Annotated in this window: 57 protein-coding genes and 5 pseudogenes (1 of these 62 only partly in view); 39 read left to right on the top strand and 23 right to left on the bottom strand. The window is 45.1% G+C overall.

The annotated features are described in order from the left end of the window. From V7K53_RS24310 to V7K53_RS24295, 4 genes are all read left to right on the top strand, one after another. Window positions 1-331, top strand: partial view of a GNAT family N-acetyltransferase gene (locus V7K53_RS24310; RefSeq protein ID WP_335200157.1) — the 3' portion only. It extends 110 nt beyond the left edge of the window; the window shows 331 of its 441 coding nt (coding positions 111-441); the start codon falls outside the window, past its left edge; its stop codon occupies window positions 329-331. Window positions 332-429: 98 nt separating this feature from the next. Continuing rightward, the gene (locus V7K53_RS24305; RefSeq protein WP_335200100.1) at window positions 430-828 is read left to right on the top strand and encodes a cupin domain-containing protein; all 399 of its coding nucleotides are present in this window, start codon (window positions 430-432) and stop codon (window positions 826-828) included. A gap of 3 nt (window positions 829-831) precedes the next feature. Then, window positions 832-1,404: a GNAT family N-acetyltransferase gene (locus V7K53_RS24300; RefSeq protein WP_335200099.1), complete on the top strand. Its 573-nt coding sequence runs from the start codon at window positions 832-834 to the stop codon at window positions 1,402-1,404. 42 nt (window positions 1,405-1,446) lie between these two features. Continuing rightward, complete coding sequence (locus V7K53_RS24295) at window positions 1,447-1,686, top strand: serine hydrolase domain-containing protein (protein WP_335200098.1); 240 nt, start codon at window positions 1,447-1,449, stop codon at window positions 1,684-1,686. Here V7K53_RS24295 and V7K53_RS24290 read toward each other — a convergent pair. From V7K53_RS24290 to V7K53_RS24265, 6 genes are all read right to left on the bottom strand, one after another. Next, a complete protein-coding gene (locus V7K53_RS24290) occupies window positions 1,671-2,303 on the bottom strand; it encodes a glutathione S-transferase family protein (RefSeq protein ID WP_335200097.1) in 633 nt (210 codons plus the stop codon). The genes V7K53_RS24295 and V7K53_RS24290 overlap by 16 nt on opposite strands. Window positions 2,304-2,413: 110 nt before the next feature. Further along, a complete protein-coding gene (locus V7K53_RS24285) occupies window positions 2,414-2,848 on the bottom strand; it encodes a VOC family protein (protein WP_335200096.1) in 435 nt (144 codons plus the stop codon). A gap of 223 nt (window positions 2,849-3,071) precedes the next feature. After that, window positions 3,072-3,482: a VOC family protein gene (locus V7K53_RS24280; RefSeq protein WP_094332174.1), complete on the bottom strand. Its 411-nt coding sequence runs from the start codon at window positions 3,480-3,482 to the stop codon at window positions 3,072-3,074. Between the two features lie 256 nt (window positions 3,483-3,738). Then, entirely contained in the window at window positions 3,739-4,170 is a 432-nt protein-coding gene (locus V7K53_RS24275) for a YciI family protein (protein WP_335200095.1), read from the bottom strand. Between the two features lie 87 nt (window positions 4,171-4,257). Beyond that, complete coding sequence (locus V7K53_RS24270) at window positions 4,258-4,755, bottom strand: VOC family protein (protein ID WP_335200094.1); 498 nt, start codon at window positions 4,753-4,755, stop codon at window positions 4,258-4,260. A 239-nt stretch (window positions 4,756-4,994) separates the two neighbouring features. Continuing rightward, window positions 4,995-5,405 (bottom strand): YciI family protein, encoded by a 411-nt coding sequence (locus V7K53_RS24265; RefSeq protein ID WP_335200093.1) that lies wholly within the window; start codon window positions 5,403-5,405, stop codon window positions 4,995-4,997. A 118-nt stretch (window positions 5,406-5,523) separates the two neighbouring features. Here V7K53_RS24265 and V7K53_RS24260 point away from each other — a divergent pair, with 118 nt between their 5' ends. Next, window positions 5,524-6,792, top strand: a complete 1,269-nt coding sequence (locus V7K53_RS24260) for an RNA polymerase sigma factor (RefSeq protein WP_335200092.1) — start codon at window positions 5,524-5,526, stop codon at window positions 6,790-6,792. A 233-nt stretch (window positions 6,793-7,025) separates the two neighbouring features. After that, window positions 7,026-7,451 (top strand): VOC family protein, encoded by a 426-nt coding sequence (locus V7K53_RS24255; RefSeq protein ID WP_335200091.1) that lies wholly within the window; start codon window positions 7,026-7,028, stop codon window positions 7,449-7,451. Window positions 7,452-7,486: 35 nt separating this feature from the next. Here the strand turns inward: V7K53_RS24255 and V7K53_RS24250 are convergent, their stop codons facing one another. After that, window positions 7,487-7,669 carry a hypothetical protein gene (locus V7K53_RS24250; protein WP_322733498.1) on the bottom strand — a complete coding sequence of 61 codons (183 nt, stop codon included), beginning with the start codon at window positions 7,667-7,669 and terminating at the stop codon, window positions 7,487-7,489. A 107-nt stretch (window positions 7,670-7,776) separates the two neighbouring features. Between V7K53_RS24250 and V7K53_RS24245 the strand changes: the two genes are divergently transcribed. The 3 genes from V7K53_RS24245 (at window position 7,777) to V7K53_RS24235 (ending at window position 9,722) form a co-directional block, all read left to right on the top strand. Continuing rightward, the gene (locus V7K53_RS24245; RefSeq protein ID WP_335200090.1) at window positions 7,777-8,154 is read left to right on the top strand and encodes a hypothetical protein; all 378 of its coding nucleotides are present in this window, start codon (window positions 7,777-7,779) and stop codon (window positions 8,152-8,154) included. A gap of 254 nt (window positions 8,155-8,408) precedes the next feature. Further along, a complete protein-coding gene (locus tag V7K53_RS24240; RefSeq protein ID WP_335200089.1) occupies window positions 8,409-8,612 on the top strand; it encodes a hypothetical protein in 204 nt (67 codons plus the stop codon). Window positions 8,613-8,789: 177 nt separating this feature from the next. Beyond that, complete coding sequence (locus V7K53_RS24235) at window positions 8,790-9,722, top strand: competence protein CoiA family protein (RefSeq protein ID WP_335200156.1); 933 nt, start codon at window positions 8,790-8,792, stop codon at window positions 9,720-9,722. 33 nt (window positions 9,723-9,755) lie between these two features. Here the strand turns inward: V7K53_RS24235 and V7K53_RS24230 are convergent, their stop codons facing one another. The 3 genes from V7K53_RS24230 to V7K53_RS24220 form a co-directional block, all read right to left on the bottom strand. After that, window positions 9,756-9,899 carry a hypothetical protein gene (locus tag V7K53_RS24230; RefSeq protein ID WP_335200088.1) on the bottom strand — a complete coding sequence of 48 codons (144 nt, stop codon included), beginning with the start codon at window positions 9,897-9,899 and terminating at the stop codon, window positions 9,756-9,758. A gap of 245 nt (window positions 9,900-10,144) precedes the next feature. Further along, window positions 10,145-11,716 carry a GMC family oxidoreductase gene (locus tag V7K53_RS24225; protein ID WP_335200087.1) on the bottom strand — a complete coding sequence of 524 codons (1,572 nt, stop codon included), beginning with the start codon at window positions 11,714-11,716 and terminating at the stop codon, window positions 10,145-10,147. 50 nt (window positions 11,717-11,766) lie between these two features. Continuing rightward, a complete protein-coding gene (locus tag V7K53_RS24220; RefSeq protein ID WP_335200086.1) occupies window positions 11,767-12,693 on the bottom strand; it encodes an SDR family oxidoreductase in 927 nt (308 codons plus the stop codon). Between the two features lie 661 nt (window positions 12,694-13,354). Between V7K53_RS24220 and V7K53_RS24215 the strand changes: the two genes are divergently transcribed. After that, window positions 13,355-13,753, top strand: a complete 399-nt coding sequence (locus tag V7K53_RS24215) for a winged helix-turn-helix transcriptional regulator (RefSeq protein ID WP_335200085.1) — start codon at window positions 13,355-13,357, stop codon at window positions 13,751-13,753. A gap of 51 nt (window positions 13,754-13,804) precedes the next feature. On the opposite strand, the gene V7K53_RS24210 is transcribed toward V7K53_RS24215, so the two are convergent. The 3 genes from V7K53_RS24210 to V7K53_RS24200 all read right to left on the bottom strand — a co-directional run bounded on the left by V7K53_RS24210 (window position 13,805) and on the right by V7K53_RS24200 (window position 15,458). Next, window positions 13,805-14,308 (bottom strand): aldo/keto reductase, encoded by a 504-nt coding sequence (locus V7K53_RS24210; RefSeq protein ID WP_335200084.1) that lies wholly within the window; start codon window positions 14,306-14,308, stop codon window positions 13,805-13,807. A gap of 170 nt (window positions 14,309-14,478) precedes the next feature. Further along, a complete protein-coding gene (locus V7K53_RS24205; RefSeq protein ID WP_335200083.1) occupies window positions 14,479-15,213 on the bottom strand; it encodes an SDR family oxidoreductase in 735 nt (244 codons plus the stop codon). A 74-nt stretch (window positions 15,214-15,287) separates the two neighbouring features. After that, window positions 15,288-15,458, bottom strand: coding sequence for a hypothetical protein (locus V7K53_RS24200; protein WP_229550924.1), 171 nt, complete (start codon window positions 15,456-15,458; stop codon window positions 15,288-15,290). A gap of 175 nt (window positions 15,459-15,633) precedes the next feature. Here V7K53_RS24200 and V7K53_RS24195 point away from each other — a divergent pair, with 175 nt between their 5' ends. The 4 genes from V7K53_RS24195 to V7K53_RS24180 all read left to right on the top strand — a co-directional run bounded on the left by V7K53_RS24195 (window position 15,634) and on the right by V7K53_RS24180 (window position 18,937). After that, window positions 15,634-16,554 carry an AraC family transcriptional regulator gene (locus V7K53_RS24195; protein ID WP_335200082.1) on the top strand — a complete coding sequence of 307 codons (921 nt, stop codon included), beginning with the start codon at window positions 15,634-15,636 and terminating at the stop codon, window positions 16,552-16,554. A 104-nt stretch (window positions 16,555-16,658) separates the two neighbouring features. After that, the gene (locus V7K53_RS24190) at window positions 16,659-17,903 is read left to right on the top strand and encodes an AAA family ATPase (RefSeq protein WP_335200081.1); all 1,245 of its coding nucleotides are present in this window, start codon (window positions 16,659-16,661) and stop codon (window positions 17,901-17,903) included. Window positions 17,904-17,967: 64 nt separating this feature from the next. Continuing rightward, the gene (locus V7K53_RS24185) at window positions 17,968-18,333 is read left to right on the top strand and encodes a four helix bundle protein (protein WP_265271017.1); all 366 of its coding nucleotides are present in this window, start codon (window positions 17,968-17,970) and stop codon (window positions 18,331-18,333) included. Window positions 18,334-18,349: 16 nt separating this feature from the next. Continuing rightward, complete coding sequence (locus tag V7K53_RS24180) at window positions 18,350-18,937, top strand: hypothetical protein (protein ID WP_335200080.1); 588 nt, start codon at window positions 18,350-18,352, stop codon at window positions 18,935-18,937. A gap of 35 nt (window positions 18,938-18,972) precedes the next feature. Here the strand turns inward: V7K53_RS24180 and V7K53_RS24175 are convergent. After that, window positions 18,973-20,149, bottom strand: a pseudogene (locus tag V7K53_RS24175) (RNA-guided endonuclease InsQ/TnpB family protein). A 384-nt stretch (window positions 20,150-20,533) separates the two neighbouring features. On the opposite strand from V7K53_RS24175, the gene V7K53_RS24170 reads away from it, so the two are divergent. The 15 genes and pseudogenes from V7K53_RS24170 to V7K53_RS24100 all read left to right on the top strand — a co-directional run. Then, window positions 20,534-20,932, top strand: a complete 399-nt coding sequence (locus V7K53_RS24170) for a hypothetical protein (RefSeq protein ID WP_104899257.1) — start codon at window positions 20,534-20,536, stop codon at window positions 20,930-20,932. Between the two features lie 22 nt (window positions 20,933-20,954). Next, window positions 20,955-21,506 carry a hypothetical protein gene (locus tag V7K53_RS24165; protein ID WP_335200155.1) on the top strand — a complete coding sequence of 184 codons (552 nt, stop codon included), beginning with the start codon at window positions 20,955-20,957 and terminating at the stop codon, window positions 21,504-21,506. Between the two features lie 8 nt (window positions 21,507-21,514). Next, the gene (locus V7K53_RS24160; protein WP_334736366.1) at window positions 21,515-21,775 is read left to right on the top strand and encodes a hypothetical protein; all 261 of its coding nucleotides are present in this window, start codon (window positions 21,515-21,517) and stop codon (window positions 21,773-21,775) included. 60 nt (window positions 21,776-21,835) lie between these two features. Further along, the gene (locus V7K53_RS24155) at window positions 21,836-22,054 is read left to right on the top strand and encodes a hypothetical protein (protein ID WP_334986165.1); all 219 of its coding nucleotides are present in this window, start codon (window positions 21,836-21,838) and stop codon (window positions 22,052-22,054) included. Between the two features lie 10 nt (window positions 22,055-22,064). Next, on the top strand, window positions 22,065-22,907 hold the full coding sequence (locus V7K53_RS24150) for a phage terminase large subunit family protein (protein WP_335200079.1): 843 nt from the start codon (window positions 22,065-22,067) through the stop codon (window positions 22,905-22,907). Between the two features lie 4 nt (window positions 22,908-22,911). Then, window positions 22,912-23,481, top strand: coding sequence for a hypothetical protein (locus tag V7K53_RS24145; protein WP_334765650.1), 570 nt, complete (start codon window positions 22,912-22,914; stop codon window positions 23,479-23,481). Between the two features lie 22 nt (window positions 23,482-23,503). After that, window positions 23,504-23,995 (top strand): hypothetical protein, encoded by a 492-nt coding sequence (locus V7K53_RS24140; protein ID WP_335200078.1) that lies wholly within the window; start codon window positions 23,504-23,506, stop codon window positions 23,993-23,995. Next, window positions 23,995-24,336, top strand: a complete 342-nt coding sequence (locus V7K53_RS24135; RefSeq protein WP_335200077.1) for a hypothetical protein — start codon at window positions 23,995-23,997, stop codon at window positions 24,334-24,336. The genes V7K53_RS24140 and V7K53_RS24135 overlap by 1 nt, the downstream gene beginning before the upstream one ends. Before the next feature lie 4 nt (window positions 24,337-24,340). After that, on the top strand, window positions 24,341-24,991 hold the full coding sequence (locus V7K53_RS24130; RefSeq protein WP_335200076.1) for a M23 family metallopeptidase: 651 nt from the start codon (window positions 24,341-24,343) through the stop codon (window positions 24,989-24,991). Between the two features lie 108 nt (window positions 24,992-25,099). Next, a complete protein-coding gene (locus tag V7K53_RS24125; protein ID WP_335200075.1) occupies window positions 25,100-26,326 on the top strand; it encodes an RNA-guided endonuclease InsQ/TnpB family protein in 1,227 nt (408 codons plus the stop codon). 15 nt (window positions 26,327-26,341) lie between these two features. Further along, window positions 26,342-27,085 (top strand): annotated as a pseudogene (locus V7K53_RS24120) (glycoside hydrolase family 24 protein); the annotation flags it as partial. A gap of 7 nt (window positions 27,086-27,092) precedes the next feature. Then, the gene (locus V7K53_RS24115) at window positions 27,093-29,279 is read left to right on the top strand and encodes a DNA translocase FtsK (RefSeq protein WP_335200073.1); all 2,187 of its coding nucleotides are present in this window, start codon (window positions 27,093-27,095) and stop codon (window positions 29,277-29,279) included. Beyond that, on the top strand, window positions 29,269-29,727 hold the full coding sequence (locus V7K53_RS24110) for a hypothetical protein (protein ID WP_335200072.1): 459 nt from the start codon (window positions 29,269-29,271) through the stop codon (window positions 29,725-29,727). Before V7K53_RS24115 ends, V7K53_RS24110 begins: the two co-directional genes overlap by 11 nt. Before the next feature lie 25 nt (window positions 29,728-29,752). Continuing rightward, a complete protein-coding gene (locus tag V7K53_RS24105) occupies window positions 29,753-30,271 on the top strand; it encodes an ATP-binding protein (RefSeq protein ID WP_335200071.1) in 519 nt (172 codons plus the stop codon). Further along, a pseudogene (locus V7K53_RS24100) lies at window positions 30,238-30,498 on the top strand (zinc ribbon domain-containing protein); the annotation flags it as partial. The gene V7K53_RS24105 and the pseudogene V7K53_RS24100, both read left to right, overlap by 34 nt. A gap of 163 nt (window positions 30,499-30,661) precedes the next feature. Here V7K53_RS24100 and V7K53_RS24095 read toward each other — a convergent pair. Continuing rightward, window positions 30,662-31,114, bottom strand: a complete 453-nt coding sequence (locus V7K53_RS24095; RefSeq protein ID WP_335200070.1) for a helix-turn-helix domain-containing protein — start codon at window positions 31,112-31,114, stop codon at window positions 30,662-30,664. Between the two features lie 524 nt (window positions 31,115-31,638). Here V7K53_RS24095 and V7K53_RS24090 point away from each other — a divergent pair. The 3 genes and pseudogenes from V7K53_RS24090 to V7K53_RS24080 form a co-directional block, all read left to right on the top strand. After that, the gene (locus V7K53_RS24090) at window positions 31,639-32,823 is read left to right on the top strand and encodes a hypothetical protein (protein WP_335200069.1); all 1,185 of its coding nucleotides are present in this window, start codon (window positions 31,639-31,641) and stop codon (window positions 32,821-32,823) included. Window positions 32,824-33,381: 558 nt separating this feature from the next. Continuing rightward, window positions 33,382-35,607: a hypothetical protein gene (locus V7K53_RS24085; RefSeq protein ID WP_335200068.1), complete on the top strand. Its 2,226-nt coding sequence runs from the start codon at window positions 33,382-33,384 to the stop codon at window positions 35,605-35,607. Window positions 35,608-35,721: 114 nt separating this feature from the next. Further along, window positions 35,722-36,819, top strand: a pseudogene (locus V7K53_RS24080) (ISNCY family transposase); the annotation flags it as partial. A gap of 898 nt (window positions 36,820-37,717) precedes the next feature. On the opposite strand, the gene V7K53_RS24075 reads toward V7K53_RS24080, so the two are convergent. Next, window positions 37,718-38,896 (bottom strand): zinc-dependent alcohol dehydrogenase, encoded by a 1,179-nt coding sequence (locus tag V7K53_RS24075; RefSeq protein WP_334765665.1) that lies wholly within the window; start codon window positions 38,894-38,896, stop codon window positions 37,718-37,720. Window positions 38,897-39,306: 410 nt separating this feature from the next. On the opposite strand from V7K53_RS24075, the gene V7K53_RS24070 reads away from it, so the two are divergent. Continuing rightward, window positions 39,307-39,720, top strand: coding sequence for a response regulator (locus V7K53_RS24070; RefSeq protein WP_335200067.1), 414 nt, complete (start codon window positions 39,307-39,309; stop codon window positions 39,718-39,720). A 76-nt stretch (window positions 39,721-39,796) separates the two neighbouring features. Here V7K53_RS24070 and V7K53_RS24065 read toward each other — a convergent pair whose 3' ends face one another. The 4 genes and pseudogenes from V7K53_RS24065 to V7K53_RS24050 form a co-directional block, all read right to left on the bottom strand. Next, window positions 39,797-40,969: a zinc-dependent alcohol dehydrogenase gene (locus V7K53_RS24065; RefSeq protein ID WP_334873713.1), complete on the bottom strand. Its 1,173-nt coding sequence runs from the start codon at window positions 40,967-40,969 to the stop codon at window positions 39,797-39,799. Window positions 40,970-40,974: 5 nt separating this feature from the next. Beyond that, window positions 40,975-41,469: an SRPBCC family protein gene (locus tag V7K53_RS24060; RefSeq protein ID WP_335094150.1), complete on the bottom strand. Its 495-nt coding sequence runs from the start codon at window positions 41,467-41,469 to the stop codon at window positions 40,975-40,977. 264 nt (window positions 41,470-41,733) lie between these two features. Next, window positions 41,734-42,117, bottom strand: a pseudogene (locus V7K53_RS24055) (type 1 glutamine amidotransferase domain-containing protein); the annotation flags it as partial. Between the two features lie 85 nt (window positions 42,118-42,202). After that, window positions 42,203-42,430 (bottom strand): DJ-1/PfpI family protein, encoded by a 228-nt coding sequence (locus tag V7K53_RS24050; RefSeq protein WP_335200066.1) that lies wholly within the window; start codon window positions 42,428-42,430, stop codon window positions 42,203-42,205. 370 nt (window positions 42,431-42,800) lie between these two features. Here V7K53_RS24050 and V7K53_RS24045 point away from each other — a divergent pair, with 370 nt between their 5' ends. Continuing rightward, complete coding sequence (locus V7K53_RS24045; RefSeq protein WP_335200064.1) at window positions 42,801-43,043, top strand: hypothetical protein; 243 nt, start codon at window positions 42,801-42,803, stop codon at window positions 43,041-43,043. 444 nt (window positions 43,044-43,487) lie between these two features. Then, entirely contained in the window at window positions 43,488-43,733 is a 246-nt protein-coding gene (locus V7K53_RS24035) for a DUF7219 family protein (RefSeq protein WP_334717338.1), read from the top strand. Window positions 43,734-44,495: 762 nt separating this feature from the next. Here V7K53_RS24035 and V7K53_RS24030 read toward each other — a convergent pair. The 3 genes from V7K53_RS24030 to V7K53_RS24020 all read right to left on the bottom strand — a co-directional run bounded on the left by V7K53_RS24030 (window position 44,496) and on the right by V7K53_RS24020 (window position 46,720). Beyond that, window positions 44,496-44,696, bottom strand: coding sequence for a hypothetical protein (locus V7K53_RS24030; protein ID WP_335200063.1), 201 nt, complete (start codon window positions 44,694-44,696; stop codon window positions 44,496-44,498). Between the two features lie 89 nt (window positions 44,697-44,785). Further along, entirely contained in the window at window positions 44,786-45,610 is an 825-nt protein-coding gene (locus tag V7K53_RS24025; RefSeq protein WP_335200062.1) for a potassium channel family protein, read from the bottom strand. A 57-nt stretch (window positions 45,611-45,667) separates the two neighbouring features. Continuing rightward, a complete protein-coding gene (locus tag V7K53_RS24020; protein WP_335200061.1) occupies window positions 45,668-46,720 on the bottom strand; it encodes an AI-2E family transporter in 1,053 nt (350 codons plus the stop codon). A 538-nt stretch (window positions 46,721-47,258) separates the two neighbouring features. Between V7K53_RS24020 and V7K53_RS24015 the strand changes: the two genes are divergently transcribed. The 4 genes from V7K53_RS24015 (at window position 47,259) to V7K53_RS24000 (ending at window position 55,964) form a co-directional block, all read left to right on the top strand. After that, window positions 47,259-49,280 (top strand): response regulator, encoded by a 2,022-nt coding sequence (locus V7K53_RS24015; protein ID WP_335200060.1) that lies wholly within the window; start codon window positions 47,259-47,261, stop codon window positions 49,278-49,280. A gap of 51 nt (window positions 49,281-49,331) precedes the next feature. After that, entirely contained in the window at window positions 49,332-54,212 is a 4,881-nt protein-coding gene (locus V7K53_RS24010; RefSeq protein ID WP_335200059.1) for an ATP-binding protein, read from the top strand. A gap of 49 nt (window positions 54,213-54,261) precedes the next feature. Next, the gene (locus V7K53_RS24005; protein WP_335200058.1) at window positions 54,262-54,645 is read left to right on the top strand and encodes a response regulator; all 384 of its coding nucleotides are present in this window, start codon (window positions 54,262-54,264) and stop codon (window positions 54,643-54,645) included. Window positions 54,646-54,875: 230 nt separating this feature from the next. Next, window positions 54,876-55,964, top strand: a complete 1,089-nt coding sequence (locus V7K53_RS24000; protein ID WP_335200057.1) for a glycosyltransferase family 4 protein — start codon at window positions 54,876-54,878, stop codon at window positions 55,962-55,964. Window positions 55,965-56,229: the final 265 nt, after the last annotated feature.

The following is a 56,229-nucleotide window of genomic DNA, read 5'->3' as shown; positions in this document are numbered from 1 at the left end:
ACTAATTTGTCACACAGATAGCGCTGAAATTATTGGAGTCGCAAATTTCAGTCAAATCTTCTACCGAGCGTTTCAAAATGCTTATCTCGGTTATTACGTTGACGTAAATTTTTCAGGTCAGGGGTTGATGTCAGAGGGTGTGCGTTTAGCGATTGATTACGCTTTTTGTACACTCGGTTTGCATCGTATTCAGCCCCAAAACAGGGCATCCATTCATTTGGTAGAGCGACTCGGTTTCACGAAGGAGGGCTTCTCTCGACGATACCTCAAAATCAATGGAGAATGGCGTGACCATGAACGCTGGGCTTTAACGGTTGAAGATTGGGTATAGGTATGCCAGCAGCCCAACTTCGTAGCAGACGGACGAAAGGCGTTAGTTGGTTTCCGAGGTTAATCGTTATTCATTCTTACAGCAGGAGTCATCGAATCATGAGTGAAATCACTCCCCAAAATATCAACTCAACTTTTGTTGTCCTGGATGATGCTAACAATGCAATTTTGATCGCTAACAGCGATCGCTTCTACGAAAAGCTAGAACAGCAATTTGGAGACTTTAAGGGAAAACGGTTGATTTCCCACTACACATTCGAGCAAGACTGGGATAGTTGGGAAAGACACCCTGCCGGAGAGGAATTTGTCTGCCTTTTATCTGGACAGATTGATTTCGTGCTGGAGCAAGATAGAGGTGAAGTAATTGTGTCTCTCAACACTCCCGGTCAGTACATTTTGGTGCCACGCGGAGTCTGGCATACAGCAAAGGTTCGTACTCCCAGTTCAGTGTTATTTATCACGCCTGGTGAAGGAACCCAGAGTCGATCGCTTTCCTAAAACATGGCTATGGACATTACCACCAAACGATTTCTTCTCCGTGACTTTGTTCAGGAGGATGAGCCTGCATTCCTTGCTTATCACGCTGATCCTCGTTATGCCGAGTTCTGTTCACCGGAAGAAGTGACACCGGACTTTACTTATCAACTGTTTCAACGGTTCATACAATGGGCAACCGAAGTTCCTCAATGCAATTACCAGTTGGCGATCGTCGATCGCCGCAATCTGGAGTTAATTGGCTGTGGTGGATTGCGGCAGGATGGCTATGCTGCCGGGCAGGCAGAACTTGGAATTGAGCTAGCACCCCAGCACTGGGGGCGTTATGCCTATGCAATCGAAGTTGGGAAAGCTCTGATTGATTTTGGGTTCCGCGATTTGGAACTAAAGGAAATTATTGGTCTTTCTGTGAGTGCTAACCTGAGAGTATCCCGGCTAGCAGAACGTTACGGATTCCAGGCGATCGGTACACAACCTGGTTCCAGCTGGATGCAGATGCAAGGGTGGAGCCAGATTAAGTGGCAGCTTACCAGAGAATCATGGGAGCATTTATTTCCTTTGACCAGTTCGGTTAATTGAGCTTTTTGGAAGAAGGAGCAACGTAATTCAAGGAGTGTCGCGATGTCAATCCATTCCAAAGGCTATGGCAAAGCGGACGTTCAGCAACCTATCACCCCACAAACTCAATTTCCGATCGCTTCACTGAGTAAATCTTTTACAGCGATCGCAGCGCTGCAATTGGTAGAAGCTGGAAAAATTAACCTGGATGTCCTGGATGTCTCTGTAAAACAATATCTACCAGACTTCACTCTGGCTGATACCCAAACGGCTGATCAGATCACGAATCATTGTGAGGTATGATTGAGACTTGCAAGTGCAGCTGCGATTCGCCCAGATGCCTTTGGTCGTTTGTACATTCGTTCCATGTAGTCCACCAGCGTGGGGAAAGTAGCGAGTAGCTGAACTTCGTTCGCCCAATCCAGTGTGTAAGCAAGCACAAAATCAGCCACTGTGACGTGTTCACCCACTACAAACTGCCGATCCAACAGATGGTTCTCTAAAACGACAGCCATACTGGTGAAGTCTTGCCGAGCAAGAGGTATTTCAGCAGCCAATCTCAACTCTTCTGGGTATATAAACGTGTGGCGAGCGATACGCCATAGCGGCTGTTCCAATTCGGTGGCAGTAAAGAGGAGCCAACGATAAAGCTGTGCTCGCAGAAGCAAGTCTGTAGGCACCAAGTTAGATTCTGGGTACTTCTCACCGAGGTACAAAGCAATGGCTACGGATTCAGTGATGATATGTTCGCCATCGACGAGTACAGGGAGCTTGCCAGTGGGATTGATGGTGAGAAAATCGGGTGTACGGTGTTCACCTGCCCGCATGTTGATGGAGATTGCTTCAAATTCCACCCCAAGTTCCTGGAGAACCCAGCGAACCCGAATTGATCGTGTGGGAGCAAATTCATAGAGTTTCATGAATCAACCTCAGTGATGTGCAAATATCTTTAATCTTCTTGTATGAATGGGTGTACTCATGTTTTGATGAGTTCGCTTTCTTTGTGTTCCACTGGTTGTTCTGTTGTGGTTTACACTCCTGCTCCTTCCCTTTTGGCCTCAACTGGATGGGTTGCTTCGGGTTCCATGTAAATCAGTTCCCAAATGTGACCATCTAAATCCTGAAATCCATGCGCGTACATAAATCCGTGGTCTTGAGGTTCGTTGTAGGTTGTGCCACCAGCAGCAACGGCTTCACGAACCAGCTGATCCACTTTTTCTCGGCTCTCAACTGATAAGCACGTCAACACTTCGGTACTTTTTGTGGCATCGCAAATCGGGTTCGGCGTGAATGTTTTGAATTTCTCATGCGTCAAAAGCATCACAAAGATGGTTTCGGACACAATCATGCAGGTAGCCGTTTCATCGGTAAATTGGGGGTTGAACTGAAAGCCAAGTTTTGTGAAAAACTCGATCGATTGCTGGAGATATTTGACGGGTAGGTTGACGAAAATTTGAGTACTCATGGTTTCTCCTAGTGTAGTTAGTTGTTGGTCAGTGGTCAGTGGCTATTTACAAAGGACAAAGGACGAATGGCACGCTTGTTAAGCTGAAGGGTAGGCAGCGTAAGAATTGCAGAGGGGCAGGGGTGCAGAGGGGAATTTCTAAATATCTGAACGCAATGCTTAAAATTTCTTCTTTCTCCCCTGCTGTCTCAACGATTTTCGCTTTTCAAGCGTGCCATTCGGCTCAGATGGTTTGTTCGCAGTTGATCATCCACGGTGTCCCAAACTGATCGGTCAACATGCCAAAGCGCGATGACCAGAACGTTTGCGCGATCGCCATCTTCACCTTGCCGTTTTCTGCTAGAGCGTGAAAAAGCCGTTCTGCCTCAGCGATTTCAGGAACGCTAATTTGTACGTAGAAACCTTGCGGGGTTTCAAAGTATCCTGGTGGGCAGTCAGATCCCATCAGGAGGCGATCATCTAGTTCAAGGCAAGCGTGCATGATTTTGTCCTGCCATTCCGGTGACACATTTTCGGCAGAAGGTGCTTCTTTGTGTGTCATCATCATAGTTATCTTCCCACCCAGACATTGTTCATAGAACTTGAACGCTGCCTCACAGTTGCCATTGAACATCAGGTAAGAATTGAGTTGCATTGATTTCTCCTTTTGTAATCGATTCTGCGTTTTGATGAGCGGATCGTTCGCACATGAACATCATTTGCGCGGTTGCTGATGACCAAGCCCCGTTGGGGCGGGGTGTGGGGTGTGGGGTGTAGTGAATATTTAGCCCCAACAACACTCTTGGTTACAAGCCCCGTATGAGTCAAGACGATAGCTGGGGGTTCAAGCCCCGACCAATGCAGTCTTCCCTACACCCCACACCCTACCCCCTACACCCTTCTTGTTGACGTTACTCTTGCTGCTGCGTTTCAACCTGAGCGCGAATGCGGTCTGACTGCTCCCTTAAGGCGGGTGTCAGGACTTCACCAAAATCCTCTGCCTCGAATACGGGACGAATCTCAATCTCGGAGTCTTCTGGCATAGGGTTAGGGCAGCGCTTTACCCAAGCAACTGCCTCGTCCATTGAGTTCACCTGCCACAGCCAGTACCCTGCCACTAGCTCCTGCGCTGGAGTGAAAGGTCCCTGGGTGACGGTGCGATCGCTTCCTGAAAAGTGAACTCGCACCCCTTTTGAGCTAGGATGCAACCCCTCAGCGGCGAGCAAGATACCTGCCCTGGCTAATTCTTCGTTGTACTGCCCCATTTCAGTTAAAAGCTGTTCGCTCGGCATGACCCCAGTTTCGGAGTCTTGGGTTGCTTTGACAAAGACTATGACTTTCATTGTGAAATCTCCTATTGAATGGTTTTGAGTTAGATTGCGAGGGGTTGGGTGTGCTGATTAGCGCAAAGCGCAACTCCCAAGGAACCGCTAACCAGCAGCGACACGCTTGAGTTCATCAATCTCGATCTTCTTCATTTGCAGCATAGTAGTGGTCACTTTTTGAGAGGTTGCCGCGTCGGGGTGGTTGAGTAACTCAATCAGAATGCGAGGAATAATTTGCCAGGAAACGCCGTATTTGTCTTTGAGCCAGCCGCATTGTTGTGCGGTTTCATCCCCACCGGCAGACAATTTTTGCCAGTAATCGTCCACGTCCGCCTGGGTATCGCAAAAGATTTGGAAGGAAATCGCCTCGTTAAATTTGAAGGTCGGACCACCGTTGAGTGCTGTGAACGGCTGACCATCAAGTTCAAAGCTGACAGTCATGACGGCTCCGGCTGGTTTTCCGTGAATTTCCTGTCCAGCGTCTCCATATCGGCTGACGTGGACAATTTTGGAATTGCGAAAAATCGACGTATAAAACTGAGCGGCGGCTTCGGCTTGATCATCAAACCATAAACAGGGAGTGATTTTGGAATTGTTTTGCATGAGGGTTCTCCTTGAGTTTAAGCGGTTAAGGACGGTCAAAAGAGGCAGGGGGGCAGGGAGCAGGGAGCAGGGGGGAGGATTGGAAGGAGCTTGCACTCCCACCAATCAAGAACGCCCTGGAAGGGCAGGGCTTGATACCCATGTTCCGCTCCGCTTCACGGCAACTCTTGGAGACGCTGCGCGAACGGGACAGGGATTGCTCCCCCTGCTCCCTGCCCCCTGCCCCTCCGCCTCTTCGGTCAGGGCTGTGCTGGTAGTCCCGCAACTTCGATGACAGGACGGATTTCGACAGTGCCGACTTTTGCACCTGGGATGCGGGTGGCGATCGCAATGGCTTCATCCAAATCCTGAGCATTAATGAGGAAGAATCCACCCAATTGTTCGCGGGTTTCGGCAAATGGTCCATCGGTCACGAGTGATTTGCCATCACGGACTTGGACACTGGTTGCGGTTGCAACAGGATGGAGTGGAGCCGTCGCCAGAAATTGTCCTTGAGTATGCAAGTGCTGGGCGAGTTGAGCAGATTCCCCATAGCAATGCTCCCGCTCGGTGTCGCTCATGGCGTTTTCGTCCATATAAATCAGCAGCAAATATTTCATTCGGTTGCCTCCTTTGTGATTAAGTCGAGCGGGAATTGTCCAAATTGACACCTGAGTGCAAAAATTTTGTCTAGTACAATTGAACTTATCTCCCTTTATCAGTTAGTCGAACGGCAATTGCTCAAATCGACACCTTGCCCAAAATTCTTTATGTCTTTTTGTCAAAGGTATGGCTTCAATCCCAAAAACAGATGTGGCTCAAGCAATTGCTGCCCTTTATCGAACTGAATGGGGGCGCATTGTTGCTATTCTGATTCGGCTGGTCGGAGATTTTGATGTAGCTGAAGAAGCTGCACAGGCAGCATTTACAGCGGCAGTGAATCAGTGGGAAAGCGACGGTATTCCCGATCGTCCCCGTGCCTGGATTATCCGAACTGCCCGGTACAAGGCGATTGATCGCCTCCGACGACGCACGAAACTGACCGAAAAACTGGAGTGGTATGCGGCATCTGGCTTAATTCCATCCACTGAAGAACCAACCTATGACAGTGATGAAATTGGAGACGATCGCCTGCGATTAATCTTTACCTGCTGTCACCCGGCACTGGCAAAGGAAACTCAAGTAGCGTTGACCCTCCGAATGTTGGGTGGACTGGAAACCGACGAAATTGCCCGCGCCTTTCTTATACCGACTGCAACAATGGCACAGCGGTTAGTTCGTGCTAAACGCAAAATTCGAGACGCAGGCATTCCTTACAAAGTACCTAAGACGACTGATCTCGCTCCCCGGATAGAGGCAGTCCTGACAGTCATCTATCTCATCTTCAACGAAGGCTATGCCGCAACCAAAGGAGATGCCATCGTGCGGGCTGACCTCTGCATCGAAGCGATTCGCTTGGGGCAACTGGTGCGGCAATTGCTAGCACCCCAACCCCCATCTGAAGTCACAGCACTGGTGGCGCTGATGTTATTGCATGATTCGCGGCGCAATGCGCGTCTAGATGAGGCAGGCGATTTGATTTTGCTAGAAGATCAGGATCGCAGTCGTTGGAACCATCTACAGATTGCTGAAGCGTTACCTCTGGTAGAGGAAGCGTTGCTCTTTGGAACCGGAGTGTATGCCCTGCAAGCAGCGATCGCCGCCCTCCATTGTCAGGCAACCCGCGCCGAAGAAACAGACTGGGCGCAGATCGTGCGGCTCTATGAGGTGTTGGAACGCTTGCAGCCCTCACCCATTGTTACCTTGAACCGAGCAGTGGCGATCGCAATGGCAGACAGTCCTCAAGCCGCATTTGGACTGATTGATCGCCTTGCTCCAGAACTGGACAGCTATCATCTCTTTCATGCCACCCGTGCAGATTTATTCCGGCGTGTTGGAGCATTAGAGGAAGCGACCCAGAGCTATACACGGGCACTAGAATTAGTGACAAATGACAGTGAGCGTCGTTTTCTGGAACGTCGGTTGCGCGAAGTTCAACCTAACATTCAGTCCGGCTAAGGGTTTACAACAGTTTAAAGCGCCAGGCATTCATGATGCCGTGGAAAAAGAAATGAAAAATCTTCTAACAGGGTGAACTTGTAACTTAACAAAAGGCAAAAGAAGACAAGTCGGCTTAGTACTCTAGTACTGTTATAATCCAATCGTTTCATCAAGTTGTGTTCGGGTGCAGCAAATCACCGAGCGGCTCTCTGGCACATCCACATCCACCTCAACTGATAGAGGATTCCGACATGGATAACAATCCCAGCATTCTCTCGCACGTTTCGATTGGTACTAATGATTTTAAACGAGCGATCGCCTTCTATGATGCTGTGTTGCCAACATTGGGCTGTAAGCGATTTATGGAGCATCCGGGGGCGATCGCCTATGGCAAACAGTATCCCGAATTTTGGGTGGGAACTCCCTTCGACGGGCAACCTGCAACCGTTGGCAATGGAACTCACATCGGTTTTATTGCTCCTACAAAAGAAGCAGTTCACGCCTTCTATGAGGCAGCATTAGCGGCAGGAGGTAAAGACGATGGTGCCCCCGGTGCCAGACCCGACTATAGTGAGCCGTATTACGGCTGCTTTGTGCGCGATCCAGATGGACACAAAATAGAAGCCGCCTTCTGGGATGAGCAGCTTGAGCAGCAACTCAACCAGAACAATGCTTGACCAGAGAATGACTCATTTTTAGAGGCAAGATAACACTATGGAATTCCATCGAGGTCGCCTGATTGACCATGTTCATCTACGAGTTGCTGATGTTGCTGCCAGCAAACGGTTTTACCGGGCAGTGTTGCGAAATAAATGTACTCCCGGCTCCTGCTCATCGCCCCACTAATTCTGTTAAAATCGCGTCTTCCAGCACGTAAATTTTGAGGCAGTGCCATGTGTGCAAAGGGATTTGGGCAATCTCAACCTACTAAAATCGATAAACTTATTGAATCTGCGGTGCGTTATTGCCACAAGCGACACCCAGAAGCCTTAGACAGCATCTTTGATTTATTTACCTGTCAACCTCAACCAACGAGTAGTAACGGGGATTTTGGCAGCATTGCAGAAAGATATTGACACTTTGAGTTGGTTTTGCGGCTACATGGCATCAGAAATCAACGGCAGTGAGGACAACCAAAAGCCTCATCATCCCATCGCGGAACTTAGCAAAACTCTGATTAAATCGGGCATGGAACCCTTTACTGATTTTATGCCTTACCCAGGTTGCCGCATCGTTATACTCAATTCGGAAAAATTTGAATCATTGCCAGAGTCAGTTCAAGCTGTGGTGCAGCAGGCTTTTGACATCAAGGAAAGTACTGGAAAAGAGGCACAAAGGATAAATGATGCCTTGCTGCAAGAGTTGGTGGTTCAGGAATAAAAAATTGAATAACAGGAATTGTGGTAAGCGCCAGCCATGTCGCTCTTGCTTATCGCCCTTCATTCAAGCGCTCGCGTTCAGCGTCTCGTAGAGAGGAAAAAAGAGCGATGCCTGCGGCGGGCTATTCGGTGTTGCCCCCATCTCTTTAGTTTTTTAGTCAGGCGATCGCACCTACAAATGATTAACTGTGATGCATAAGTTGTTAGATTATTTCAGTTATATATATATATTCAATAACCAACACAGAATCACCTATGAAACTCGCTAATTCACTCAATTTAGCAAATTTTGTTGGTTCTATTTTACTACCTAGAATCGCTAACAATCAAACAGCTACTTCTAACAAGAGTGAAACATCAATTACTTTACCCAGTAATTCCATAAATATCAATTCTCTGCAACCCTTTGATACTGCTGTTATTGCTTATCACATGATGGGTCTTGGCAACTTTGAATAAAGCATAGTTTCAGTACAGCCTTTAAAAAGCTACTTTACTTCTCCAACCTTGGAGGGGTTTTAATTGGTGCATTAATTCTTAAAATCAACATTATATTACTCCAGAACATAGAGACATATTGGAAAAGTTAAAGCACACTAGTAAGAGCAACTTTAAGTATTCAGTAATGGTGTGGCAATGTGGCTAAAATATGGTGTAAATGAAGAAGGTATCTTGATATGTATTGAAAATATCAATAGGGGGAAGACTTCACTTCAGTGTCCTTACTGTAATAGCAGTCTAACTGCTAAAAAAGGCAAGGTGAAAGAGCATCATTTTGCTCATAATGAAGAAACCTGCCGCCCCATAGCTAACCGAGAATTCCCTACTCTGCCACTCTATGACAATTTCAACGTTCAATTATCTGGCAAGGATTTGGCACAGTTAAAGCTGCTTTGGCAGGAGTACGGAGCCAAAAATTACCCTATTAGTTCCTACTTAATTACTTCTAGTTTACTCAAAGCAGGAGTGTTAAGAAAAAATCTATACTTAACCCCACCTGAGTATGAATTTAGTGATTTGGGTAAAATTCCTGTTGGAGCGCTAGAGTTTGCACGGTTCAATGATGTACAGGAGCCACTATTACTTAAAAAACTGCTGAAATTTGAGCTAGCTTTTAAACACGCCGAATACAAAAATGCTCCAGATTTAGCATATCGACTTACTGATTTAAAACTCTACCGCGCTCAACTTCAACGTATTCTATCCTCTAGCCTATATTTTTTAGAGATTGAAACGAATATTGGCACTCTGTACAAGATAGGAGTAACCCAAAGATCCGTTGTCAAGCGAGTAGCAGAAGTAAAAATTGATTTACTTGCTCATTATTCCAGTGTTGCTATTAGAGTATTAGGAATTTGGGAGCATAGAGGTAATGTTGAACTGTATTTCAAACACCGCTATCAGTGCTTAAATTATCCTATCGGCAGTTTAACTGAGTACTATAAATTTAATGCTGAGGATACCGAAATGGTACTGCGTGACCTACAACAAATGCAACCTAAAATACTTTCTCTTGATGAAATAGATATTCTTGAGGAGAATTCTAGCTGGGAGCAAATTGCTGTGTAGTATTCTCATAATCCCGTAGCAAAATCTAATTAATTACCAAGCAAAAATAATTATTTTATTGCTTCTAAATACTCTACCACTGATAATGACGCGACTGCCGACTCTTGATACAGCAGTATTTACTGAGGAGCGATGGCGTAACCGCCCAGCGTAGCTGATCGCAGTGGTCAAGTGCATTACTTGAGACTATGCACTCAACGATTAAGCTTATGTTTCGGACACACCTTGGTTCGGAAATAACCGAAAGGGTAAGGACTGTTAGGTTCTTGCGACCGAAACACCGCACTTCCTAGTAGTCTGCCAATCCAAAAATGCTAAGTGAGGACTGGGGAAAGGGGAAAGGGTAAGGGATTTAAACCCTTTACCCATTCCCCCTTCCCCTTTACCCCGCCAAGTTCACTTGGCGAACTACTAGACCCCCCTCAGCCAGTCACTTCCACCGCCTGGCAGGATGTCATCCGGTACGCCTTCTTGAGGATGTCTGCTGCTCGTTCACCGATCACGACGCAGGGGGCCATCGTATTTCCACTTGTGATCTCAGGCATGATGGAAGCATCCGCCACGCGCAGCTTATTGATGCCATAGACTTTCAGATTACCATCGACTACGGACATGGAATCTTGCCCCATCTTGGCAGTACACGACTGATGCCAGTATGTAACCGCTGCGTTGCGGGCGAAGTTCTCCATTTCGCTTCGACCTAGTTTGCCTGGCAGCGCTTCACGTTTCACAAGCTTCTCGAAGACGGTACTATTGCCGAGGTCACGGCAAAGTTCGATGTTTGTGAATGCGGCTTTCAGGTCATCGGGGTGCGACAGAGTGTTTGCATCGATTAGCACCGGATCGTTTACGTCAGGGCCGGAAAGCCGCACCGTGCCCCGGCTTTTAGGGTGCGACAGACCCGCAAACATCGTCCAACCGTGCGCTGGAACCCCAAGGTGAGCCGTATCTGCACTGGGCACCGGAAACTCAACCTGGCAGTGAAACATGTCGGGCTGCTTGAGGTTGCGATCGCTAGTCCAGTAAAGAGTAGCTTCCGAGCCGCCATTGCCAATCTTCTGAGGCTCACGGTATTCAAAGATGCAGCCAAACGAAACGTGGTCTTGATGATTCTGTCCAACCCCAGGAAGGTGCTGAACAACTGGTATTCCGTGCCTGCGAAGTTCCTCTTCCGGCCCGATTCCGGATTGAAGGAGAACCTTCGGCGTATTGATTGCGCCGAGAGAGAGAATGACTTCCTCCGAAGCGTAGTACTGATTGCGCCTGCCATCCTGGATCACCTCAACTCCGATGACAGACCTGCTATTAAAGATAAGCTTGCTGACAATAGTGTGAGTTAAGACCGATAAGTTCGGCTGATTCAGGAGAGGATAAACATACGACCGAAAGATGGAAGAACGACATCCGTTTTGGATAATGAGATCGTTTATAGCAGCGCCTCCGCGCCCTTCCATCATTTCGCCGTTGGGACTCTCGAAACGCGGAATACCCATGCTGTTTGCAGCCTCAACCATAGCCTGTGCAATGGGCTGGGGATTGGCGGCGGATTCCACATAAACAGGGCCGCCTGTTCCCCGACGCGCAGGGTCACTCGCTCCCTGCCAGTTTTCGATACGGCGATAGATATCCAGGACGGATTCATACCCCCACGCCGGATCGCCGGAAGCCTCAGCGAAGTAGTTCCAATCATTCTTGTGGCCTCGTGCCCACACCAGGACGTTGATACTTGAGCCTCCCCCCAGTACCTTGCCCATATTCAGTGGGATTGAGCGTCCGTTCAGATGCACGTTGGGCTGTGCAACGAAGGCCCAGTCACGTTCTGATCCAAGATTCAGCGGCCATTGTGCCGGAGTCATCACCTCTGGCACTTCATCCGTTCCACCTGCTTCGATTAGCAACACATTAACTTGTTTGTCTTCGGCAAGCCTTGCCGCTATTACTGAACCCGCAGGGCCTGCGCCGCAGACGATGAAATCGTAGTGTTGGTTCACCATGAGAGAAGTACCTCCAAATTTTGTAATGTTGATTTGTTCTCGCTTGGGCGTTAGACGGTCGGGATCGTTCCTCCGTCAATGACATATTCAGCGCCTGTGATGTAAGAGGCGCGGTCGGACACCAGAAAAGCGACAAGCTCCGCGACCTCTTCGGGGCGGCCCGGTCGTCCCATCGGGATTCCTCCGAGTGAGTCCATCAGCCCTTGGCGTTGAGCATCAAGGTCTGTGCCGGACTGTTGAGCTAATCTCTCGATGAGTCTCTCAGCCGCCTTCGTTTCGATGAAGCCGGGCGCGACGGTGTTGACACGCACTCCCTGGGGCGCAACTTCGTTTGACAGCCCTTTGCTGTAGCTTGCCAGCGCCGCTTTTGCCGCCGCATACGCTAATGTCGCGTCGTAAAGCGGGAGCCGACTCTGAATCGACGAGATATGGATGATGACACCTGACTTCTGTTCAAGCATCCGGGGCAGAAACGCCCGATCCAAACGGACGGCAGCGAATAAATTGTCATTGAATGCCTGCTGCCAATCACCATCTGTCAGGGCAAGCGCGCCACCACTTGGCGCAGAGGAGCCGCCGACATTGTTAATTAGGATGTCCACACTGCCAAAACGAGCGAGTACTTCCTGCACAAGTTTGTTCGCCCCATCGGGCGTGCTGAGGTCAGTCCCTATGAACAGGTCAGGCGATTGAAGGTTTTCAGGAATTGAACGAGCGGTAGTTATGACCGTTGCACCGGCTTGCCTCAGTCGTGTAGCGATCGCTTCGCCTATGCCTTTTGTCCCGCCTGTTACCAAAACTTTTTTGCCGAGTAGTTCGGTGGAATCAATTCGGATGTTTGTAGTTGTATTTGTATTCATGTTGAATATGTTTGTATTTGTGTTCATGTTGAAATTATCGAGCAGTGGTAACAGGCTGAAAATACTGATAATGAAGTCCAAAGGAGATAAAATTATCCCTATGACAATTTGATACAATGAATTTTGTTATAGGATGTCTGAAAAGTATCAAATATCACTCATGCGTTAGTACCTTAGGTACTTCCCCAGCTCTGCTGGGGGACTCCCAGAGTTTGACAGTTCCGGGAGTCTAAGGAAAAGTCTCTTCAACGCGAACAGATTGTGCGTTCGTGTCAAAGAGACTTCAATGAAAGATAGTGGTCGTCATCCCCCAATATCGGCGTAAATCGCTGTAATAGGGGTCAAATGAGCAGTGATTCCGAAAGTTACGTTAAGTGGATGCCTAAGCCAGGAAGTCACCCCCCTGACTCGGCTACAAAACCGTGCATGAAACGTTAACTTCACACGGCTCCTCGATGATTTGGTGCTTGACAAACACACCTATAAATTCCAAGTTAAAAGGGATTAATGGGCTGTTTTCAATAGTGCGTAGCTTGCCGCCGCAGGCATCGCCACGGATAAAACTGTACCAATTGAAGTCTATAAAATTTAGGAGCTTCAAAGCCAAGATGAGCCATATTAAATTGTTGCACCAAATAGCCTATAGGTTAATTGGTACATCGAGAATTGTAAAACATATCGATTTGCAGAATGCTTATCCAGTAATGATTACAGCCTTAGCGTAACTTTCTGTACGATTGCTCATTTACCCCCATAAAGTCGAGCTTAGGATGTGGCGATGATGTACAAAAGAAAGATTCCGATAGAACTGAATTGCGGGCTCGATCTCGTCAGGGAAGTCTTGTACGGTAAGTGGAAAACCCACCTCATCTATTTTATTTCGCAAGGTATTAAGCGCCCCGGCGACTTAGAAAGAAAGATTCCGGGAGTGACCCGTAGGGTGTTGCACGTGCAGTTGAATCAACTGGAAGGACACGGGCTGATTTCAAAAAAGATTTACGCCGAGTTGCCCCCCAAGGTTGAATACACATTAACCGAGTTTGGAGAAACTTTACTGCCGGTGATCGAGGCGTTGGGAAAATGGGGTGACGATCATCAAGAGCATTTGCGCCGGGTGATTGCTCAATCTCAGGCAAACTCGGGTATGTTTAGCAATCGTGAAAAAAACAACGTTTAGGCTGGAAATAAGATATAACAAGGGTTTTAGATAAGTATAAATCGTAATTGCTCAAGCAGTGTACCAGGCTGGCACATTTGAGAATCCGAAGTAGCGGATCTTGCCGACGCGTACCAGGTCGCCGAGCGACTGTAGTACTTCTTCAACGGGCGTCACCATATCCCAGGTGTGCATCCAGTAGAGGTCAACGTAGTCGGTACGGAGGCGGCGCAGCGAACCCTCAAGCGCCCGATGCATGTTCTTACGTCCGTTGCCGCCCGCATTCGCGTTGCCCGATTCGCCGCCATGAAAGCTGAACTTGGTTGCAAGCACTAGTTGGTCGCGCAGGCTGCGATCGGCGATATAGCTACCAATCAGTTCCTCGCTGCGACCCTTGGCATACACATCGGCGGTGTCGATGAAGTTGCCGCCAGCATCGACATAAGCATGGAAGATGGACTCAGAAACCTCATCGGGCGCACCCCATCGCGGGGTGCCGAAGGTCATGGTGCCGAGGGTGAGCGGGCTGACGATCAAGCCGGAGTGTCCGAGAGTGCGGAAGGCGGTAAGGCTCATAGGTTTCTTTTCTGGCTGAAACAACAAAGTCGATGAAGAGTACTGAGTTAAAAGTGCTGAGTGCTGAGTAAGAAGAGGAGTACTGAGTACTCAGAATGGTAAAAGTGTCTTGTATGTGTCAATCAAGCTCATGACGCAAAGAAAGGACACAGAAGTGATGTCTTCAATACCTAGAAGGCGCTGGCTGTCGGGCGGACAATGATTTCGTTGACATCGACATCATCCGGTTGGGACACAGCAAATAAGACAGATTGGGCGATCGCCTGAGGGGTGAGGGCAGTTTTGCGGAGTTCTTTCAAGAAGCCTTTAGCTGCATCATCCGTGATATCAGAGCCGAGTTCGGTCTCAACTACGCCAGGGGATATGATGGTCACGCGAATGTTCTTCGATTCCTGACGCAGCCCTTCAGATATTGCCCAAACAGCGTATTTTGTCGCGCAATAAACTACGCCAGTAGGTGCCACCATGTGTGCGCCGATCGATGCAGTATTAATAAATTGTCCGCCGCCTTGTGCTTCCATGATCGGTAAACCAGCCGCAATGCCGTTCAATACGCCACGGATATTTACATCAATCATGGTGTCCCACTCCTCAACTTTCAGGGCATTCATTGGGGACAAGGGCATCACGCCTGCATTGTTATAGATGACATCGACGCGACCAAATTTGTCTAATGCAAAGTGGATGAATGCTTTCACATCCTCGCGATCGGTTACATCCACTGCTTTGAATTCTGCGCTGTTTCCCTGCTCGCGGATCTCTTTGACAATCGCTTCTAGCTTTTCTGTACGCCGTGCTCCCAGAACTACCTTTGCACCGTTTTGAGCAAGTAACTTCGCAGTGGCTTCACCGATGCCACTACTGGCTCCAGTAATAACAATGACTTTGTTTTCTACGTTTAACATGATGACTGTCCTTGCTGTTGAGGTTGATTTGACTTAGATAAACATGCCTCTAGAGACTTCAATTCTTTGGGTATTTACTCATCGGTTTCCGCGATGGGTGAATGGCCACAGTAGGCGATCGCAGAAACAACACTGTTCACTTTAGCCTCACTGCTGCGATCCGTCACAATTACACCAACCCCTTTTTTCGCCAGTCCTTGGCTCGCTCCTGTGACTAAAGCAATTTTTGCCTTGTTTCTCTTCATTGCCTCATCCTTTCAGCCTTGTCTTTCAGCATGGGTTCATCATAAGGTTGAAAAGCTTTTCCCTAAATACATAAACCTCGCAGATGATTGCCTAATCCTCTCAAATCAGGCGTTGGCAAGGGAGAAATATTCTCTATAATGAGCGTATGAAGATGGTATCAGTCAGGAATTGAGTATGGTGATTGAAACACTCAACTATGAAGCGGCAATCAGCAAGTGTGACGAACTGGCAGCATTAGTGACTCGGCACACTGACGGTAAGGGGAACGGTGTTCATGCAACGGCAATTAATCAGTTAGAATTCATGCGGGAATCTGATACTTCAGCCACAATGCAGGGAGTCGCCGAACCAATTCTCGGCATTGTCGTTCAAGGCAAAAAAGAAGTGTTGCTAAATGAGGAAACCTATCAGTATGGCGTGGCTCAATATCTAGTGGTTTCGGTGGATTTACCGCTCTGTGGATGTGCGATCGAGGCGACACCTGCGAAGCCGTATCTAGGATTTAAGCTAGATTTAGACCCCGTTCAACTCTGTGACATTATTGCTCAAACTAACCCAAGCATGGGTAAGAAAGAAAACTCGGTTAGAGGCTGGTTCATCAGCGATGCCGATCCATCGTTGATTGATTGTGCTATCAGGCTGACACGGCTTTTGGACACACCGCAGGATATTCCATTCCTAGCACCAATGATCGTCCGCGAAATCTACTACCGTTTGCTAATTGGTGAACAAGGTGAAGCAGTTCGCCAAATTGCCACATCGGGCAGCAATATGCAGCGCATTGCTGAAGTGATAAAACTTATCAAGGCTGATTTTACAAAGCCACTGCGGGTTGAGGATCTAGCTCTTCAAGCCAATATGTCTCCTTCCTCGTTCCATCGCCATTTCAAAGAAGTCACCTGTATGAGTCCGCTGCAATATCAAAAGCAATTAAGACTATTGAAAGCGCGTCACCTGATGCTTGCCGAGAATGCCGATGCGACCCATACTGCCTATCAGGTGGGGTATGAAAGTCCTTCACAGTTTAGTCGCGAATATTCTCGGATGTTTGGTGCGCCTCCTATGAAGGACATTGAACGATTACGAATAGCTTGAGCAAAGACTGTGAGTTCGCTACAGCTAACTGCAAACATCCAGAGATATAGCTTTTAATTTATAAGAAGTAAGTTGATCAATATAAATTTGTGTATGAGAGCCAAATGTTAAAAGAACTTCACCTCCAACAAGTTGGTCCAGCTGCCCATTTTGATGTCGCATTTGCCGATAGGCTCAATATATTTACAGGTGATAATGGTTTAGGTAAAAGTTTTTTACTCGATATTGCTTGGTGGGTGATGACTACAAATTGGGCAGAGCAACCAGCGTACCCACAGCGAGTCAGAGGTGAAAATCCGCAAATTACAGCCGTAGTTAGCAATAAAAAAAATATAAGAGAGTATCAGAGCCAGTTTGACTTTTCTGAACAGCAATGGCGTAATTTACAAATGCCTCCTTTATTAAAAGAGGTAGTTATTTATGTGCGGGTTGATGGTAGTTTTTCCATTTTTGACCCAGCTCGCCAACGCGATATTCCTTTTGACTTTAATCCAAATACACTTTGGAATGGATTAAAGTCAAAAGGTAAAGTTATTTGTAATGGTCTAATTCAAGATTGGGTTACATGGCAGAATCAACCCAATAAATATCCATTTGAACTCTTTTCTAATGTCATTAGAAAACTTGCACCTCACCCTTCTGAATGGATACAAGTGGGAGAACCAACGCGAGTTTCTATTGAAGACGTGCGCGATATTCCTACAGTTAATCTGCCTTATGGGAATGTTCCTGTGACTCAAACATCAGCCGGAATGAAGCGTATTTTGGGACTGGCTTATTTACTAGTGTGGACTTGGTACGAACATAAAAAAGCTTCAGAATTGCGACAACAAAAGCCAGTAAATCAGATAGTTTTACTAATTGATGAAATTGAATCTCATTTACATCCTCGTTGGCAGAGGGTGATTTTACCAGCTATTTTATCTGTGGTGACAGAATTACAACACAGGATGAAGATACAGGCTTTAGTAACTACTCATTCTCCACTTATTCTTGCTTCTTTAGAGCCAAATTTTCATGAGCAAGAAGATAAACTATTTTTATTTAAATTACAAGATAGAGAGGTTAGCCTTGACGAAGTACCTTGGTCAAAACAAGGGGATATAGTTGGATGGTTAACCTCAGACATTTTTGGACTCAAACAAGCCCGTTCCAAAGAAGCAGAAATCGCAATTGAAGCAGCAGAGGCTTGGATGCGTGATGATGATATGAATACGTTTCCAGAAAATCTGAGAATACCAACACAAATTCATCAAGAACTTCAAAGAGTTTTACCAGGACATGACCCATTTTGGCCCCGTTGGATAGTTACAACGGAGAAAAGAAATTCTGGATTCTCAGGGTTATAACACAGATGATAAGTAAGAATTCAGGAGTCAGAATTCAGGAGTCAGAACTTAGGAGCCAGAATAAATGAGACAGCCAGCCAAAACATTTCAAGATTTGATAGTTTGGCAGAAAGCACATAAGTTTGTTTTATGTGTATATCAATTTACTGGTCAGTTCCCTAAAACGGAAATCTATGGGCTTACCTCTCAGTTTAGACGAGCAGCAATTTCTATTCCAGCAAATATATGTGAAGGATTCAAGAAAAAGGGAGCAACAGACAAAGTACGGTTTATGAACATTGCACAAGGCTCTGTAGAGGAATGCCGCTACTATCTAATTCTTTCAAAAGACCTTGACTACGGTGACACATCAGGATTAATGCTTCAACTTGAGGAGGTTAGTAAATTACTAACAGGGTATGCTAATTCCATTCTGAATTCTGACTCCTGACTCCTGAATTCTTACAATGATGCCATTTAATCCTCCTCCAGAACCACCTGATTTTGATAAAAAAGTGCGACAACCAGGAAATGCTTGGTTGGCAAAAAATCCAAACCCTAAAAAAGGAACCAGAGATTATTGGTCGCCTTTCAAAAGTGATTTAGCTGATGGATTTAATAATCTGTGTGGCTATAGCGTTATGTATGAACCAGTTGGTACAGTAGATCATTATCGCAGCCGTGAAAATTATCGCGATTTAGCTTATGAATGGAGCAATTTACGCTTTGCTTCTGCTTGGATAAATAGTAGTAAAGGTACACTTGACGACCAGGTACTTGACCCTTTTGATTTGGGAGAAGATTGGTTTGAAATTTTACTTCCTTCCCTACAATTAGTATTAACAGATAAAGTTCCTCCGCAACAACGTCAAAAGGCGGAATTTACTTTGGAACGGTTGCGGTTACGGGATGATGAAAGAGTCCTGCGCCAGCGTCAACAATGGTATCAACTTTATTTGGATGGGGATTTGACTCTACAAGGATTAGAAAAAAAAGCTCCTCTGATAGCGCGTGCGATAAAGAAACAGCAACAGGCTATTTCTCAAGAAGATTGACACCCCCCGCGCTAAAAGCGACGGGGATTCCTGATTCAGTGAGACAACTTATCAAGCAGACTTACATCAACTTGGCAGAGGTCGAACTCTCCACAGGCGTTAATTTGGGTATGCCCTACCCTATTTAGACCACTAGCTAAAATATTCAGAGCTGAGTTATAGTCACGGTCTAATACAGTGCCACAATGCAAACAGCAATGGGTTCTCTGGCTCAATGTTTTAATGACTTGCTTACCGCAATGTGAGCAGTTTTGACTTGTATAGTGAGGTGGCACGGCAACCGTGACTTTACCAAACACCTTACCAAAATACTCAACCCAATCTCGAAACATTGACCAACTTACATCACTGATTGACTTAGCTAATTTGTGATTTTTAACCATGTTCCGCACTTGCAAATTTTCATAGGCAATGAGGTCGTTAGACCGAACTACGCACCTTGCTGTCTTAACTGCAAAGTCTTTACGCTGCCTTGATACTTGCAAATGTTTTCTCGCTAACTGCTTTATAGTTTTTTTCCGATTAGCAGATCCTTTCTTACGCTTAGAAACAATGCGAAAGCAACTTTTTTAGTTGCCGCTCTGATTTTCTAAGATAGCGAGGATTGTCTACAACTTGACCATTACTATCGGTATAGAAATGATTCAAACCAACATCTAAGCCAATCGTGGTTTTAGATGGTTCGATCTCTTCTCTACGATCAACATCTACACAGAACTGAGCATAGTAACCATCAGCCCGTCTAACCAGTCTGACTCGTTTAATCTGCTCAATCTGGTAGAAATTTAAGTCACGGCTACCAATTAACTTTAATCTGCCAATCTTGAACCCATCAGTTAAGGTAAGATATTTCCTGTCTTCAGAAAGTTTCCATCCAGTTTGCTTATATTCAACTGAATGACCGCGTTTCTTAAATTGTGGATATCCTTTCTTTTCTGCTATTTTCTTTTTGCAGTTATCAAAAAATCTGGCAATACCTGACCACGCTCTTTCTGCACTTGACTGTCTTGCTTGTGAGTTCAATCTGTTGGCAAATTCAAACTCTTTTGCAAGCACAGCCATGAACTTATTAAGATCGTATCTGTCAGCACCGCGGTTATCCATCCAATACCTCAAAGCCTTATTACGGCAAAACAAAGCAGTACGAATCGCCTCGTCAATTAGGCTGCACTGTTCTGTTTTACCTTTTAATTTTGCTTCAAGAACTAGCATGGATTTAGTCAATCCTATGTACTGTATTCTAACATAAACACATTTTTATGATAAATGGGTAAAAGTTCAATGAACTTGTCATAGACTATTAAGTAGCACATCGCGTTATATATTTCTGTTAGAGCAGTTTCTTACCAAAAGAGTTATTTTTCTATTTTTTTACTCATATATACAAACGTGCTTGCATTATCAATAGGCAGTATGTAACTTGGCTATTGTGCAGTTTATTAGGACATGAACTGAAATTGAGTTGTATTTGAGTTGAGCTATACCTGTACTAAACTGACATGATTTGTAAATTATTTTTTAATCTACAAACAGTTTTGCAAGGTGCTAGTTTAATTCGCTTTAAATTGATGAAGTGTTTCAGTTGGAATGAGTTTGATGATATGTGAAAACGTTATCTACACCCAGAAAACACTTGCCGAAAGATATGGGATTTCCATTGCCGCTTTACAACGGTGGTATCCCTATGCCGGTATAGTCAAACCCCGAAAACGGGGAGGATATTTTGATGCAACAACAGTCGAGATTGCCGATATTTTCTACGTCGCTATCAAGATTCGGCGGTTGACTTGTGAGGAATATTTACAGCAGGTAATTCCTGCTGGTGGCTTAGATGCTTATTTGCAAAAAGTTAATGACGTAAGCCTTTATGACTTTTTGACTAAGCATATATCTGATGAAGAAAAAAATAACCCAATTGTGCAAGCAGTAATTAGGAGAATTGAGCGAAATGAAGCATATCAACAAAGTGGCAGAGACTTTGCAGGTGTCGCCTGATGTAGTACGTACCTGCTGTCGGTTGTTAGATTTAGCTTTGCAGCCAAATGATACGCTTGATGAAACAATTGAACAGCAATTAGTTCAACTTAAAGAGACAGCCTCCCGTGAAGGTATGTCCCTTGAAGAAGCTGCCCAGCACTTGATTGCAATGCGCGATCGCAAATCAGAAGTAGGCGAACATAAGTTCGACAAGCGCGAGTACATCAAACAGCGATTTGGCGTAGACCCAGAACAAGCTTCCCCTGACAGCTTTGTAGGAATACTTTACCAAGATGCAGATAGAGGTATTCAGTTAGGGGAATTACGCCATAAGGTGGTGCTTGAATCTTCAACACTTGCTCTAGAAGAATTTGTTTTTCATGGCAGCAGTTTACTTGGTGAAGGTAATACTTCCGTTCCACCTGGTTACGATGAAGCGCAAGAGCGAATTAACTCGCGCATCGATAACGATTTTTTCGGCAAGGTGAACTGGGGGGAAGAGACTCATCCACTGTTAGTCGGTACATCGACACCGCAGCCGAGACAGTTGAAGTCCTCGCAGCCGAAAACCGCGCAATCTCCGAAGAAATAGTAGCTCAAATGCTACCCATCTGCTATCAAATACGGGATGAGAGTTTACTCAACTTGAGAAAGACATCTACTCAGGCAGTTGGTATAAATTTACTTTCGGTAGTAGCTGGTACTGTTATTGGGACGTGGGTAGCAGTCCCCCCAACTCAAGAGAGACAGGAAATTCTGAGTATTCAGCCAATTTTGATTGGTGTGGGTATAGGTGAATTAGTTGGTTTGATTCTGGCACTAGTAATAATTTGGTTTACCAGGGACGAACAAAAAACCTAATTAACCTTTCAAAATCAAGGGAATTACTGATTTTAGTCGCATTATTGCCAGGGAGCAGGTATGAGTGCAGTATTTGACTTTTTAGTTAACACGGCAGGTGGTTTGTTGATGAACCTGGGTGTTTCTGGGATGGTGGGACAACTGTTGGGAGTGGGGGCGACCCTTGCCTTGCATCCTCTGTTGCTACTTACTGGGATAGTTGTGGGTGGTGCGGGAATTGCGATGGCGCGCGAGTTAAACAAGCGCCCTCAGTTGCAGTTGGTTGTTGATAATACGTGAGGGGTAGACGATGTTTACTCCTACACCTGTGCGAAATAAACAGCCAAGTCGCAGAAAGAAAAAGGTAAATGTTACCCTGTGGACGGTTTGTTCAACTGTTAGTGCGCTGTCTGTTATAGGGGCGGTTGCATTGATGGTTGGATGGAAGCAACAGGTTCCAGGTAATCAAATATCGGAGGTACAACAGGTAAAGGCGCAAGTTTCCCAAATTCGGGAAGTGTACTTAGAAAAGCTTTCTCGTACTGACTACAATATAGACCATCTTTCCAGTTACTCCTCAGTCGAGGGTGCGCCTACTCTTACAGGCTGGCGACAGTTGGCGGCGGCATTGTGGGGACAGCAATTACGGAGTGAAATATCCAGGATGCAGGCTAATGATAAATCTGGGTTTTACCGCCTTCACTATATGCCGGCGCTGGAGATAGTTAAATTCAACTCGCTGGATGTTTTACTAGAAGCGGCTTCTGGAAATAATAGTTTTTACTGGGGGTACCGCAAAACCGATGGTACGAAAGTTGAGGAGAAGATACCAACTGGAGCGGCTGCTGTTTTGATTTTGGGTAAATTAGAGGCGATTGATTACGCTCAAAACTTGGAATCTCAACCATCAGTTGATCTGAATCAAATGCTAATTCAGATTAAAAATGCTCAAGAACCATACTCTCTTGCACAGGCACAGCTGTTACGGGCGCGGGGATATTTAGACCCAGTAGAGCAGATGGCACAAGTGGCAGACATCCGCGAGAGAATACACCAGAGGGAGGAGCAAAGACGGATGTATCTCCAACAAATGAAGAAGCAATTACCTCAGCCAGTTCCTAATAAACAGCCTGTTAATAAATCGAGGGGATGATGTCATGTATGTCAAGTTTGCTGCTGCGATAATTTGCATAGCTTTGTGTTCGCTCAATGTTGTAGCGGCAGTCAAACGTACCCCTATTCGTACTACCCTTGAAGGTTCAACTCGCACGACAGTCGAGATGATGCCATCTCCCAATTCAGGAGTGCATTGGATGAGTGCAGTTATATTTCTGGCTGGATTTGCTTGTTTTTTGGGCTGGGGAATTTCTGACTATAACAATGCAATTGAAGAAAGAGATGAAGTGTCTGATAACTTCCCTAATCCTGGCAATCGACAACTTCATGTTGGTGTTTCTGATACTGATATTCAGCCTTCTTTAATGCCCCCAGTATCACCTTCTTCTGGGATGAGATTAAATAGCGAATTCTCTGCCAAGAATGTAGTCCAATTTCCTCCTCGTTCTAGTGTTTCTGGGTTAGGGCGAGTACATAGTAGCCAATTTTTTGAAGATGGAGTGCAAAACCAACTTGGAATGTTATCTCCAGAAGAGTTTTACGCCCAACTTCAGGATGAAGATTTCTGGGAAGATACTAACTCCCAGGTAAATGATAAACCTGCCAGCTAATTACTTAATTTGAGGTCATATTATGAGCAGAAATCAGCGCCGCAACTTTGATGTTGATTATTCTGAAGGTGGAGTAATTGTGCCTGCAAACCGCTTGCAAAATATGTTGCAGCAGGTACAGCAACAAGGAGGAATAGTAAATCAGCAACCTAGCGTTTCTCCCATGACTACTTATGAAACTCAACCAGTAGAGGTTAGGTATATTAATGCACCTACTGCCTATAAGCCGAGGGTTCCTCAGATAGAGATTCCCTACATTGAGATTTGGAAAGCACATCGGTTGCACCCGCAAAACCCCTGGAGATTTGGCTGGTATCCAGTATATTTTTTATCTGATGTAATTAAATCTCCTGTGGGTGTAGCTGGTGTGGGAGTGTGGTTGTTAATAATGCTGTTGAATTTTTTCCTTAATGGCAGTTATACCGGGCCGGGGTATGCGTCTGGGAAGAAGATTGAAGTTGTACCCAAAGAAGTTCCCTCTTTTGCCCTGCCTGTGGTTAAGCAGTTGGAATAATGTGGGTAAAAGCAATTTTTTGGTTCGTACTGCTGGTATGGATTGCAGATATTTTACAACCGGGATATTTGCAGTTTTATAACTGGCTTAATGCTGTGGCATTGGTACAAAAGCTTCAGTTTTCATCGCCGACTGTTGTCCCTACCGCTGCACCCGGTGTGAATATATCTTCTACTCCTGTTCCTAAACGCTATTCTCCTCAAGTAAGGGAACCTGCAACATCTGGGGATGGCCTGAATTCTCCTGATTGCCGTGTGGTTAGGAATGATTTTGAGGAAGTATTGAGTACTGCAAGGATTGGTTGTTGGCAGGTTTCTCCTGCTAATGCGAAAAGGCGTTGAGGCAATGCGAATAATCTTTGAAACTGACGGTGACAAGGACGTTAGTAATTCGACTGTAAGTAGTTTGAATGAGACGGTCGATACTAGTTCGAGTGCAAATTGGAGATATGCGATCGCAACCTCAATTGTAATTGCAGCTATGGTCATCCCCCAGGTTTCTGGCTGGATTGAATCTCAACTGTTAGTTAAATCTCTCCAAGGTCTAATATTACCTAGAACTGTTGTTAGCAATAAGGTTTTAAATAACGGTCAAATTGCCTTTCCTACTGCGGCTGGTACTCCTGTAACTAGTGAGTTTGGTTGGCGGACACACCCCATTACAGGCGATCGCAAGTTTCACGCGGGGATTGATTTTGGTGCAGTAAAGGGTAAGCCAATTTATGCGATTGATGCTGGTCGAGTAGTTTTTGCAGGCGACAAGGGTGGTTATGGCAAAGCAGTTATTATTCAGCATCAGGGAAGTTTATCTACTCTGTACGGTCATGCCAGTCAGCTGTATGTACAGCAAGGACAACAAGTTGTCCGTGGGCAGATGATTGCAGCAGTAGGTAGTACGGGCTTTTCCACGGGGCCGCATTTGCATTTTGAAGTTCACGTTAATGGTGTAACACAGAACCCACGTCCTTATTTACACGAATATTTAGCAAACCGTTGAAGGTTATGAGTCGTGATACCTAAAACCCCAAATAAATCCGGTGCATATAAGCGTATAGCAAAATAAATTTGGCTTTCTTAAATCAGTCGAGATAAATCAGGTTGAGCCATGATAATCTATGAGTTTAAAGTCAAAGGAAAAGAAAAGCAGTATCGTGCTATTGACGAAGCCATTCGCACCAGTCAATTCATCCAAAACAAATGTTTACGTTACTGGATGGATAATAAAAATGTAGGCAAGTATGACCTCAGCAAATACTGTGCGATACTAGCTGCTGAATTTCCCTTTGCTGCTCAACTAAATTCAATGGCTCGGCAGTCGGCGGCGGAACGTTCTTGGAGCGCAATTAGCCGATTTTACGATAACTGCAAGAAAAAGATTAATGGTAAAAAGGGTTTCCCAAAGTTTAAGAAAAATTGCCGCTCAGTGGAGTACAAAACCTCTGGGTGGAAGCTTTCTAAAACTCGTAAAGCCATTAGTTTTTCAGATAAGAAAGGCATAGGAACACTCAATTTGAAGGGAACTTATGATCTTAATTACTACGACATTAAACAAATTAAGCGTGTCCGTTTAGTACGTCGCGCTGACGGTTACTACGCTCAGTTCGTACTTGATGTTGATGTTAAGGTTAAAACGCAGCCAACAAATCAAGTAGTTGGTATCGACTTAGGATTAAAGTATTTCATTGCTGATAGTAGAGGTAATGTAGAACCCTCGCCCCAGTTTTACCGCAAGTCGGAAAAGCAGTTGAATCGAGCTAATCGCAAAAAATCTAAGAAATTCAATCAAGCTAAAAATAAAGCCAAGCTTCGTCAGTCTAATAATTACTACAAAGCTAGAAATAGGTATGCGCGTAAGCATTTAAGAGTAAGTAGGCAGCGAAAAGAGTATTGCAAGAGATTGGCGTACTCCGTCATCCAATCTAATGATTTGGTAGCCTATGAAGATTTAAATGTGAAAGGCATGGTCAAGAACCAACATCTAGCTAAATCAATCAGTGATGCTGGTTGGTCAACTTTTCGCAGTTGGGTAGAGTATTTTGGTCATAAATATGGGAAGGTAACGGTTGCTGTCTCTCCTTACAACACAAGCCAAAATTGCTCTAACTGCGGCAAGAAAGTGAATAAATCTCTATCTACTAGAACCCATATTTGCACACATTGCGGATATGTAGAAGACAGAGATGTCAATGCCAGTATAAATATCCTGAACCTAGGATTAAGTACCGTGGGGCACACGGGAAATTACGCTTGGGGAGATTTGCCCTCTTGGGGAATTGGTGTAAACCAATTGTCTAACGGCGAGTCACTGAACCAAGAATCCCTTTCTCTTTAGAGCAGGGAGTGTCAAGGAGTAGCTTCACTGCCATGTCAGTTGCCATCATGTTATATGCATAGTTTTGGTAAGGCAATTGATAGTTGGCAATTTGGGTTTATTGTTGATAGTTTAGTTGAGTTAATGCAAAATACTCGCCGTCAATTTATATTACGTTTTCAACCCATTCATCTGTCAACTGCTTCCTTAATTACTTTGGGCATTTATTTTTCAATTTCTCAAAGTAATGGTGTTTCTTCAGTATCATTAAATAGTTTAAGAGGAAGAGTTAGTACAAGTTCTTATTCACCGCGTCCTTATTCACCACGGTTGAGTGCTTTTTTAGCGACAATTCGTTGGGCAGAAACAGGAACCAGTGAGCCAGAAAGTTATCACAAATTAGTATTTAACGGAACTTTTAATAATTTTTCTACACACCCGTTAAAGAAACAGTGCGCTCCTATTAATGGTAAAAATGTTTGTTCAACTGCGGCTGGTGCTTATCAAATGTTGGATATAAGTTGGTATGATCTTCAGCCAAAATTAAACTTAAAAGATTTTAGTCCAGCTTCTCAGGACAAGATGGCAATTGAATATATTCGTCGTAATAATGCGTTAAGTGATGTTGAAGCAGGAAGGTTTGATACTGCGATATGCAAAGTAGGTAGGGTATGGGCCAGTCTTATTTGCAACTCGTACAATCAAAACCCAAAATCTTTAGCGCAGTTGAGAATTTACTATCAGCAGCAATTACAAAAGTTTGAAATTTCTAGGAAGTGAAAACTTAGTGATATCATCACAATACAATTACACCAATGGTAATATTGAATTTCAAAAACAACAGCTTTTGACTGCAATTGTGCAGGCAAAACAAGATGGTTTGGGCAATGAAGAGATTATAGATAATGTACGGGAGACTTTACCTTCCTCAATGGTATTTTATGCTGAAACTGTTCTACAACAAATAGATTTTAGAGCAAAATTATCACGTCCGGTTATAAATTTTAATTTAGAACTTTTATTTCAGTTAATATACGAATCAGTAATTGCAGGTACAAACGATGAAGAAATATTATCAATATGTGCAGAACACTGTACTTTAAACCAGTACGAGTTTGTACGTTACGCACTTGAATATATTCATATCAATCGGATGCCATCGCAGTGGGAGCAAAATAACGTATATCATCAGATGATTGAGATAGTTGTTAACATATCACTAATTGAATCTTTATTTGAATACATTGAATCAATCAAAAATATTCATCTTAAGCAGATTGGATATGAAGTAGTTCAGGAAAATCTTTATAATTTATTTTTGAGCAATAAAGAAACTAGTTATTTTACTGATTTAGCTAGTAAATCTAGAGATAAATGCATTAAAAACTATTGTTACCGAACGGCAGTGCTTGTCGCGCGTGCCACAGGTAAGCCATTAGATTCAAAGCTGACAGCAGATGGCTCAATTATTTTAAAAGAGCCTAAATATTTAGATAGAAATACTGGTGCAAATGAGATTGCTAATTCACAAAATTTAACTATGTTGCAGGCAGGGAAGTTATTAGTTGATACGTTAGAAGATTTTAATATTAATGCTAAGTATGTTGATGCCAAAAATGGCCCCACTTTTAACCGTATTAGGGTAAAACTGGGACGGGGTGTTAGTTACAAGAAAGTAGAAGACATCGGTAATGACTTAGTGCAGCAGCTTGGTGAAGAGTTAGGCTTGAAATTTGCACCAATGGTGAGTGTAGTGCCTGGAGGAGTTGTATTTGACATACCCCGATTAGATAGACAATTTGCTTATTTCCGCGATCATTTTACTTTTGACAGTGAACTTGACATTCATTCTGTATCTATTCCTGGTGGTGTTGATGTAGATGGCACCTATGTCGAAATTCCACTTTATAGCGACAACGTAACCCATATCTTGGGTGGTGGGCGAACGCGGGGTGGGAAGTCGCAGTTTGAGAAAGCAGCAATCTTGTATTTGGTGCGACGATATCCCCCTTCGGTTGTTCGATTAGCGCTTTCGGATGTTAAGCGCGTGACCTTTGGTAAATTTGATGGGCTACCCCATCTTGTTGCCCCAGTTGCGCGTGATGCAGAGGCGACTGCTAACTTGCTTGATTACTTAGTTGAAGAAATGGAATTGCGATATCAGGAATTTGAGCGCCACAGCAGTATTGAAACGATCGCACAGTACAACATGCGATTTGCCCCTGATTTTGTCATGCCGCGAGTGATCTGTCTGATTGACGAGTGTTTTGATCTACTTTCCGATGATAACTACTGCGATCGCATTGAGACTGCGCTGATGAAGTTGCTTGCAAAAGCGGGTGGTGCAGGGATTCATGTACTGTTGTATACCCAGCGACCTGATAAAAACGTGATTGATCCGTTGATTCGCTCAAACTTTCCAGCCAAGACAGCCTTTGTTACGACTCGCCCTGAAGACAGTTGTATTATCCTTGGGGACGATAAAGACAAACGTGCAGTTTATTTACTGGGATACGGAGATTTCTTGTACAAGACCACTGAGGTGCTGCGACTCCAGGCGCTTTATGTAGCTGACGATGAAGACCCTGAATACTTCCAGCAATTACTCCTAGAAGCTAAAAATCAGAACGACCCCTACACAGCTTGGCAGTCTGGGTTAGACTTTGATGAATTTGTCGCTAGTTTGTACGGCGAGCGCAATAGTAAGGACATAGGTAAATCTAAAACTACTGCTGTTACTAAAACTAAACAGGATAAAACTGATTTTGAGGGCAGTTTTAACTTTAAGGTACAGCTTGACGAGGAAGCAAGAAACTCAATTTTGAATTTGCATCAAAAAGGCTATCAACTTGATGAAATTGTCAAAGCGGTATTCAATTTATCCCGTCAAGATGGTAGGTCATACAAGAAATTTAGAAACGTTATTGAGGAATTTTTAAATAGTTTGAAAGGGAGTAAGGAAGATGATATTTGAACTAACGATGCCTTTACCCCCTAGTATGAACGAAATTATTAACCAGGCACGGTCAGGTTGGCAAGCCAGCGCTGGACTTAAGAAGTACTGGACAAACTTAATTGGTGAATTTGTTCGAGAATGTGAATTTTGTTTAGATGGTGCAGTTTGGATTGAATTTCATTGGTATCTCAAAAATTTTGCACGAGATAGCGATAATGTAGCTGCTGCCGCCAAATTTATCATGGATGGTCTGGTTACAGGACAAGCAATCCGTAACGATAACTTGACAGTTATCCAATCACCTGTAATTCATTATTATCATCGCAGTAGTGGTGATGATGGTGTGCTATTGAGACTTTCACAATCACCTGACTTTCTGTTAGATAATTTTATTGTATCTAACCAATTTTCCCGAAACAGCTTAGAGAAGCACAGCCAAAAAATCACATATTTAGTGTCAATTTAATTTCTGGATATATTGGATTTAAAGGATGACGATAATGTTACGTTATAAAGACTACCGTCAGTTAATCGATCAGGTAAATGCAGGCAAGAATATTAACCTATGGGGCAAGCAAAATATTGGTAAGACTCTTACTGTTAAAAACTGTTTACTCAAGGATATTAACTTAGAGTCTGTTTACCTCAATCTTGAATATCCTTTTAGTGTGGATCATCTATTCAAAGTTATTCCTATGAGCTTCAGTTTTTACTACCAGCAGGATTGGCAAAATATCATAAGCGAATTATCTGATGGTTATAATAGGCTGCTGGTGATAGATAATTTTGATAGATTGCATTTTGTTAGCAATACTTTTAGCCACGACTTATTCCGATTACAACAGTTAGCTCAACTAGAAAATTTTTCTTTACTGTTAATATCTCGTATGCCGCTAGAATATTTCCATTTTCCAGATTTTGCTAACTATTTTGAAAAATTGGAATTGAACGAAACTAATACTTGGACTTTTGGACAACATCACAAAATTGCTCTAACTGCGGAGCAGTAGTCACAAAATCTCTATCTACAAGGACTCATGTTTGTGAATGCGGATTTGCACTGGATAGAGACTGGAACGCTGCTATTAATATCCTGAAATTAGCCTTAAGTACCGTAGGGCATACGGGAACTTGGATCTTAGATCCAAACGCTTCGGGAGATTCGACCTCTACCCATGTTGGAGCAATCCTGCATGAGCAAGTTGGATCTATGAATGAAGAATCTTCGCCCTTATAGGGTGGAGAGTGTCAATTTCTGATCGCACAACAAGTAACTTCTGCTCAAGTAGTCGAGTTTGTGGAAATGCTTGCTTAGAGTTTGATGAAAAGCCTCGGTAAAAATTGGGATTTCAAAACTACTTCCTTGAGATAGGATGGTGCTTGCTTGATAATTCCTTCTATTAAGTTTGGGCTTCCAAGATGCGTCCTATACTTCTTGGCGATAATGTCGGTAATCCCCTCCGAGTAGCTTCCTCAGCTACCTGCGTATGGTAATGGTGCTTTGAACGACTGGGTTTTCGGTTCTTGCTCCATTCGCTGATTTCGACGATTTTGCTCGCTTCTGTACTTTTGCACTTCTTAGGTCTGCCTACGTTTACACCTAATACCTCGTTAGCTTTTGCGATCGCCGCCTCCTGGGTTTCTGACAAGATGGTACTTGATGTCCATCTTTTTTTCCACTTTGCTATTGAGTTTTCGGTTACGCCAATCTCTTGGGCTAAGGCTACATATTTTTTGCCTTCGTTTAGTCCCAGCAAAATTTTCGCTCTTTTGCTAACTTCATCGCTGCTGGTCGCTGCTATGTGCTCTAGTGCTTGCTTTTCAAGAGAATTTAGTATTTGAAGACGAGGCATCTAAAAATTTACCCCTCTTTACTGTACAATTTTGCCAAATGGAATGAAGCCTGATATACTTTTTTTGTAGAGTCCATTTTTCCTAAAGATTCACTCAAAGCCCTGCTGCAAACAGGGCTTTGAGAAAAAAACAAACCCCACCTGTTACTAAGACAGGACGGAATTTTGTTTTGTCAATTTAGTTATCTAGAGCCATCATATCATGAATTTACACAGTTTTACAAATCTTTCTTCGGATAGATGCTTTTTGTGCCAATATAAGTGCTTTAAATATCTCTTCAGTTGTATTAGTTGTCAATGGGTTGAGAATAATAGTTACTGCGGGAGAAAATCTCTAAAAGAGAATTTTCTGGTAGGTAATCTTTGGTATTTACAAGAATTAACTATTTTTTAAAATAATCAGTTTTTCCAAGGGATAGAAGTGCTGTAAATGTTGCGGCATAAGCTTTTTCTGCTTGAATGTCGCGATTTTCACTTCTTGAACTTATCTTTTGAGTGACAATTTGTGATCCGGAGTATCAATAATGTTTGAGGTGCAGAATCCGGCAATCGTATATATTTCGCCTGCGGAGTTGGTTGTTCATCCGAAGCTGATAGAAATATATGGTGAGAATGAGGAACGTCCAGCTTTGGAAAAAAGTATCTCGGAAAAAGGGATTCTTGAATCTTTGAAGGTATCTGCACGTACTGGTGTGAATGTGGTATTGGCAGGTAAGTGTCGCTTGCAGATAGCTCGCCAGTTAGGGATTTCCACTGTGAAAGTGGAATTTGTCGAGTCTGGTTCGCCTGAAGAAGATTTGAAACTAGTGCTTGACTTTAATCTTCATCGCGAAGGCGGGAAGACTCATTACCAGAAATTTCACGAGGGGCAGTACTGGGAGAGCGTACTTCGTCCCCAAGCGAAAGAAAGACAGAGGGAAAGCGCTCGTCGTTTGAATCAATCGAAGTGTTCAAATTTGAATCATTCGATAAATGAGAGTCAGTCTCAATTAAAGAAGGGTAAACCCGTGATTCGGGAGGTTTCAGAAAACCTAAATATAAGTGTTGGTAGTTATCACAAGGGCAAGAAAGTTTTTGAATTAATTTCTCAATTACGAGAAATGGAAAAATTTAAGGCAGTTGTTGCACTGGAGATGGAGTTTAACCGAAGTATTGATGCAGCATACAAGTTTGTTTGCAATCAAGATATTTGTAACCAGGTAATAGACCTTCTGGAGGCAGATGAGATAGGTAGTATAGGCGATGGTATTGCTTGGATGCTGAATGGCGAGCGCAATCCGTTTCGACGTTTCCAGCTTGACCAAGTATATCAATTCAAAAAGAGACTGCGGCCCGATTTGGAAATTGTGGGACGGGTTATTGCTATAACTAATGAGTTTGTTGTGTTTGGATTGAGGAATTTAGGGAATATGAGCCTAGAAATTGTGAATCTACGCCCGCGACAAATTGATGCAGAATTGCAGGATGAACCATCTGCATCACAGAGGAAGAGAATATTTCAATTAATGCAAAAGTTTAGTGATGTTTTTCCAGTTCAGGTGTCTTTGGCGGAGTTGTTAAAACTCCCAAATTTAACTGATAAAGAGGAGGTTTTATTGCGGATGTATGAGTCTGACGTATTTGAAAAAACTTGGGAAGATTATAAGACCCAAATGAAAGCAATGGAAGTATCTACAAATAGAAAAAAGGATAAGATTTGTGCTGCATAGGTAGCTGTGGGCTGCTAATTTAGTAGAGAATTTATCCCACAATTTAACATTACTTACTAGATTAGCATCTCAATACTGATTACAGTATGAGTTCACTGTTTTGAGTGCTGAACTCGTATCAAGATATTTGACTGTTTTTTGTTTTTTAACTCGGTGGTGGAGTATGAGTAATTTCATCTTCACCAGTTGTACTAATAAGAGCCAATGTGGGGTGACACTTGTGGGTGTTACTAGCTTTGCATTGTCATCCTAAAACTCTTTTGTCAATTTAGTGACAACTCTGCTAGAACTGCCTCATTTAAATAATAACCAAAAAAAAGTTGGGTAGTCGCATTGTTGTTGGTGAAGCGTGTTGGACTAAATCTTAGCTTAAGCCTACGTATATCTAAGCCTAAACAAGTATAAACCTTTGTTTGCTTTCAACCACGAGACGATTACCAGTCGTCTCCAACAAGCGGATAACCAACCGCTTAAACATAAAAATTTCAAATTTAGGCTAACACATTTTGACCAACAGCGAGGCTACCTGATGCACAAAAATCATCAGGACAGTCACTCATGTTCCAAGAAAATTTCTCTTCAGATGTCGAGAACAAGCCCCAATTAAGTCTTTCACAGCCTTCAAAAAAGAAAATCAAACCCCACCTGCCCGCAGAATCCGTGGGTAAACGCTACGTAGAGCGCTTTTGGCATCCATTTGGGGCGATAGTTGCCCCTTCTTTATTAGAAGGTGCAAAACCAGCATGGCGTACCATCGACTATTACCTCCAACCCTCCCAACTGTGGAACCTGCACCAAGACAAGTCGAAACTAGTAGGTCTGCGCTTTAACGACACAACACGTTACGCCACAATCGATTTAGACCTAGAAGGCGACTACCATAACATTCAATCCATAAATCGCATCAAAGCGGTGTTAGAGGACATCGGCATAGTCGATATCATCATCCTCCAGTCCAGCTTTAGTGGCGGTTATCACCTAATCCTAAGCTTCGCATCCCCCCTACCCACCTTTCCCCTAGCCTGCGCCCTAGAGATTGCCTTGAGAAATGCAGGCTTTATCCTCCGCCAAGGACACCTAGAAATCTTCCCCAACACCAAACCATATAGTGCCAAACAAATAACCAACTACAAAGCCATCCGTTGCCCCATGCAACCGGGTAGCGGGTCATTTTTACTTAATGATGACCTACAACCAATTAGCGACTCAGTTTCTATCTTCCTCGATTATTGCGATCGCGCGGCCAGTCGGCAAGATTTAACGAAACTAAAACGGGTAGCGAACAAAGCCAAAAAACAAATTTCACGGGAGAGATATCGCAAGCAAGAATCTGCTGACGTTGTACAGTGGCGTGCCAACTGGGAAGAAATCATCACTACAGGCTGGACAGGAAAAGGACAAACAAACACCCTCCTACAAATCTTCGTAGGCTACGGAATCGTCTTTTTAGACTTAGAGAGTGATAAATTAGTCGAATTTTGCCTTACTACCGCAATTAACGCCCCAGGCTACAGCCAGTATTGCCGACACCAACACGAAATCGAAGCTAGAGTGCGGCATTGGGTAGAATCCACAATTCGCAACAAATGGTATAGCGCCTACATTAGTTATCCCGAAAGGTTGTTGGGTACATTCGCCAACACATTTGCAGAAGCCATAGCAGGTATTCTCAGCATCGATAAACCCAAAGACAACATAATCCCATTTGACCGTCGTAAGCAACAGAACTGGGAACGTAGCCAAAAAGCTCAACAACGTATCCAGTTAGTGGTAAGGGCAATAGAGTGGGATAGAGGCTTGCCAGTAGGGGCTACTGAACGGGGTAAAGCAATACGTGATGAATACAAGCGCCGCTTTCACAAAACTATCTCACAAGAGACACTACAAAAGCACTTGCATTTGTGGCATCCTACGCGCTACATCTTAGACCCGTGGGCAGAAAATAGCTTAAACCCTTATCAATCAAGCAATGACGGGCAATTTAATAGTTTTCAAAACTCATTTGCAAAACAGAGTGTTGAAAACCCTTACCAAAAGGAAAATGACGGTCATTTTTACTATATGAAGGTTTTGTGTAACTACTTACCTCCTGCTGCCGATGCCTTTACAGGGCAGCAGGCAGTAGCAAGTTTTGAAGAAGTTGCTGTGTCTGAAGGGGAATTGTTTGTACCAGAGGTACAAGATGAATTTGAGGAAACTAATTTTAATTCTGAAGAATTGAATTTATTACAGTCAGAAGATTTGTCTTTAACTTCATCTGTCAATAATTCTGATAATTCATCAGTTTATTCAAATATTATACAACTGGATCAAAACGTTAATGAAAGTAATTCAGATAAGGATTTTAAATACCTTTCTAACCGCAGCACGGCTGAAAATTACAATAACAAAAACTTATTAATCAATTCTGTCAGTATTCCACCTACTGCATCTACACCTGCAATTGTGCTGCCTGAAGCGTCACAAAAAGCCGAAGTTAGCGAGCAAAGTACATCTTCAGGCGATTCAGCAACAACTCTGGCTTTGTCAGAACTGAAGAATCTGACTAAGTTGCGACTCCAAGCAGCATCTTACGCCAAACGTGTAGCTAGAGAGTATTGCCTGATTGCACGATGCTTAATTGGGGGCAAGGAACGGGAAAGACTGGAGCAGAGTGCCAAAATGCAATTTTATCTTGATTCAGGTAACAAAACTCTAATTGCAGAAGCCAATGAGTGGGCGGCTGTCAATCCTGGATGCCTACCATTTTCGTTGGAGTTAGCGTTTCAAGAAGGTGAAACGTGATGACATCATAGGCTGCTATTAATTTGGAGCGTAGAGTCACGCAACACACCAGCTGTCTATTGAATGATTGATGCAAATGAAATGATGATTTTCCTAGAAGAAATTTTGGTATATCTATTTGGAGTACATCAGATTCCTACAGATAACCATATCAGAGACTTGCTGGATGATGTGGAACCATCTGTAGTATTCCCGGTGTTTTATGAGATTTTTAGAGCATTGGAGCAGGGTAAACACCTGGAAGCATTTCGCTCATTTAAAAATAATTTACTGATAGCTCTGGATGGGACAGAATATTTCTGCTCCAACCAAATTCATTGCCAACATTGTTCAAGCAGAACTTTTAGAAACGGAACAACTCAGTATTTTCATACAGTGGTGACACCAGTAATTGTTAGTCCTGGTAATTCCAAAGTAATCCCCTTGATACCAGAATTTGTTGTGCCTCAAGATGGACACAAAAAGCAAGATTGTGAAAATGCGGCGGCAAAGCGTTGGATTGAGAAATATGGCTTACAGTATGCATCTCTTGGTATTACCATCTTAGGCGATGATCTTTATTGCCATCAACCTTTGTGTGAAAAGATTCTAAAACAACAGTTAAATTTTGTTCTTGTGTGTCAGCCTAAATCTCATAAAACACTTTATGAGTGGTTAGAAGGAATGCCTCTTGATACATTAAGTATTAAACGGTGGAAAGGTAAAGTTTATGAGATTTATAAGTATCGTTATGTGAATCAAATTCCCTTGCGGGATGGTGAAGATGCCTTATTAGTTAACTGGTGTGAATTAACTGTTACTCGCTCTGATGGCACTATGGTTTACAAAAACAGCTTTGCCACAAATCATCAAATCACTGATATTAACGTTGAGGCAATTGTATCGGCTGGCCGCACCAGATGGAAAGTTGAAAACGAAAATAACAATACACTTAAGACCAAGGGTTATAACTTAGAACACAACTTTGGACATGGTAAAAACCATTTATCTTCCCTATTAGCTACCTTTAACATTCTGGCATTTCTATTTCATACTCTACTTGACCTCACTTCGGAAAAATACCAATTTATTCGCCAGCATTTACCAACGCGCAAGACCTTTTTTGATGATTTACGAGCTTTAACCCGTTATCTCTACTTTGATTCCTGGGACAATCTACTCGACTTTATGATCCACGGTTTGGAATTAGAGTTTCATCCTAACTCAAGCTGAAAACATGATTTTTGAGAATATTCACAATTCCGTGTAATACATGGGTATTTTTCTTATTCTATGTATTACTTGGTGGATTCTTGCACCTATTAATTTGTTTTCAATAGCCATACATACCTTCAATTCATTATTCAGCAACATTCTCAATAGATTTCATGTTCCATCAGTTAGAGCTGATTCGTAAAGAAAATCTTAAGGATACTCAAATCATTGTGAGGTCTGAGTTTCAGCAAATAAGTGCATTATTGGCTCAAATTCCTGAAAAGTATACAAGACAAGGACTTTACTTAAGTTTACAAATTAGCTCTTAGTTTTACGCTAAAAGTGTTGATAACCATTCTCATAATGAGAATTGCTGATTAGAGATAAATTAATTTATGGGTCGGTCTGCAAAAAATCGATTTAGTTTATTTATATTTGTGTCAATTTTTGCACTTATATAGATGATTTTGAAATCCTTATTAGTTTTTGTTAGGAAATAAGGTGCGTTTCCCCTGGAGCAGTCAGTGGATGATGCACCGACACCCACTAAGCCTGAAATCAATCAAGCGTGTTGTTATTAACCCGGCAATGATTGAAACTACACTTACTTAGGCAGCGTAGGCGATGGACGGATGCTGGAAATACTTGACGATCCGAGCGGAGGCACCTAGTAAATAGCGTTGTGTCGTACTTGTGACACAACCCCCATCTTTAGATATTCTTAACGCCAGTTTGATCGCCCAGCTTTCTGTGGGCGAAGGACAGGTGTCGCTTAACAAATTATCTGAGTCGTTAATAAATTAACTGCGTTGAACGGTAAGGGGTTGGAAGCCAATAGCCCCGAAGCATTCCAGCAATGAGACAGTTCTGAGACGATCGATATCATCAGCAATTCTAAGATTGCCTCACTGGGATTTCAGGTACTCTGTCCTGGCTTGAGTACGACCTTGATGCAGTGATCCTTTTTGTGCTTAAATATCTCGTAACCATCCGGAGCTTGATCCAGCGGCAGGCGATGGGTGATCACAAAGGAAGGATCAATCTCGCCATTTTGGATGCGATCGAGCAGCAGTCCCATATAGCGATGAACGTGTGTTTGTCCAGTCTTAAAGGTCAAGGCTTTATTCATTGCAGCACCCATGGGAATCTTGTCTGCAAATCCACCAAATACACCTGGAATCGATACCGTGCCCCCTTTGCGACAGGCAACGATCGCTTGTCTGAGTGCATGCGGGCGATCGGTTTCTAACCGTACAGCTTGTTTCGCTTTGTCATAAAATCCTTCTAGACCCAAACCGTGAGATTCCATGCCCACGGCATCCATGACTGAATCGGGACCGCGTCCGCCCGTCATTTCTTTGAGGGCTTCACCCACGTCAACTTTCTCAAAGTTGAGCGTTTCTGCCCCACCTTTTTCTGCCATCTCCAGGCGTTCAGGAATGCGATCAATAGCGATGACACGTCCAGCACCCAGCATATAGGCACTGCGAATGGCAAATTGAGCCACGGGACCACAGCCCCAAATGGCAACAATATCACCCGGCTTAATATCGCAGTTTTCTGCTGCCATATAGCCAGTGGGAAAGATGTCTGAAAGGAACAGTACCTGTTCGTCTGCTAATCCGTTTGGAATCTTGAATAGACCAACATCAGCATGGGGAACGCGGGCATATTCTGCTTGACCGCCTGCATAGCCTCCTAGCATATGGGAGTAGCCAAAAATGCCGGAGGGTGAATATCCCATAATCGCTTCTGCCATCCATCCATTGGGATTGGTGTTGTCGCAGAGAGATGTAAGCGTTTGTTTGCAGAAGAAACAGTGACCGCAGGCGATCGGGAATGGATTGACGACGCGATCGCCAACCTTAATTCGCTTGACTTCACTACCAACTTCAACAACTTCTCCCATGAATTCATGCCCGAGAATGTCGCCCTGCTCCATCGTCGGAATGAATCCATCGTAGAGGTGTAAATCAGACCCACAAATTGCGGTTGACGTAATTTTGATAACGGCATCGCGTGGGTTAATAATTTTGGGATCTGGTACAGTTTCAACCCCCACTTTATTCGCCCCTTGCCAGCAAACTGCTCTCATAGTTTTTTCCTCTCTTGCTTATCTTGCTTAATTTGCTTTTATGGCACTTTATTGAAACTCTAGAGGGGAAATCTAAGGGCTTTCTGAGGAAATTATGGTGAATTCGCAGGAGTTGTTGAGTCGCGATCGCATCTTAATGAGCCTGTTCAACTACACGCCTCATCTATCTCACAAAAAATTCCGAGTTTATTTAAAATGAAAGCAGTGTAGCTTTCGCATTTTGGGTTTTATAAGCACTTAACCAGACACGATATTGGTAGTAACCTATCTTTAGAACGGAGAGTAGAACAGAGTTGTAGCCTGGTGATGCTAATCGCTCAGAATCTCCTCACAATTTCCTTGAATTATTGATCTTTCATAGGTAGTTACTTCAATGGTTTATAGTCTTTTCTTTTAAGAGAGGCGGCACAGTGCTGTTACAGACGATGATGGTGACCTCTGCATCAAAGCGCATCTTGTTAATTGACGACGAACCCGATGTGCAACGGGTAGTGCAAACCTGCTTGGAAAAATTAGCCCAATGGACTGTCATTACCGCGACATCGGCAGAAGAAGGGTTACTCAAGGCGATCGCTGAACAACCAGATGTGATCCTGCTGGACATTATGATGCCAAAAATGGATGGCTATATGTTTCTGGATGCACTGTGGGTTAAGCCGGAAATGCAGTTTATACCTGTGGTGTTTTTGACTGCACAGGCTGGATTACTCAAACCCCATCATTATGAAACACTAGGAGTTAAAGGAATCATAGCCAAACCCTTTGACCCGCTGACATTGCACCGGGCGATCGCATCTGCTTTAAATTGGGATCTAGGCACCTAATAAATAGGGTTGTGTCGTACTTGTGACACAACCCCCATTGTTTATTCTTATTCACGTATTCCTAAGTGAGATGAGCCTAGTCCGGCTGCAACATCACTTTGATGCACTGGTCTTTCTTGTGCTTGAACATCTCAAAGCCCTGCTTTGTTTCAGTTAGAGGCAAGCGATGCGTCAACACAGCCGAGGGGTCAACATCACCGTTCAAAACATGCTCCACTAACTTGGGAATATACTTTGGACCAAACATCTGACCCATCCTGAAGGTCAAGGCTTTGTTCATGGCTGCGCCCATCGGCAATTTATCCACAAAGCCGCCATAAACTCCCATGATGGCTAAGGTGCCACCTTTGCGACACGCCATCATCATTTGCCTTAGCACGTGTGGGCGATCGGTTTCTAAACGTATGGCTTGTTTGGCTTTGTCATACAGCCCCTCTGGCCCTTTGCCGTGGGCTTCCATCCCGACTGCATCAATACAGGCATCGGGACCCCGTCCTCCCGTCATTTCCTTGAGTGCTTCGAGGACATCCACTTCTTCGTAGTTGATGATCTCGGCTTTGGCAAAGTCCCTTGCCAGTTGCAGGCGTTCCGGGAAGCGATCGATGCCAATGACACGCTCTGCGCCCAGTAGGTAGGCACTCTTCATTGCAAATTGTCCCACTGGACCACAGCCCCAAACCGCAACCACATCTCCTGGGTGAATGTTGCACAAATCTGCTCCCATATACCCTGTGGGAAACGCATCCGAAACAGGCAGGAATTTTTCATCCGGAATGTCTTTGGGAATCGGAATCGCTGTGAAATCTGCAAAGGGAATGCGGATATAGTCAGCAAAAGATCCTGCATAGCCGCCAAAGGCATGAGAGTAGCCGAAGATTGCCCCTGTGCCATGTCCGTATACTTTCTCCTGGAGCCAGCCATTCGGATTGGAGTTATCGCACAGCGACCACTGCTGCAGTTTGCAGTACCAACAGTGACCACAGCCGATCGCTGAAGAAACAACCGTGCGATCGCCTTTCTTCAGCTTCTTGACTTCGCTCCCCACTTCAACGATTTCTCCCATGAACTCGTGACCGAGAATGTCACCGGGTTCCATCGTGGGAATAAAGCCATCGTAAATGTGTAAATCAGAACCGCAAATGGTTGTGGCGGTTACTTTGAGAATGGCATCACGCGGGTTGAGGATTGTGGGATCAGGCACAGTCTCTACCCGCACATCTTCCGTACCATACCAACACACTGCTTTCATCGTGATTAGTCCTTTGAGTTACGGCGTCCCGATGGCTGACCATCGTTTGTGGCAATTTCGCCTGCTTCCATTAGCATCTTGAAGCGGGCAAGATCATCTCCAATTTGCTGTTTTGGGTTTTCGCCAAAGAGTGTAGCGATCGCATCTCCAATGGCTCCAGCAGGTGGATTGTATGCCGTGACCACTCTGACCTCGGTTCCACGATCGCCAGGAGCAGGTTTAAATTGCACAGAGCCAGCATTATCAATGTCTGCTCCTGCAACCGATTTCCAGGCAATCAATTCATTTGGGCGATCATCAACAATTTCTGCATCCCACTCAACACTGCTATCTAATGGGGCACTGATAATCCAATGCGATCGGCGATCGTCGTACACTTTCACGTTTTTAAGGTGTCTTGTAAAACGCGGTAGGTTCTCAAAGTTATGCCAAAAGCGGTAGAGGTCTTCTGCCGGTTTATCGATCGTGACTGTCTTTTCAACTTTTATGGGTGTGGTCATTGCAATTACCTCTTTTTGGTAACACTGATCTACTGCTAGTAGTTCGCCAAGGAAACTTGGCGGGGTAAAGGGGAAGGTGGGGCCCCCTCTGGGGATAAGGGGCAGGGGGAAAGGGTTTAAATCCCTTACCCTTTTCCCCAGTCCTCACGAGCGCATTTTTGGGTTGGCAGACTACTAGAGATTGCCAGTCGCAGCATTTGAGCGCTGAATCTTGTCGAGATAATAGAGCAGAAATCTAAGGTTTTTCTGAGGAAATTATGACCGTTACGCCATCTGCCGCACTTTTCCTGCCTGACTGAACACTTTGATCATTTCCCGATTAAACGCCGGAATATCGTCGGGCTTGCGGCTTGACACGAGGTTGCTATCCACCACAACCTCCTGATTTACCCACTCTGCTCCGGCATTCTGCAGATCGGTTTTGAGGGAGGGCCACGATGCAAGCCGTCGCCCGCGCACGACATCTGCCTCAATCAGTGTCCAAGGTACATGGCAGATTACGGCTATGGGTTTGCCAGCTTCAACGAAAGACTTGACGAAGGCGATCGCCTGATCATTCACTCGCAGTTGATCAGGATTAGCCACACCACCTGGAAGCAGCAGGGCATCATAGTCAGACGGATTAGCTTGCTCTAGTAGTCTGCCAACCCAAAAATGCGCTCGTGAGGACTGGGGAAAGGGGAAAGGGAAAAGGGTAAGAGATTTAAACCCTTTCCCCCTTCCCCCTTACCCTTTACCCCGCCAAGTTCACTTGGCGAACTACTAGAGAGATATCTACAGGGAAAAAATCGCCTTTATCAAAATGATTCCAACCCTGAACGCGATCGGGCTTAGGGGAAACGATATGAGTTTCAGCACCTGCCTGCTTTAGAGCTTGCTGGGGTTGCGTCATTTCTACTTGCTCAAAACCATCTGTTACCAGAATTGCGACTTTTAGTGTACTAAGGTGTTGATTTGCCATCTTTGTGATCTCCTTGTTCAATTACTTGACGGGTCTGTTTTGGGATCTACTCACCAACAGAATTTCCCTGTGACATAGTCTCAGTTTTTCATGCCATTAATGCTCAATTGGCACTAAAAGCTGTAACCCATATTCCACATAGTTTACAGCTTTTCTTAGTGCCATTCGTCTCAGTACTTGAGTGCTACATCTTGTCGAAACAATAGAGAAGAAATCTAAGGGCTTTTCGAGGAAATTGTGATTGCTTGCAGAAGAACCGATGCTTGAGGGTCAGGGAACGAACTTAAAAACCTCAGTATTCCATCAGATTTTGCTTAAGATTGCTCGCTAAGTTAGAGCAAATTCATTAATCCGTTTAGGCTCAACAACCATGAATTGCATAACTTGGGAAGAATGGAGGCAACAGAGCTATGAACTATCCAGTGGACGTATCGAATTTCCAGAGGATGAAGATGTAATGAGGAGAGATTATCCAATCACTTATTACTACTTCGTTCATCGAGTACCACCAATCGACTATCTATCAAATTTCTTCGTTTACAGCGATCGGGGAAATGAAACTGGTGTTTTTTGTGATCCAGATTCCTCAGATATGTTTTGGGGTTCTGAATGAAAACAAAAGGTAAATAGGACTAGCCTTGCCTTTTCTTCCTCCGATGCCTACTGCTTCTCTGTACCCTGCGGGAAGCAAGCTACAAGTGGCGGCACTTTTTGCCCCAAATTATCCTCCAGCGCACGATGAAACCGATGATGGGATTCGAGTTGTTCAACAGTGAAAAAAGAACATTGAGTGGAATCGAAGCGATGAATATGATCAGGAAAGGACAGGTAAAAGGAGTTAAACAAGGGCATAGTGTCTCTCAAGCCAAGTTTATTGAAGCACTGTTTGAAATTACTGCTTAAGAGAATGCAAATTCTACCGATCGTTTGTCCTTGAACAGTTTTTGCGACATAACCCTCATGCGAATGTACGAACAGGCGCACAAGTTTGATGTTATTCACTCTCATGTTGGTTACCCTGCTCTACCTTACGCTAGCTTAGTGGAAACACCGACCGATGACCAATAGCAGAGACAACTTTCTCTACCCGCGTAGCCGCTACCACGGCAACTTTAGCCCGCAGCACCTTGCATTTAACGCCAATCTCCAGGAGTTCGCCCAGAAAGTAAGCTATATTTGTGCGCTCGAAACCAACGGCAAACTTCCCCCTGGTGCCGCTTATGAGCAAATCAAAGCCCTGTGGGAACAACTGGAGTCAAGCAAAAAAACACTTGGCATTGGGGAAACGCCACCAGAAGTTTAGGTCTCTCGGCACACACGAAACTCTATAGCGGCTAGAGACAAGATCAAACTTTCCTGCTCCGTGTCAACCAAGACCAGCCAGCGGTCCGAAAAATCACCATGACACATCTCTTCTCGCTGAAGCAGCCGTCCTCGCTGACCGCAGTAGAGCAAAGGTTTGAGGATTTCAACTTCTTCACCTAGCAGCACGACACCCTGTTTCTCCAAAGCTCGCTTGTTGACCAATGATAGCTGCCGACTCACAGGCTTTTCCTCTACAGGCAAAACAATGTGCTACCGCTCTTGTCACAAGACTTAAAGGGGTATGGCAACAGACTTAAAGGGGTATGGCAACGGCTCGTGTAAAAATGAGCCATTTACCCTAAATTTCCTACGGAAGAGAGGATTCAGGGTTTGAGACGACTTAACTTGTTGTCGTCGGAAGGATCGGCGCTTCAAAATTAATCGTTGGCGGACAGCAATCGAGGCTCAGGATGCCTCCGGTCTAAGCTCTAATCATCTAATAGGTTTAGAAGTGTTTTGAGGTCTTGCACATTGCGAACTTGCTACCAGTCCACCCCTGTCGCTTTCAATAGGTCGATCGCTACCTAGATGAGATGCTGTGGGTCGGTTCGCTCATTTGCTTGCACAGGTTCTGTATTGTTATCGCGCACCAAGCGAGCAGTAACGCACCAAAACGACGGTGGGCGTGCGTTACGCTACGCTAACACATCCTGCGATCACCAATGAAAAACGAAAACCCTTTAGAAATCTCATGATTGATTTAGTGGACAATATCTACTTCGGAAAGCCAGATCATGGTTTCATATCCTATCCTACCCACCTCTAGCTCTGGCTCCATCTCTACTAGATAATTCCAAGTTCCTGACTGAAGTTGATAGTCACGAATGATGCCAGTTCCACCCACAAAACGAATTGTTTGACCTTGATGAAACATTGGGTTAGCTACAGAATTAACGCGCATGGTTTGATGGTCTCCAAAAGACGTGATTACTACAGTGTTTTGACCAAATAAACAACAATTACTTACCTATAGATGAGTTAGCAGCCACCTCAATCGAGGCGGCGTTCAGATAACCAATTTAGAATCAGTCCTGCAATAACGCCCGTGGTGAGTACACCTAAAACACCCAGTATTCCTGCAAGAAGCTTTCCTAGCCCGGTTACAGGTGCGATGTCACCATACCCGATTGCCACGGCTGTAACGATCGCCCAATATAACCCATCGAGGTACGAGAGGAATTGTTGTGGCTGGCTCTGAAATATAGACTGAGCCGATCGCCCAATGTGTTGTTGAAGTGCTTCATTTTCAGCGTGAATAAATAGAAGGGGAAAGACAACCCCAATCAGTACAATTTGGAAGACGAGATAAGTGTAGAGGCAGCGGCGATTTTGATTGACTCGTCGCATTTCATAAAGGTAAGTGCAGTTTTTAAGCCGACGGAGTTCTGCATCGGTCATCGATGGAGACGTGGGTGCTAACTTTAACAGCCGAAACATCTTCTCGTGTGCCCCTCGCCGCTCATACTGCTGCAATGCGTAACGCAACAGGATTTCTTCTAGACAATGCACATGTTTTGCCATTGAATCGCTGTGGAAGCGAACGCTGTAAAGCAATTCACAATAATTGATCACTGCTTCCGGCGTTTCCCACTCTAACTCCGCAAAATCTTCTGATTCAATGCGATCAGCCAAAAATTGGGAAAACCGCTCTTCCCGAATGATTTCTGGTGCGTATTCCAGTGTCAGCAAAAAGGCTTTACGGATAGTTTGTGCAGTTTTTGTGTCCGCAGGAGTCAGGTCATCATACCAGTCGAGCAGCTGGTCTAATTGTTTGATGCGCTCTTGCGTACTAATCTTTTGACGGTTGCGACTCATCAAGCTCGCTATGATTTTCTTCTTTCGAGCAGTTTTAGGTATTTGAAGCATTACTAATCAAACTTGTTTTTCCAGAGGTGAATGATCTGATGTTGCAGGTGCTTCTAAGCCAATAACGGTATCCACAGAAGCGTTCCGAAGTTCGTGCAGGGTGTCTCTCACAAAACCAGCCAAGGGAACTGAAACAATGAGTCCTAACCATCCAAATAGTTTTGTGCCGATGAATAGCGCAATTAAAATCCAAGCCGGTCTTAGTCCTGTAAAACGACCGAGTAGCCGGGGAGCAATCGCCTGATCAATATGGTCAATTAAAAGCGCCAAAGCAAATGTCTTCAAACCCAGGACAGGAGCTTGGACAGTAATAATCAGACCTGTTAAGCATATGCCCAAAAAACCGCCCAATGGAATCAAGGTTAAAACGCCAATACCCAATCCAAACAGGAGAGCAAATGGAATTTTCAACAGCAGAAATAACACCATCATGGAACTTCCCATCAGAGAAGCTAACGTGATTTGTCTAATGATGTAATTCTGAAAATTTTGCTCAAGGGATTGTTCACACAACGTAGTGACGTGGTTAGGCATCCATTGAAAAATACCCTTCCAAATGCTTTCCCCATCCAGTAGAAAATAGAAGGTTAGAGCGATCGTGAAAACAATATTGTTGGCGCTCCCAACCGTACTCATGGTTAAGGATAAAAGGGGATTGGCGATAGATTGCAAGCTATTCGAGGATAATTTTGTAATCGGAGTATCAAGCAGGCTCAAGCTCACGGGTAAATGTCGCTGTTCTGCCCAAGCTTGCAAATTCTCAAGCCGTTGGTTGCTGGCTTCAATCCAATCTGGAATTGTTACCACGATCTGGCTGAGTTCCTCAATCAAACGAGGTATTAATGTAATCCCCAACCCCATCAGGATCAATAAGGTGAGGAGAAAGACAACAACCACTGCAACACTGTGTCTGTTACCATGCTGCTGAAGAAATTGAACGGGATAGTTCAGGATGAATGCTAGAAGTGCTGCCAGAATCACGATCGCCACCAGAGGTTGAAAGTACTGGAGCGTTTTGATCACTAGCCAAGCATTTAGAATGAGGATTGGAAATATCATAACCATCAACCATCTTGGGCTGATGTGTTTTTGTAGGATGTTAAACACAGGTTTGCAAATTAGTTTTGCTGCGATCATTTTGATATAGAGTGAAGGCTCATCTCTTGAATACCGCAGCAACTCAAGAGATGTTTTGCTCGTCGAATTTCAGCGAATTTTATTTGTACGCTGATCCCTCATGTGTTAGATGCAACAGTTATTTGTTACATCTAAAGAAGTTTTGTTACATCTAAAAAAGAAGGATATTGTTACTTAGCATCCACTAAGTAGCTGGATGAGTTGCTGAAACAATTCCACACTGCTTGAATATGGATGCTTCTACACCTTAGAAAGGGAACCTAAGGGCTTTCTGAGGAAATCATGGTAATTTGCCAACGAAATTATTCATAAAACTTTACATATTTTGAAGCTTTAGAGGGATGAGGAATTGATAGCAACCTGATAAAACGAAAGATACCTCAGTTACCTCTGAAATCTCTAACCTGGCGTATTCCTTCATATTAGGGACTTGCAAGACATAATCTGTAAGGTTCTATGTATGAGACTTCTGATTATTGAAGATGATCGAGATACGGTAGCCGCCCTAGTCGGCTTTTTGTCAGCCCAACTGTTTACGATCGATGCAGCTCATAATGCCAAATCAGCACTGGTATTCGTTGAGACGAACCAGTATGACCTGATTGTGCTGGATGTAATGCTACCAGGATTGGATGGCATTAGCCTCTGTCGGCAACTGAGAACGCAGAATCAGCGTGTCCCCATTTTGCTACTGACTGCGAAGGATGATCCGGCAGACCGTGTGGCGGCAGGCTTTGAGGCAGGAGCCGATGATTATGTCACCAAACCCTACGAGCGATCGGAACTACTTGCCCGAATTCGCGCGTTGTTACGACGAGGCAACACTGAGTTAACGGAGGTACTCTGCTGGGGCGAGTTGCAGCTTGACCCAAATCATTGTCAGGTAACTTACCAGAGTAAACCTCTACACCTCACGCCTAAGGAATACAAACTGTTGGAGTTATTCTTACGACGCCCACGTCGAATTTTTGATCGACAAACGCTGCTTGATCGCATTTGGTCGATTGATGAATGTCCGGGCGAAGAGGCAGTCACCACCCAGATTCGTGGATTGCGGCGAAAGCTCCAAATGGCAGGGCTAACGTCTAATCCGATCGAAACCTTATATGGTTTGGGATATCGATTGAGATCATTGCCCGAGGAGCGGCAGGATGATGAAGAGATGAGAAAAGAAGGGAATGGCACTCTTCATTCCCAGTCTGACCATTCCCAGTGTGATAGTACTAGCGGTATGGATGCTGACTATACCGCAGCAATAGCAACGATTCAGCAGATGTGGCAAGAGTTTCAGGAGCGATTGCAGGAACAACTCGCAACGCTGGAGCAGGCGATCGCCCATCTTACAACAAACTCTCTCGACCCCAACCAGCGGCAGCACGCCCAAACCATTGCTCATCGGCTCATCGGCTCTTTGGGAGCATTTGGCATTCCACACGCAGCAGAGGTTGCCCGTCAGATCGAACGTGTTCTAAACTCCTCAACGGCTGTGTTGCAATCCGAGTCAGCGTTTCGAGTTGAACCGCTGCTTCAGCAACTCCGGTGCATTACCCAGCGATCGCCTATGTTTGCTGTGCCAAGTAGCGAAGACGCGGGGATACGGGGACACGGAGACACGGAGATAGAAGAGGACACGGAGACACGGGGATACGGGCATACGGGGAATCAAGAAGTACTCGCCGCGTCGCCGCGTCCTCCCCTCACCGTGTCCCCTATAGTCTTTATGATCGACGACGACCCAAACATGCTTGAGCCAATGCAGGTAGAGGCTCCTAACTGGGCTGTTCATCTGGAAACGGCTAGCGACCTGATCAGTGCCCGTGAGCGGCTGCAATCCCGTATGCCGAATGCGATCGTGCTGGATCTTACCTTTTCTAACACTACGGAAAGCGGGTTAACCCTACTGGCACAGCTTAAGCGTCAGTTCCCGACGATTCCGGTAGTGGTGCTGAGCGGGCAGGGTGATTTGAGCAAGCGCGTGGAAGTGGCTCGTCTGGGAGCGAATGCCTTTTTGCAAAAACCCGCGATGCCCTCTGAAGTGTTCCAGGTCGTCACTCAGCTTCTCAACCCGATCGAGGCGATCGCTGCTAAACTGTTGATTGTGGATGACGATTCAGTCTTATTAACACGGCTGCAAGCCAACCTAGAACCGAGAGGGTTTCAAGTAACGGCTTTAGCAGACCCAACTCTGTTCTGGCAATTCCTGGAAGTGACCTGCCCGGATCTACTGCTGCTGGATGTCTCGATGCCAGGATTCAATGGTATTGAACTATGCCAGGTGGTCAAGAGCGATCCGCACTGGAGCCAGTTACCTGTGTTGTTCCTTTCCGCGCATTCCGATGCTAATACCCTACATCAGGCATTAGCCGTAGGAGCAGATGATTATGTCTTGAAGCCAATTGTAGAAGCCGATTTGATTCAGCGAATTTTGAAACGACTGGGACAACTATCTGATTCATTCACCGTTGGAAAAAGCAGACCCTGAGGAGAAAACAAGTGAACTGAGAACGGCTGTATTCACAATAGGAGCCATGCTATGACCAATGAACAGGCTGTGTTAGACCAACTGTTTGCAGGCGGCGGTGAAATGGGTGCGCTGATGCGAGCACGCTTCGCGTATACCGAAGGTAACGCCGACTGGTCGCAAACCTCGTTAGGCTTACCAGAGCATTGGTCACAAAGCTTAAAGACCGCTCTTCGCATTGTGCTGACATCGCGCCAACCTATGTTTATCTGGTGGGGCGAAGACTTGATTAACCTCTATAATGACGCCTACAGTTCTTTCCTCCAAAACAAACATCCGGCAGCCCTGGGGCTTCCCGCTTCCCGCGTCTGGCATGAGCTTTGGGATCAACTTGAACCTCGGATAGAATCGGCGATCCGCAAAAATGAAGGAACGTTTGACGAAGCGCTGTTGTTCATCATGTTGCGGAAAGGCTATCTAGAGGAAACCTATGTGACGTTCTCCTACAGCCCCATCCCCGATGATCGTGGCGGCACAGGCGGTATTTTTTGCGCCTGTACGGACGATACCCAGCGCATTGTCGGTGAGCGTCAGTTAGCGCTGTTGCAGGAACTGGCAGCCAGAACAGCAGATGCCCGTACTTTCGATGAAGTCTGCACTCTCAGTGCAAGCTGCCTGGAAACCAATCCTTACGATCTTCCCTTTGCGATGATTTATCTCATCGAGCCGGAGCAACAACAGATTGTTCTGGCAGGGACATCTAGTATTGATCGAGACCACCCTGCCGTTCCTCAAGCCGTTGCGTTTGACGATGATTCGATTTGGCAGCTTGCAGACGTTGTCAGAACCCCAAAAGCCTGCTTGATTACGGACTTGGAAGCATTGTTTGACAACTTACCCACGGGTGCCTGGCAGCAAATGCCGCATCAAGCAGTTTCCATACCCATTGCTGCATCAGGCCAGACCGGAAAAGCTGGCATTTTGGTGGTTGGGTTAAATCCGTTCAGGCTGTTTGACGGCAACTATCGAGGATTCATCGATTTGGTTGCAGGGCAAATCTCAGCCAGTATTGCCAATGCGGAGGCTTACGAAGCAGAACGGAAACGGGCAGAAGCATTGGCGGAGCTAGACCGCACTAAAACCGTTTTCTTCAGTAATGTCAGTCATGAATTTCGCACACCCCTAACACTCATGCTCGGTCCCTTGGAAGATGCACTGGCGAGTTTAGAGGAGCAGGGGAGTGAGAGGATAAATGAGACTCCATCGCCCTACCTACCCGCCTACTTACCGACTCTAAAACACCAACTCCAGGTTGCCCATCGTAACGCCCAACGCTTGCTGAAACTGGTCAATACACTGCTAGAGTTCACGCGGATTGAGGCAGGGCGGATTGGAGCAGTATACGAGCCAACAGACCTGGCGATGTTAACAACCGATTTGGCAGGGGTATTCCGCTCTGCGATCGAGCGTGCAGGTTTACGGTTACGGGTAGACTGCCCCCCGCTGCCTCAGCTTGTGTATGTCGATCGCGAAATGTGGGAAAAGATTGTCCTCAACTTGCTTTCTAACGCCTTCAAATTCACCTTTGAGGGTGAAATTGTCGTCAGTCTACGATGGGAAGAGAGGAGAATGCTTCAAACGTCGAGTTCCGAAGCTGACGATTCCACCTCAGAACTTCAAGCGGTAGATTTTGATCTCGAATCACTGACTTCGGAACCTGACACTTCGAGCTTAGAACTCGATGCTTCCACCTCAGAACTCGACGCTTCCACCTCAGAACTCGGCGCTTCCACCTTAGAACTTGGAGTATCGCGATCGCAACTTGAACCGTCAGCCTTTACCCTTCACACTTCTACGTCCGTCCTTCCTGATGTCATTCTAGAAGTGCGAGATACGGGTACGGGCATTCCCGCCGAAGAACTGCCTCATATCTTTCAGCGATTCCATCGGGTAAAGGGGGCAGCAGGACGGAGCTATGAAGGGTCAGGAATTGGATTGTCCTTAGTGCAGGAGTTGGTGAAACTGCATGGTGGCAGCATTCGGGTCAGTAGCGTGGTGGGTCAGGGAACCTGTTTCACGATATCAATTCCCACTGGATACAGTCATTTGCCAGGCGATCGTCTACAACTACAACACGGCGAAGCCCAACTCATTGGTGCAGAGCGTTCATTTGCCTCAATAGAGACAAGAGCTACCCCTTATATCGCGGAAGCGTTGCGCTGGCTACCAGACGAAAGGAGTGAACGGGTCGATGAGTGGATGCGTGAAGCGGAACACCCCCCATCTACTCCTCCACCCATCTACCCGTCCACCCACTCACCCGCCCCCCCTGCTCGCATCCTCCTCGCTGACGATAATGCCGATATGCGCCACTATATGAGGCATTTATTGAATCAACAGTATGAGGTAGAAGTCGTGTCGGATGGAGTCGCCGCATTAGCCGCCATTCCGCAGCAGATGCCCGATTTGGTCTTAACCGATGTGATGATGCCTCGCCTCGATGGCTTTGGCTTGTTACAAGCGCTCCGGGCGAACCCAGACACTCAACAGATTCCAATCATTCTGCTGTCTGCCCGGGCTGGAGAAGAATCGCGGATTGAAGGACTGGCAGCCGGAGCGGATGATTACCTGATCAAGCCCTTTTCAGCGCGGGAACTGTTGGCGCGAGTTGAGGCAACGCTCAAGATGGCTCGGATGCGTCAAGAAGCGGCGCAGAAAGAGCGGGAACTGCGGCTGATCAGTGAGACGGCTCAACAGCAGGCTGAGGATGCCTACAACCGGATTAATCGGTTGCTGGAAAGCATGACGGATGCGTTTACTGCTCTCGATCGCGACTGGCGAATTATTTACCAAAATTCAGAAGCGCAACGGGTCAACCGCAAACCTGCCACAGAAGTGCTGGGAAAAACACACTGGGAGGAATGGCCCGCATCAGTCGGTACCAACATAGAGCATCAGTATCGACGGGCAATGGCGGAGCAGATTCCGGTTCACTTTGAGCATCACTACTACTTGCCGCCCAGCTATGATATCTGGCTGGAGATTCACGCCTACCCTTCTGAGGAGGGGCTTGGCATTTTCTATCGAGATATCACGGCTCGCAAGCAGTCTGAGGAGGCACTGCGTGTCGCTCACCAACGCCTGACGTATCACGTCATGAACTCTCCACTCGCTGTGATAGAGTTTGATTCTGAAGCGCGTGTCGTGCAGTGGTCACCGCAGGCGGAAAACGTTTTTGGGTGGAAAAACCAGGAGGTGCTTGGCAAACGCCTGATCGATTTGGGATTTGTCCATGCTGAAGATGAAGCAGCCGCTCGCCGAGAGGTCATTGAATCCCTGGTAAATGGGGATAAACAGTCCAAAACGATGTATAACCGCAACTATACCAAAGATGGCTCAATCGTTTACTGCGAGTGGTATAACTCTGTCTTAAGGAATGAGGCAGGTGAGTTGATATCTATCCTGTCACGTGCCTTAGATGTCACCGATCGCAAACGAGCAGAAATTGCCCTCCAGGAAAGCGAAGCCAAATTCCGAGCTGTTTTCGACCAAATGTACCAGTTTCTCGGCTTGCTCACCCCCGATGGAATGTTGCTGGAAATCAATCAAAATCCGCTCACCTTCGCGAACGTTGAGCGTGAGGCTGTCATTGGCAAACCGTTTTGGGAATTCCCCTCCTGGAATGCCACCGCCGAACTTCAGGAAATTGCCAAAACGTTAGTCGCTCAGGCTGCCGCCGGACAGCTTTTCCATCAAGAAGTTGACATTCTCGATGCCAGCAGCAACCTCCACACCTTCGATATATCCGCAAAACCCATCTACGCGATCGAGACCCATCAAATCCTCTGGGTGATCGTTGAGGGGCGTGACATTTCTACCCTGGTGCGTTTGCAAGGCGCTCTACGTTCTGAACAGGAGCGATCGCTCCAGCTAATCACCAGCAGCGTAGACGGCATTGTTGCCTTTGATGCTGATGGCTGTTGCACCCTCTGGAATCCTGCAATGGAACAGATGACCGGACTGCGGCAGGAAGACGTCATGGGCAGACATGGAGTAGACGTGTTTGCTGTTCTCCTGGACGCTAAAACATTGCAAGGCTTTCATCCCGGCATAGAAAAAACCGTCACGACCTTCGACTTTCACTTTACCCACCCCAAAACCAGACAGCGCCAGTGGATCGAAGCCCGCTATTCGCCGCTCCACAACGGCAGTGAGACGCATAACGGCGGGCTGCTGATCGTGCGGGATGTCACTCAACAGCGTGAGTTAGAACGGATGAAGCGTGAATTCATTTCCATCATCAGCCACGAAATTCGCACACCGCTTTCCTCAATCCGGGGGGCGCTGGGACTCGTGGCAACCGGAGTTTTGGATGACGATCCCCAAACGGCGAAAGAGATGCTAGGCATTGCCAACAACAATATCGAGCGATTGGTGCGACTGGTTAATGATGTTCTGGCACTGAACCAACTGGAGTCAGAACAGGTGGAACTGAAAAAGCAATGGTGTGAGGCGGCTACGCTTGTGCAACAGGCATTCTCCAGTGTGCAAAACTTGGCAGAAGCAAACCAGGTTGATTTGCGATCGTCCACTGGAAACATTCAGGTTTGGGCAGACCTGGATTGGCTAGTGCAAGTGCTGGTGAATTTAATTAACAATGCCGTCAAATTTTCTCCTGCTGGAACCACCGTCTCTGTTAATGTAGAACCACAACCTCAGCAGGTTTTATTTCGAGTGACCGACCAAGGACGGGGCATTCCAAGTGAGAAGCTAGAAACCATTTTTGGGCAGTTTCAACAGGTTAATATGTCTGATTCTCGCCAAAAGGGGGGGACAGGATTAGGGCTGTCAATCTGTCGTCTGATTGTGCAACTGCATGGCGGACGCATCTGGGCAGAGAGTGAATTAGGGAGGGGCAGCAAATTTTACTTCACGCTGCCAATACCAGACTAAATTTCCATGATAAAATGTGTTCCAACTCGATAGAGTAACCCTAAATATAATGTCCTCTTCCTATGGCGATCGATGCATTCTTGTCGTTGACGACGAACCTGAACTAAGCCGCATTGTTAAAGTTACGCTAGAACGACTAAAGGGTTGGACCGTCATAACATCTGAGTCTGTACAAGCGGGACTAGAGCAAGCAAAAGGGCAGCATCCTGATGTGATTTTGCTGGATCTCAATCTGGATGGGGAGGGGCTGGCTCTGCTGCAAACTTTAAAGACCAACCCAATCACGCAGTCGATCCCAGTGATTTTGTTCACTGCAACCGACCCGTCAGACGATCGGCTAGAATTGTGCCCTTTCGACCTTGCTGGAGTCATCTTCAAGCCATTCAATGTTTTCCATCTTGCCGATGAAATCATTAAGCAGTTGGGGTGGTAATTCCCCTATTTGGAGGCGAATCTTACTAATTGACGGAAGAGGGATTACACGAAGGCTTTCTTGTATCAAAGTAAAAATTTTCTATTCAGAATTTCCTTATAAACCGCCTCAGAATTTCCTCATCAAATGCTTATCTTTCAGCGTTAGCGTGGCAATCAGAGTTCCTAAAGCAGATCCTGCTTGGGTGGCTTTAATAAACATTTCAGACTCAGTTTTTAGGAGAATCACGAATGCGAATTGCTCAAGTTGCCCCTTTAGGAGAGCGCGTTCCTCCCTTAACCTATGGTGGCACTGAACTTGTTGTTGGACTGTTGACGAATGAGTTAGTCCAGCGAGGACATGACGTTACACTGTTCGCCACAGCAGATTCAATGACTCTTGCCGAACTGGAACCCAGCATTTCAAAATCTTTCCGGCAGTTAGGAATATCGCCTCACGAGGCGCAGATATACAACATGATGCAACTCAGCAAAGTCTACAATCGGGCAAACGAATTTGACATCATCCATTCTCACATCGATTTTCAAGCCCTGCCCTATGCCAATCTGGTAAAAACCCCGACAGTTCACACCCTTCATGGGATTTTTGCCCCACTGATAGAACAAATGTATGTGAACCATAAACACCAAAATTTCATCAGTATCTCTAACTCTCAACGCCGTATGGATCTGGAACTAAATTATGTAGCTACGGTTTACAACGGAGTTGACCCAACCACCTTCATCTTTCATCCAAAACCCGACGATCCGCCATACCTGGCTTTCCTGGGACGAATCTCACCTGAGAAAGGAACCCATTTGGCAATTGAGATTGCTAAACGAACAGGTTGGCACTTAAAGATCGCAGGTAAGATCGATCGCGTCGATACGGATTATTACGAGCAGGATATTAAACCTCATATTGACGGTAAGCAAATTGAATTTTTGGGGGAAGCAAACCATGTTCAAAAGAATGCCTTGATGGGGGGTGCCGTCGCAACTCTCTTTCCCATCGCTTGGCAAGAACCCTTTGGACTGGTAATGACCGAATCAATGGTCAGTGGAACGCCCGTGATTGCGATGGCGATGGGTTCTGCACCAGAAATCATTACTCATGGCAAGACTGGTTTCCTTTGTCATACCGTTGAGGAGTGCATCGAAGCGTTGGCGAAGGTTGCCGAAATCGATCGCCATGCATGTCGCCAACATGTAGAACAGTGCTTCAGCTTAAATTCTATGGTGGATGGCTATGAAGCAGTCTATCAGAACGTGTTGGCAGACCAATTCAGCCGCAACGGTCGGCTCCAATTCAGCTCTGTTGTACGAATGGCACTAAGTTAAGCGCGACCACTACTTTCATCCGATAGAAGAAAAAAGCCTCTAAGGGAGGTAAAACAGGTTTTGATCCCTCAGAGGTTCATAATGTCTATCCCGAATGGCACTAAGAAAAGCCGGAACCCTATCCCAACGTTGACCGTAAAGCCCAACAATTTCGCTTGGTAGAATAAGTTATTGTGATTTGAACGATAATTTAGCCAAACGGTCACGAAATACTTCAGAAGCACTTAGGACAAGATATACTTCATACTTGAGATATGAGTTGTAA

The organism is Nostoc sp. (assembly GCF_036917355.1).
Taxonomy (GTDB): domain Bacteria; phylum Cyanobacteriota; class Cyanobacteriia; order Cyanobacteriales; family Nostocaceae; genus Nostoc.
The sequence above is the reverse complement of the archived record's forward strand: the minus strand, read 5'-3'. Positions and strand labels throughout refer to the sequence as shown.

What these genes read in the sequence shown, in the direction of transcription:
- V7K53_RS24270 (WP_335200094.1), bottom strand. Translation starts at nt 4,755, where the DNA reads ATGCAAAACAATTCCAAAATCACTCCCTGTTTATGGTTTGATGATCAA.
- V7K53_RS24020 (WP_335200061.1), bottom strand. Translation starts at nt 46,720, where the DNA reads ATGATATTTCCAATCCTCATTCTAAATGCTTGGCTAGTGATCAAAACG.
- V7K53_RS24060 (WP_335094150.1), bottom strand. Translation starts at nt 41,469, where the DNA reads ATGACCACACCCATAAAAGTTGAAAAGACAGTCACGATCGATAAACCG.
- V7K53_RS24050 (WP_335200066.1), bottom strand. Translation starts at nt 42,430, where the DNA reads ATGGCAAATCAACACCTTAGTACACTAAAAGTCGCAATTCTGGTAACA.
- V7K53_RS24230 (WP_335200088.1), bottom strand. Translation starts at nt 9,899, where the DNA reads ATGCACTTGACCACTGCGATCAGCTACGCTGGGCGGTTACGCCATCGC.
- V7K53_RS24090 (WP_335200069.1), top strand. Translation starts at nt 31,639, where the DNA reads ATGTTTGAGGTGCAGAATCCGGCAATCGTATATATTTCGCCTGCGGAG.
- V7K53_RS24305 (WP_335200100.1), top strand. Translation starts at nt 430, where the DNA reads ATGAGTGAAATCACTCCCCAAAATATCAACTCAACTTTTGTTGTCCTG.
- V7K53_RS24110 (WP_335200072.1), top strand. Translation starts at nt 29,269, where the DNA reads ATGATATTTGAACTAACGATGCCTTTACCCCCTAGTATGAACGAAATT.
- V7K53_RS24240 (WP_335200089.1), top strand. Translation starts at nt 8,409, where the DNA reads ATGAAACTCGCTAATTCACTCAATTTAGCAAATTTTGTTGGTTCTATT.
- V7K53_RS24160 (WP_334736366.1), top strand. Translation starts at nt 21,515, where the DNA reads ATGCTACCCATCTGCTATCAAATACGGGATGAGAGTTTACTCAACTTG.
- V7K53_RS24260 (WP_335200092.1), top strand. Translation starts at nt 5,524, where the DNA reads ATGGCTTCAATCCCAAAAACAGATGTGGCTCAAGCAATTGCTGCCCTT.
- V7K53_RS24210 (WP_335200084.1), bottom strand. Translation starts at nt 14,308, where the DNA reads ATGAGCCTTACCGCCTTCCGCACTCTCGGACACTCCGGCTTGATCGTC.
- V7K53_RS24225 (WP_335200087.1), bottom strand. Translation starts at nt 11,716, where the DNA reads ATGGTGAACCAACACTACGATTTCATCGTCTGCGGCGCAGGCCCTGCG.
- V7K53_RS24250 (WP_322733498.1), bottom strand. Translation starts at nt 7,669, where the DNA reads ATGGCACTGCCTCAAAATTTACGTGCTGGAAGACGCGATTTTAACAGA.
- V7K53_RS24215 (WP_335200085.1), top strand. Translation starts at nt 13,355, where the DNA reads ATGATGTACAAAAGAAAGATTCCGATAGAACTGAATTGCGGGCTCGAT.
- V7K53_RS24130 (WP_335200076.1), top strand. Translation starts at nt 24,341, where the DNA reads ATGCGAATAATCTTTGAAACTGACGGTGACAAGGACGTTAGTAATTCG.
- V7K53_RS24015 (WP_335200060.1), top strand. Translation starts at nt 47,259, where the DNA reads ATGAGACTTCTGATTATTGAAGATGATCGAGATACGGTAGCCGCCCTA.
- V7K53_RS24170 (WP_104899257.1), top strand. Translation starts at nt 20,534, where the DNA reads ATGATATGTGAAAACGTTATCTACACCCAGAAAACACTTGCCGAAAGA.
- V7K53_RS24255 (WP_335200091.1), top strand. Translation starts at nt 7,026, where the DNA reads ATGGATAACAATCCCAGCATTCTCTCGCACGTTTCGATTGGTACTAAT.
- V7K53_RS24140 (WP_335200078.1), top strand. Translation starts at nt 23,504, where the DNA reads ATGAGCAGAAATCAGCGCCGCAACTTTGATGTTGATTATTCTGAAGGT.
- V7K53_RS24125 (WP_335200075.1), top strand. Translation starts at nt 25,100, where the DNA reads ATGATAATCTATGAGTTTAAAGTCAAAGGAAAAGAAAAGCAGTATCGT.
- V7K53_RS24200 (WP_229550924.1), bottom strand. Translation starts at nt 15,458, where the DNA reads ATGAAGAGAAACAAGGCAAAAATTGCTTTAGTCACAGGAGCGAGCCAA.
- V7K53_RS24010 (WP_335200059.1), top strand. Translation starts at nt 49,332, where the DNA reads ATGACCAATGAACAGGCTGTGTTAGACCAACTGTTTGCAGGCGGCGGT.
- V7K53_RS24280 (WP_094332174.1), bottom strand. Translation starts at nt 3,482, where the DNA reads ATGCAACTCAATTCTTACCTGATGTTCAATGGCAACTGTGAGGCAGCG.
- V7K53_RS24285 (WP_335200096.1), bottom strand. Translation starts at nt 2,848, where the DNA reads ATGAGTACTCAAATTTTCGTCAACCTACCCGTCAAATATCTCCAGCAA.
- V7K53_RS24075 (WP_334765665.1), bottom strand. Translation starts at nt 38,896, where the DNA reads ATGAGAGCAGTTTGCTGGCAAGGGGCGAATAAAGTGGGGGTTGAAACT.
- V7K53_RS24145 (WP_334765650.1), top strand. Translation starts at nt 22,912, where the DNA reads ATGTATGTCAAGTTTGCTGCTGCGATAATTTGCATAGCTTTGTGTTCG.
- V7K53_RS24190 (WP_335200081.1), top strand. Translation starts at nt 16,659, where the DNA reads ATGTTAAAAGAACTTCACCTCCAACAAGTTGGTCCAGCTGCCCATTTT.
- V7K53_RS24035 (WP_334717338.1), top strand. Translation starts at nt 43,488, where the DNA reads ATGACCAATAGCAGAGACAACTTTCTCTACCCGCGTAGCCGCTACCAC.
- V7K53_RS24290 (WP_335200097.1), bottom strand. Translation starts at nt 2,303, where the DNA reads ATGAAACTCTATGAATTTGCTCCCACACGATCAATTCGGGTTCGCTGG.
- V7K53_RS24235 (WP_335200156.1), top strand. Translation starts at nt 8,790, where the DNA reads ATGTGGCTAAAATATGGTGTAAATGAAGAAGGTATCTTGATATGTATT.
- V7K53_RS24275 (WP_335200095.1), bottom strand. Translation starts at nt 4,170, where the DNA reads ATGAAAGTCATAGTCTTTGTCAAAGCAACCCAAGACTCCGAAACTGGG.
- V7K53_RS24065 (WP_334873713.1), bottom strand. Translation starts at nt 40,969, where the DNA reads ATGAAAGCAGTGTGTTGGTATGGTACGGAAGATGTGCGGGTAGAGACT.
- V7K53_RS24000 (WP_335200057.1), top strand. Translation starts at nt 54,876, where the DNA reads ATGCGAATTGCTCAAGTTGCCCCTTTAGGAGAGCGCGTTCCTCCCTTA.
- V7K53_RS24085 (WP_335200068.1), top strand. Translation starts at nt 33,382, where the DNA reads ATGTTCCAAGAAAATTTCTCTTCAGATGTCGAGAACAAGCCCCAATTA.
- V7K53_RS24185 (WP_265271017.1), top strand. Translation starts at nt 17,968, where the DNA reads ATGAGACAGCCAGCCAAAACATTTCAAGATTTGATAGTTTGGCAGAAA.
- V7K53_RS24150 (WP_335200079.1), top strand. Translation starts at nt 22,065, where the DNA reads ATGTTTACTCCTACACCTGTGCGAAATAAACAGCCAAGTCGCAGAAAG.
- V7K53_RS24180 (WP_335200080.1), top strand. Translation starts at nt 18,350, where the DNA reads ATGATGCCATTTAATCCTCCTCCAGAACCACCTGATTTTGATAAAAAA.
- V7K53_RS24105 (WP_335200071.1), top strand. Translation starts at nt 29,753, where the DNA reads ATGACGATAATGTTACGTTATAAAGACTACCGTCAGTTAATCGATCAG.
- V7K53_RS24155 (WP_334986165.1), top strand. Translation starts at nt 21,836, where the DNA reads ATGAGTGCAGTATTTGACTTTTTAGTTAACACGGCAGGTGGTTTGTTG.
- V7K53_RS24135 (WP_335200077.1), top strand. Translation starts at nt 23,995, where the DNA reads ATGTGGGTAAAAGCAATTTTTTGGTTCGTACTGCTGGTATGGATTGCA.
- V7K53_RS24300 (WP_335200099.1), top strand. Translation starts at nt 832, where the DNA reads ATGGCTATGGACATTACCACCAAACGATTTCTTCTCCGTGACTTTGTT.
- V7K53_RS24025 (WP_335200062.1), bottom strand. Translation starts at nt 45,610, where the DNA reads ATGAGTCGCAACCGTCAAAAGATTAGTACGCAAGAGCGCATCAAACAA.
- V7K53_RS24195 (WP_335200082.1), top strand. Translation starts at nt 15,634, where the DNA reads ATGGTGATTGAAACACTCAACTATGAAGCGGCAATCAGCAAGTGTGAC.
- V7K53_RS24095 (WP_335200070.1), bottom strand. Translation starts at nt 31,114, where the DNA reads ATGCCTCGTCTTCAAATACTAAATTCTCTTGAAAAGCAAGCACTAGAG.
- V7K53_RS24030 (WP_335200063.1), bottom strand. Translation starts at nt 44,696, where the DNA reads ATGCGCGTTAATTCTGTAGCTAACCCAATGTTTCATCAAGGTCAAACA.
- V7K53_RS24005 (WP_335200058.1), top strand. Translation starts at nt 54,262, where the DNA reads ATGTCCTCTTCCTATGGCGATCGATGCATTCTTGTCGTTGACGACGAA.
- V7K53_RS24045 (WP_335200064.1), top strand. Translation starts at nt 42,801, where the DNA reads ATGAATTGCATAACTTGGGAAGAATGGAGGCAACAGAGCTATGAACTA.
- V7K53_RS24205 (WP_335200083.1), bottom strand. Translation starts at nt 15,213, where the DNA reads ATGTTAAACGTAGAAAACAAAGTCATTGTTATTACTGGAGCCAGTAGT.
- V7K53_RS24295 (WP_335200098.1), top strand. Translation starts at nt 1,447, where the DNA reads ATGTCAATCCATTCCAAAGGCTATGGCAAAGCGGACGTTCAGCAACCT.